The organism is Candidatus Dorea massiliensis AP6, from assembly GCF_964245105.1.
GTDB classification, from domain to species: domain Bacteria; phylum Bacillota; class Clostridia; order Lachnospirales; family Lachnospiraceae; genus Laedolimicola; species Laedolimicola intestinihominis.
Map to the genome: position 1 here is coordinate 223,109 of NZ_CAXTKW010000001.1, position 57,671 is coordinate 280,779.

Here is a 57,671-nt window from a genome sequence, read left to right on the forward strand (position 1 = left end):
CACACCCGCAACATGGGTAAATGACAGCTGCACCGCTTTCAGCGTCTCCGAGACCGCATCAGAGTTACTCTGAACCTGAAACACATTGGCCTCATGGGTATACCAGGTATCATAATAGGTACTCAAACCCCCATCTAACTGATAATTGTTATCATATTCACCGGCTGGGTCAAAATCAAAAAACCAGGCAGCCGTAGAGAGGGACTTCGTCTCATAGGACATCCAGAAATAATTCACGTAGGCGCCCCAGCTATTGCGAATCAACCAGGCACCATCCTGGTTCGGCTTATTTACTCCAGGAAAATTGTCTCTGGAAAAATTGTCGTCCCAGCCCACGATCATCACCGCATGACCGCCACCACTGTAATCCGTGTCATAATAGGTCCAGAGATTCTTATCACTGTTCCAGAGCATAGACGCGTCATTGTGATAATACATCACACCCGCTGCTCCATGTTCCATGATATTACTTTTTACCGCGTCGGTATTTTCAGCGATATTGATTCGATACGCATTTTTCAGTAAATAAGAGTTGTGGGTATAAGCGTATTCATCCGCCAGCCCATTGCCCGCCACGCCGGAAGCCTGACTGTAGGGCACCAGACTTTCCTTCACCGCGCCGCTCCACTGAGCCAGACGCCTTGCTGCGTTCTCATAATTGCCGCCATAGTTCAGAAAATTGTAGCTGGCGCTATTATAAAATTTTGACTGGTCGCCTTTTGTACCTCCCAACGGATCCAGAGCAGAATTGAAAGTGAAATAAATCAATTGCAGCTCGCTCAAATCAATAGAGGAATCTGCATAGCCTTTATTAATTAAATCAAATTCCGCAAGACCAAGAGCAGAGAAAGCCCAGCAGGTTCCATAAGGATTCTGGTCGCGATTATCCGGATAACAACTGCGATTATCCCAGGAGGACGGAATAGAACCGTACATACCGATACCACTGTCGTAAACCGGTGTGTCCTTGTCCAAATCACCAGGAATATAACTGCCAGTCATATGAGCATTGGTTTCAGCGTGAATGAACGGCGTATCTATTTCTGTATCTTCGCTTGATTCATTGTCCAATGTCTCCATATCTGTATTTTCATCTTTCGAAAAGTTTGCTTCTGCTGAAGCACTATCACCTATGGTTTCTTCCTCTGTGTCCGGGAGTTCGGCTTCCTTTTCAGATGGCTGTTCTTCTGGAGATTGTGCTGATTCTGTCCCTACTTCTTTAGAAATGTTGAAATTCGGATCAGTTTCTGCCGCAAAAGCGCTGGTGCTTTGAGCCAATGTCAGGGACAGGATAAGAGCGATTGAAAATGATTTTTTTGCCAGCAGTTTTAATTTCATCTGTGTTTTTCCCCCTCAGGATTCAGGTGTGTATTAGCCGATGTGTTTGATATCGTTTCGATTGGATTCCGCAATGATAAAATGCGGACGTTTCTTAGTTTCCATATAAGTTTTCGCAATATATTTCCCCATAATTCCCAGGCAAAAAAGTTGAATGCCACCTATGAAAATAATAACGCAGATGGTGGATGCCCAGCCTGCTACCGGATACAAGTAAACCCTGTATTCATGGCTGCTTCTTTGCCAAAATTTCTGGGAAACGGCAGGTATGTAACATGAGAATCTTTTGATTAAAAATCTCTTAATATGAACAGCGTATTATCTTTCGAACCATCGTTTACGAAGATAATCTCATAGTCCTCTTTTATGGATAATAATACTTTTGTGGCTTACCCATAAAAAAGAGGACACGATTCCTGCTCGTTGTAGCACGGGATGATTGCTAATAACATAATCATTTACCTCCGGATTATTTTTCCAATTCATATACATAATAATATGGGCCATTAGCAAATTGATCCTCGGATAACTTTTTTTGCTCAGTCCACATTTGGCTCAGGTCTAAATGTGGCAAAAGTACGTTTTCAAGCGACATTGTTCTGGCAGTTCTTCTAACCAGGGTAGAAGGCAGTCAATAACGAACGAGTTTTCCTGATAAGGATTTATATTACGAAGTTTTACATTTTAAATTTCTCGCATTGCGCATTCCAAAGCAGACGCTATCACCGCATCCATATCATAGTATTTATATTCTCCTAATCTTCCACCAAATACAATCTTCCTCTCTTTAATAGCCAGTTTTTTATATTTTTCATATAATGTAACATTTTTTGAATCATTAACCGGATAATATGGTTCTTCTCCAGGTTTCCATTCAGATGAATACTCCTTAGAAATTACAGTCTTCGAAATATCCTTCCCCGCATCATTCTTTCCAAACTCAAACCATTTATGTTCAATTATTCTTGTGTATGGTGTTTCGCGATCCGTATAGTTGACTACAGCGTTACCCTGATAGTTTGGTTTATCTAATAACTCTGTTTCAAATCTAACAGATCTATATTCCAGATTTCCTAATACATAATTGAAATAAGCATCAATTGGGCCCGTATAAATTACTTTTTCTGCAATTGCATCATATTCATTTTTCTTAGCAAGGTAGTCTTCATTCAATCTCACTTCAATATCGTCCAGCATATTCGCAACCATTTTTGTGTATCCACCTATTGGAATGCCTTGATATAGAGCATTGAAATAGTTGTTATCGAATGTCAAACGAACAGGTAATCTCTTAATAATGAATGATGGAAGCTCCCTACAGTCTCTTCCCCACTGCTTCTCGGTGTACCCTTTTATGAGCTTCTCATAGATATCTATTCCAACAAGAGAAATTGCTTGTTCTTCAAGATTTTTGGGAACATTAATATTTGCATCTTTTTTTTGTTTGTCAATCTTAGCTTTTGCTTCTTCTGGTGTGACAACACCCCACATCTTGTTAAATGTATACATATTAAACGGAAGAGAATACAATTCCCCTTTATAGTTAGCTACTGGACTGTTTGTAAATCTGTTAAATGTTGCAAATTGCTGAACATAGTCCCACACTTTCTGGTTATTTGTATGAAAAATATGCGCACCGTACTTATGCACATGAATACCTTCAATATCTTCTGTATACACATTCCCAGCAATATTAGTTCTCTTATCAATAACTAATACGCTTTTCCCTGCTTTCTTTGCTTCGTGAGCAAAAACCGCTCCAAATAAGCCCGAGCCGACTACTAAATAATTATACATACTTCAACAGCACCTCTTTACTTTTTCATATTATTTTCAAATATTCTGGTTCACCAAAACCGAAATGGAACATTAGAGCCAACATATACTTATTTTTTTTTCAAAGAATCTGTAATTCTAATAAAAAGTTTATCTTTTGATATCAGTAATAAACTGAAATATACAGCAAAAAATACAAACACCGATACAATCAAAGTCAAAAAAGAAGAATGTATATCTATTATTTTAACGCAGTAACTAATTAAAGTTGAAATCAGCGCAAATATCAAATATACAGTCGTTCTCAAATTTTCTTTTATTTCTTGTAACATCTTTTTTAAGAATATAATTTGTAACGCTAAAACTGAAAACTCAGCTACTACCGTAGACAAAGCTGCGCCTGCCGCTCCCATAACCGGAATCCATAATAAATTTAAGATAAAATCAACACCAGCACCAGTTACAACTGAATAAAGAACATATTTTTCTTTTTCAATAGCTGTCAACACTTGAATTCCTAAAATTCCAGTCAATCCTATCGGAATGATTGAAAGAGTGATTATTTTCATAGGCAATATAGCTCCATAAAATCCATTTCCTGCCAAAAACGAAATTGTTTCAGTTGAATAAACGCTAAAATAAAATGCCAATGGTATTGAAATTAACATTGTAAAATTCATTGCCATGGACATTGTTCCCAAAAATTCACTATTTTTATGTTGTTTAGCATATAATGACATTCTCGGTAACAAAACATTTCCAAGAGATGTAACTAAACTAACCAGAACATTTTTCACTTTTACAGCAGCATTATAGTACCCAACATCAACATCTGATTTGATAAAACCCAACATAACTGTATCTAGATTCGTATAAATTGATACCGCAAGACTTTGTGCAAATAAAATAAAAATCGGTTTTATATGTTGTCGCAAATCATATTCTTTACCAAATTTTAAGTCAACATATTGACGTGCTCGAATTAAATTAAGAACATTTGAACCAACTGCTGCTAGCACAGTAATAGCAGCATATATAATATAATCTCCTCGTCGATGAACAAGTAATAGCATTAAAATGACAGATAAGATTTTAAACAATACTGAACGAAACGTTATATAATCATATTGTTCTAGTGCCTGATACAACCAATTCATTCCTATCATATTTAATAAAATATTTATTCCATTAATAAAAAATAATATTGGCTCATTTCTAAGTTTAGGCACTGCACATACACATATTACATACATAATTATCGTTAAAAATGTTGTAATAAAATTAATAATTAATAACTCTTGAACAGTCTTAGATAATTTTTCTTTATCATTTCTAACCTGCGCGCACGCTCTAATTCCGTATGTTGGAATACCTAACGAAGCAATCATCAAAAAATAATTTGCAACAGATGTTGCAAAAGTAATTTTCCCTGTTCCGTCAGCTAACAACACACGTGAAATATATGGAAATGTTATTAAAGGAAAGATAACTTGCGAAGCACTTAGTATAAAGTTCATTATAAAATTATATTTCAATGAATGCTGTTTGATTTCCTTCATACGCTTAGACTTCGTTCTCCTTTCTTAAAAAAGTTAAATAGCTTATATATTGAAAAGCTTTGAAAATCTATTTTTGTTTTTTTCAAAAATTGAAAGCCTCCTTGCTTCTGTGTTAAAAGCCGGAAATTCTTTGATCTTTAATTTATTATGATATACCCAAATCTGTAGTAATCTTTCCGCTAAAAAGCCAAAGACTCTCTTTTGATATTCATCGGAGTATTTATCAACATCTATTCTTTTTTCTAAATTGAATAGAATAGAAAATAACCATTGCGAATACTCATCCAAAATTTGTTTATTGCAAAGCATCATATTCGCATAATAATACTTATGCGAATTCATAACTTTATCAAATGAATCCACATATTCAGCACAGATTTCAGCAATCACGCTTCTAGTAAGGCACAAATCTTCTTCATTATGAACATCAATATAACTTTGCTTTACCGTTCTAAAAATTTTCTCTGGAACTGGAAGTATAATATCATATTTTTTTAGACATTTTTCGATATAATCATACTTTATTACCCTTGGCCGTCTATTAAAATAAGTATATAAAAAATCATCTAATCTACTTGTGAAATATCTTCTATAATGCACTAAACCGGTTATGTCTGAATATCGTTCATTTCCATTTTTCCAAATCCAATATAAACCAGTCAATTCGCAAAAATTCAAGTTTTTTTCTGATATATTATCCTCAACATCATCACTCAAATATTCCTGTAATCTATTGCTGTTAAGTCCAACGTGCAATACTTTATAATGAGCATTATCTGTAAAATACGGAACAAATACTTTATGAGTAATTATATATATCATTTTTATATTCTCCTTTTTCCTTTAAAACTGCTATTAAACACCCGAACTTCTCTTTTAGTTAATAGTAAAAATGCAAATTCTATAATTATAAACCATGTGAACTGAATATTATACATTATTCCAACAAATGCAACAATCAAAACAAATGCTATATTTTCCCAGTAGTTATATTTTATAGATAATATAATTATTTTAGTTAATATATACCCCCATAAAATTATTCCAACAATGCCTTGGCTCAGTAAAATATTTATATAATCACTTTCAACAACCCATGCCCCCATATCCGCATACTGCCCATTAAACCATACATAATGCTGTCCAGATGTTCCAAATCCCGTACCAAATAATACATTTACAATATTCATTTTTTTGATAATTACCGGTAAATTTTTATAATATAAAAAGTGAACCACACTACTATTGTCTGCCTTATTTGAAGTTGCATCCGCTATACGCATAAGCATATAACCAACTAATTCTGATATTTTAGATCTACATATAAAAATTCCTGCAAAAGTAATAACAATAATTGATAAAACCACAATCAATTCTTTTTTTCTAACTTTTTTATATAAACTAGTAACTAAAAATGTGCCCACCTTAAATAGCATTGCCAAGACTAATCCCATAATTAAGGCTGTACTTCTTGTCAAGCACCCCATCAGAATAATCACAATCATCAAATATGGATTCGACGTTGAAAAAAACATATATATAAAACTGGGCATTAAAATAGCTCTATGGGAGTAGAAGCCGGATGGTATAATTGCTCCATTGTGATAATCACTTGCCGCCCCGGCTATTCCAAAAATTTTTGAAAAAACTATTGTATTAATGTCTAAATGAAATGCATAATAAAAACCTAATTGCAAAAAACACCATATAAGTGTTACTATACACGAAAACTCAAACCCTCTTATAATCTTTTCTGCATATTTCGTTTTTGTATTCATTACTAAATAAACAAGCAAAACCAATACATATATTATTCCTCCAATTACTGCACGTTTTTTAAATTCCGAAGAAAGAGAATCGTTGCACGCAGAAAGAAAAATCGTGAGTAAAGTTCCTAACATTGATATTACAAAATATGAATCTATTTTCAGACAATTACTATTAAGTAAAAAGTAAATAACCGCTATCAACATCAACAAAATATTGAACACTGTAATTCCTGCGAGTGATAGTAATTGTATTGTTGCGAATACACCTAACGTATAAAAAAGTGTTTCGCTAATTTTGATTTTTCCCTTTATCATCATTTTTATTTTCACTCCGTGTATTCATACTTTATAACTGAACAACCATTGGATTTTTTCTCTGATTTTTCTATTTAATCGCCAAACTATAAATAAGGTATTTATATAAAACCAATTTGTCCTTACCTTATAACAAGTTGTCCATATATATTTAAAATCGTTATGATACACCTTACAAAGTCTTTTTAAATTATCCATATACCCTAATGATATCTTCCCCATGCTAAAATGATGTAATTGAGAAGGCCAAACATATATATGTCCACCATTTTTTCTCGCATGCAAGCACATTTCAACACAATACAAATGCCAATTATCACATAATGACTCATTGAATTTTAATGTAGACCATGTACTTTTTTTCATTCCAAAAAATCCTTCGTCTACACAGGAGACTTCATAATTCTTTTCCTCATACTCATTTACAATTACATCATTATACCCATCCCCTGCTGTTAAGTTGGAATAATATTTTTTTGAAGGTTCTTTCACTCCCTGCGTTCCAAATATATCTCCATGCGGCATTTTGCTAATTGCCTCTGCAAACAATTCAAGTTCATTTTTTCTTTTTAAGCATATATCTTGATGCGAAAAAATCAGGATATCCCCCTGCGCTCTTTCTGCACCATAATTTAAAGCACTGGAAGCTGATTTAAATTGACCACATGTATTATCCAACGCTATTAATTCATAGTTTATATTCTGTTCTTTTAACGAGCTGAGTAATTGATTCTCAAAATCCTCTCTTTTGTTATAAACACATATCACAGATATTTTCATATTGCAGTTCCTCAAAGCAACTATTTTCTACTCAAGAATTATCCATTTTATCCAATCAAACAGCACACAAATCATCATCGGTATTGTATGATATTTTCTATACTCTTTCAGGTAATAAGAAAAACTACTGTTTTTTATTTTAAGAATTTTCTTTTTATCCAATGACGATTTTACTGTTTTGGAATGATTGTGTACGATCTCTGTATTCAGACAACACGCGCACCGATACCCTTTTGTAAGCAATCTCTCCGCAAGAATCGGTTCCTCTACATATAAGAAAGTATGTTCATCCATATAATTTGCAGCTTTCATTTTTGCCAAATCAACCATCATACAGCACCCCTGTGGTCTGTATACATATGCATATCCGCCTAAGTCAACTATATTGCGTCCCTTTTTCTTATAGCTCAGTGCTCCAAACGTAAGATCCCAAAACGTTGGTCTTGTAGCATCACGATTAAACATATGTCCATCCGGGGCATAGATATCCGGATTTACAATCGCTATGGACGAATCTTTTTGAAAAATCGCCTCCATCTTAGACACAATTAAACTATCTTTTATAATAATGTCATTATTCAAAATCCAGGCATATGAATACTGTTTTTCATATGCATAACGCAAACCAATATTATTGCCCGCTGCATAACCTCTATTTTCATCTGATATCAATAAAATAAATCCGGCTCTGTCACGCGCACTTTCCAACGCCTGCTTTGATTCATTAGGGGAAGCATTCTCCACAATAATAATATCCTTATATGGAATTCCAAGTTTTTCATTACATAAACGTGCTTCTTCCAAAGTTTCTTTCCATGATTTGTAATTCAATATAATAACTGCTACTCTATTCATTTTTATACTACCTGTCGCATTAAAATCATTGCCAATGTTAGCTGAATAACCGTAATGTAAAAATTACCTTTGCCACTTTATTTTCTATTTCAAAGTGTATTTAAGCATATATAATTTCTTAATCGTACTAATTGTCTTTGCTAATATTGAATATGCTGTCCATGAAATAAGCAATGCATTCGCTAATAAATGACGGCGAAAATCGCATTTGCAAAAATATTTATGATATCTGACAAGATTATTTTTTATCTCACAATACATGTTTTTGTCACATTGTTTTGAAACCACCATTATTTCACTCAGTTTCAAATTCCAATTTAAATAATTTACAATCAAACCAGATACAGATTTTAATCCTAGTTCTTCTGCTTCTTTTATTATCTTTTCCTGTATTTGTAAAGCCTCTCTATACTTTTCTATATTTGAACTATGTGACAAGCTTTCAAAATGAATCAAGTAATGATACATATTCATTTCGACATAGCAAGCCCTATTTGAATCTTTAAGAGTTTCCCATAAGAATAAAAGATCCTCACACATAGATATGCTGTCCGAAAACCTATGTTCACCTATCAGTGATCTTTTCCAAAGTTTGTTCCATATGTAACCCCCAAGTACAGTTACGCCATCTAATACCGTTTCATTCCCATCAAATACTGTATATTCTAGCATCTCACTATGAGATTTCTTTATCTCATAATGTGCATTATACTCATTTGCAACTGCGCATGCAGCCACATCACTTTTGCTTTCTTTTAAACAATTTAGCAGTACTTCAAAAAAGTTCAAATCAACACTATCATCAGCATCAACAAACGCTATATATTCACCTTTTGATAATTCAATCCCTAAATTTCTTGCTGATGACACTCCTTCGTTTTTCTTGTGGACAACACTCATATTGGAATACTTTTTAGCATAACTATCGCAGATTTCTTTCGTTCTATCTGTTGAGCCATCATCTATCAATATAATTTCTATATCTTTTTCTGTCTGTCTAATCAAACACTCCAGACAACGTTCAATATATTTCTCAACATTATATACTGGTACAATTATACTAATCATTTCGTCCCCTATATTTTAAAATTAATTTTAAAATCTTCACATCATCCACAAAATACCGCTTAAACATCCGCTTCGGCTCTTGCAGGAAGCGATAAAACCACTCTAATCCATGTTCACTCATCCATTTTGGCGCACGTTTCACATTTCCCGCCAAGAAATCTACGGTTGCTCCGGCGCAGATAGATACCTTTGCATCGTATTTTCCGATATTTTCATAAATCCACTTTTCCTGCTTTGGGCATCCGAAACAAGCAATCAACAGATCCGGCTGTTTTTCCGAAATCATATGATTAATTTTATCCAACTCTGCTTCATCCTTTTCGAAACCCATGGGCGGTGCATACGTACCGACTACCTGAATTCCCGGCAGTTGTTGTTCCAGACGTTTTTTTGCCTGCTCCGCAATTCCATCTTTGCCGCCAATAATAAACATGCGGTACCCTTTTTGAGCTGCTACCTTACAGAGCAGCGGCACCAGATCCGAACCGGATATCTTAGCTTTAACCTCTTGTTTGTGCAGTTTGGAAATCCATATCAATGGTTTTCCATCTACAAGGACCATATCTGCCTCATCTACAATCTTTTTCAGATAAGGATCCTCTTCAATTTTCATTACCACATCAACATTGATGGCCACGATGTATGACTTTTTTCCATCTGCAATCATCTGCTCAATGGCTGCTATGGTTTCTGCCATGTCCACACTATTTACATAGGTATTTAACAAAGGTTGTTTTTCCATACTACTTCTTTTCTCCAAAGAATTTTTCTTCTAACATCAGACACCAGCAATGGTAAATCGGCAAATGATATTCCTGAATCATATAGGTCTCTGTCTCTGGCGCTTTTACACATACATCTGATACTTGTTCCAGTTCTCCACCCCTGGCTCCGGTCAGTCCGATGACTTTAATACCCAACGCCCGTGCTACAACGGTCGCGCTCATAACGTTTTTGCTATTTCCAGATGTGGAGATACCTAAAAACACGTCGCCCGGCCTTCCAAAGCCGAAAAGCTGCTGGGCAAATACACCAAGTCCGTCTACATCATTGATATAGGCTGTTGTTAATGCCTCATGCGCTACAAGCGGGATCGCCATCAGAGAGCACTCCAGATTCTCTGCCAGGTCTTTCCCTCTTACCGGATCAATTGCTTTTAATTTTTCTGCAAATTCCCGGCTTACTGGACGCGGTGTTTTGAACCGTTTCATCAGTTCTCCTGCGATATGTTCGGCATCGGCAGCGGAGCCCCCATTTCCGGCAATCATCAATTTTCCTCCGTTTTTATAACATTCTTCCATAATCAGATAGGCATCTGTTATCTCCGTCTGAATTGTACTCAATGCCGGATATCTTTTTATCAGTAAATCAATATGTTTTTGTAATCTTTCTTCTAGCATCACTGCTGTTCCTCCAACCATTCTGCAAATTCAAGCAGGGAATGTACCGTTTTCTCCTGTCCATAAGTTTCTTTTCCAATCAGTACCGTGTGGCAGCCTGCTGCCTTTCCTGCTTTGATATCATTTTCTCCATCTCCGATCATCCAGGAAGCTTCTAAATCAATATGAAACTCCTCCGCAGCCTTTATCAGCATCCCCGGCTTTGGTTTACGGCAGCCACAATCTATCTTCAACTCTGGGAGCTCACCTTCATACCCTTTATGCGGATGATGTGGGCAATAATAAATCGCATCCAGATAAGCACCTTCCTGCCCCAGAAGCGTCTCCATCTTCTTATGGATTTCTTCCAGCTCTTCGAAGCTCACTTCCCCGCGCGCTATGACCGGCTGATTGGTCGTCACAATCGCCAGATATCCCATTGCATTTATTTTTCTAATCGCTTCAGCCACTCCATCCAGCAGCTTAAACTCTTCTATTTTGCGCAAGAATCCCACATATTTATTGATCGTTCCATCACGATCCAAAAAGATCGCCTTTTGTCTGTTACTCAGATTTTTTCTGGATACTCTTCCAGCTTTAAAATCTTCACAAACTGCGTAATAACGCTCCGGCGTTCCCATGTCTTTGACATATTCCGGGCTGTCGTAGCAAAACATTTTTCCAGTTCCAGCAAGTGGTTTCAGAAGCTGTCTGTCCAGATCTACCTTGCTTCCTTCCGGTTTTGTCTCCAGTATTTTAGGGCTGATAACATGAAGACCAGCATTGACACGATTCTTATAATAGAGTGGTCGTTTATCTTCTTTGGCCAGCCATTTTTCAACACTTCCATTTTTGTCCGCAATAATCAGGCCACTGTCATATGGATGACTATTTGGATGCGTAAACAATGTTACCAGACCGCCTTTTTCTTTATGAAAGGCAACAAAACGGTTAAAATCCACGTCAAACATTGCATCTGCATTTAACAGTAGAAAATCAGAACCCAGTTTGTCTTTTATCTTAAACAGCGCGCCAGCATTTCCCAGTGGTTCTTTTTCGAAATAATATTCAATCTGAACGCCAAATTGGCTTCCATCACCAAAATAGTCCATAATAATCTGGCCCAGATGACTTACAGTCAGAATGATATCGGTAAATCCTTGCCTCCGGAGACACTCTATCTCGTGTTCCAGCACCGGTTTTCCATCGATCTCTATCATTGGTTTTGGTATATCGCTTGCCACGGAAGTAATTCGTGTTCCTCTTCCGCCAGCCATAATGACTACTTTCATACAACTCTCCCTGTATTACTTTTCCTGCGGCACATAAGTCTCCGGTGTATAATGAATCACCCGGGTGCCACCATTTTCAAACTCAAACGGAATATACATCAGCTCCTGCATGGCATTTCGCACGGCTTCCTGTTTATCTGGCTCCACATAAAAAACAAGAAAGCCACCGCCGCCTGCCCCCAGCAGTTTTCCTCCAAGCGCACCGGCTTCCATTCCCTTCGCGTAAAGTCCGTCGATACTGTCCGTGGAAACTGCAGCGCCTGTCTGTCGTTTCAGCTTCCAAGTGTGATCCAGCAACCGCCCAAACTCATCCAGAGATGTCTCTTTGTCTGTCAGTACACGTTCCGCCTCATCCACCAGGGATAACATTTCTTTTAACTGCGCTGTCTTATCCGTTTTCTCCGCTGAGTTTGCTTTCTGTACATCAGAAGAAAATCTGGTGAATCCAGTAAAAAACATCATCAGGTTCTGATTCAACTGTTTTTTACGCTCCTGCGCAATAATAAGCGGAAGTACTTCATAACCATCTGCATTAAAATTGATGCGATTGAAACCGCCAAAGGAAGCCGCAATCTGATCCTGCCAGCCTCCGGCTTCCTGACACAACTCCCGCTCCAGATAAATTGCCTCGTCGGCAAGACGTTTTTTATCCGCGTACTTTCCTTTTAAGGCATAAAACGCATTCAGCATGCCGACTGCGAAAGAACTGGATGTTCCCAATCCGGAACGCGCCGGAAGATCTGCTTCATAGGTCAGACGGATTTCATGCATGTCCAACATTTTCATCGCATTCCGTATCGCCGGATGCTGAATTTGATTAATTTCTGTAACGCGCTCTGTTTTTGAATAAGAAAGTTCACTTGTATAATCAAAAAATCTGGGCAAATGTCGCACATTTACATAGCAATATTTATCAAAGGTTGTAGAAAGTACAGCTCCTCCATTTTCTCTAAAAAAGCTCTCCATGTCGGTTCCGCCGCCAAAAAAAGACATACGAAACGGTGTCTTTGTAATGATCATTTAAATATCCTCAATTTCTTATTTTTTATGCCGTTTCCAGCATCCTCTCATACTCTTCCCCACTGATCTTCGCCTTCACTTCCAACCCAAGCTTCATGCGCCTGTGTTCTTCAAAGAGCTGCACTTCCACTTCCGCCAGCCGCTTATGCCGGTCGATTTTACGGACTCTAGCTGTGGCTGCTTTCAGCGGACCTTGGGTTACCAGAAGCTGGCCGTCTACCAGATAGCCGACGGAATTGCGGATGCAATCCTGCTCGTCCAGCATTTGCCTTAAGAAAGTCTCTTCCTCTGACCGAATCGGGTAGAAGCCGTTGCCGATGCGCACCGGCGTAACCGTGTGCGGAATGCGTTCCAGTGCCTCTTCCAACTCTGTGGGGTTCTCGCTTTCTATAAATACATATCCCGGAAAGGCTGCGGCTTCCTCGGTATGCCATTGTCCCTGATATTTCTTCCTATATTGATATCTGGGCACAAAAATACGTGCCGCAAGTTTCTCAGGGAGTGCGTTGCGGCACTCTTCGATGGCTGCCCTTTCTTTTCCGCATGCTGTCTGCGCTACGTACCACATTTGCTTTCGGCTCCTTGTTTCTGCGGGGATTGGGTGGTTGGGAAGGACAACGTAATAAATATTATGTTGTCTCTCCCGCTTATCATTTATAGATTATAGCGCATTCAATACAGTAATACAAGGTATTTTTAAAACACAAGAATCCTCTTTCTGGAAAATCAAACACATTTCAAGCAATTTGACTCACGGCACTACACAGATGTGTAATGTCATAGGGGCATTTTGTCCCAAAATGAGACCTCTTTTTTCATATGGTATCCATGAATCTGTTTTCATCCTCAAAATCTATCTCTTATCTACAACATAATATTTATTATGTCGTCTTTTTTTGTTCCCCATCACCTATCACCAGCCGCATACTGTCCAACTGTCTCTTATGCTCACGCCCGGTAGATTTGATGTAGATTCGCGTGATTTCGATACTGCTGTGGCCCAGGATGTCTGCCAGCTTGGCGATGTCTTTCTTTATTTTATAGAAGCAGCGGGCAAACAGGTGGCGCATGCTGTGGGGATAGACTTTCGCGGCGTCCACCTTTGCCGCATGGCTCAGGCGCTTCATCATGCGCCAGATGTTACTGCGATCCAGCGGTTTTCCGCTGCGGCTTCGGAAGATGGGGCCGCTCTCGATTTTTTCTTTTTTTGCGTATTTTTTCAATAGCTTCTGCAATTCACCCGGGTACAGGATGCGGCGCATTTTTCCTTTGTTATGAATTTCGGCCATGCCAAAGCGCAGGCTCTCCACGGTAATATGACACAGTTCGCTGATACGGATGCCGGTGCTGCCCAGGGTCTGGATCAGACAGGATAGTTTTTCATCGCCCTGCCGCTGGGCAGTTCGAATCAGCCGGGTATACTCCTCCTGGGTCATCTCCCGGTTTTCCGGGGCGAAGGCGTCCTGCTGCACCCGAATCATTTTCACCCGCAGGTCGTTCCAGCCCATACAGGCGCAGAAATGGTTTACGACCGCCAGGTAGGAGTTAATGCTGCTCACCTTGTAGTGGCACTTCTGCTCCAGATATGTTTTATAGCTGACCAGCAGCTCTTTGCTCACTGTCTTGTGTCCTGCATGCTGCTGAAGTTTTCGAATATCCCTGAGGTATTTACGGATGGTCTGGCTGCTTTTTTCTGTGTAGAGCAGGCGCTGGTGGAATTGTTCGATTTTCTCATTTGTAATGACGCGATCCATGGTGGTTCGTTCCTCCTGTTTTTATTTAAGCATACAAAAAAGATCATTCTATATGGATTCTATTTTCCATATAGAATGATCTTTCTAAATATATTTCTGATTTCATTTTTCCAAGTTTCTGACTATCACTACCTCCATACCTCCGCCAGTCTCTCCGCAGCCTCTCTCAACTCCCTTTCCGTCATGGTCGCATACCCCAGCAATATCGTCGGGCGGCGTCCCGGGGCGGTGGCATCGATGCTGTATTCAGACAACGGATATACCCGGATGCTCTCGGCTTCCGCCCGGCGGATGAGTTCGGCTTCGGTCAGGCCATTGCGGAATTCCAGGAGCAGATGGACGCCGGCGTCCTCACCGCGAATGCTGCAGATATCGGAGAGCTTTTTCAGCTCACCCACCAGGATCTCCTGCTTGTGGCCGTAGATGGCGCGCATGCGGTTCAGGTGACGCTCATAGTGTCCCTCTTTGATGAAGCTGTTCAGAATCATCTGGTCGATACGGGATACGGTAGAAGAAAAGCGTTGGAGCTCCGGTTCACAGGTCGCAAGAAGCTGTTCCGGCAGCACCAGGTAGCTGATTCGAATAGCGGGCGCAATGGATTTGGAAAAGGTTCCGATGTAAATGACTTTCCCGGCCTGATCCGCTCCCTGCAGTGCCGGAATGGGCTTGCCGCGATAGCGAAATTCACTGTCGTAATCATCCTCGATAAGATAGCGGTCTTCCTTTTCCGCCGCCCATTTCAAAAGCTCCAGCCGCCGCTTGATGGGCATGACAATGCCGAGCGGATACTGGTGGGACGGCATCACGTAAGCCACATCCGCGCCCGACGCGGTCAGCTCATCCACACGCATACCGGAAGCGTCCACAGGAACGGTGCAAAGCTCAAAACCCATTTTTTCAAAGATACCGTATGCGTGCTTGTAGGTAGGGCTCTCCATGGCCAGCTTCCGCTTGCCCAGGATGGCGGCAATCAGCATCATCAGGTAATCGTTTCCGGCTCCCAGCACTACCTGCTCCGGACGGCAGTTGACGCCACGGGCCTGGTGAAGATAGCGGCTGATAGTCTCCCGAAGCTCCCACTCGCCCTTCGGATCACCCAGCTGGAACAGTTCTTTCCGGTCGTCCAGCAGCACATTTCGCGTCACCTTCCGCCAGACGCCGTAGGGGAAGCCGTCCAGGTCGATGCCATTGGGGGTGAAATCATATTTCCATCGCTTTTCTTCGGTCTTTAGCTCAGACTCCCCCCGGTCCGCTCCGGTCTTCAAATGATACAGTCCTTCAATCTGGCAGGCATAATAGCCTTTGCACGGGATGGATTCCACATAGCCCTCTGACAGAAGCTGCCCATAAGCCAAATCCACCGTACTTCGGCTCACTTCCAGATAACGAGAAAGAGCCCGGCTGGAGGGAAGCTTCTCTCCAGCCAGGATCTTCTGGTCTTGAATATCCTGTTTAATATAATGGTAAATCTGTTCGTACAGAGGTGTCTCTGCCTTTAGATTTAAATTTATCGTCAGTTCGCGCATGTGCTCTCTTATGCCTTCGGAAGCTTAAAGGAGCTCTTCAGGGATACGATTCGGTTGAAGACTAGTTTCTCCGGTGTGGAATCCTTGTAATCCACGCAGAAGAATCCGTTTCTCACGAACTGGAAACTGTCAAAGGCTTTCGCACCCTCGAAGCCCGGCTCCAGGTAAGCATGCTCTACGACAGTCAGGGAATTCGGATTCAGGTTCAGGCTGCCGTCCTCGTTGTAGACACCCTTCTCCTCGTCGATAATGTTCTCATACAGACGAACCTCCGCGTCGATAGCGCAGGGAGCCGGTACCCAATGGATGGTTCCCTTGACCTTACGGCCTGTGAAGCCGCTGCCTGCCTTAGTCTCCGGATCATAAGTACAATGTACCTCGATGATCTTGCCATTCTCGTCCTTGACGAAGCTCTCACATTTTACAAAGTAAGCGTGCATCAGACGCACCTCGTTGCCCGGGAAGAGACGGAAGTACTTCTTCGGCGGCTCCTCCATGAAGTCGTCGCGCTCGATGTAGAGCTCGCGGCAGAACGGAATCTTACGGCTGCCCAGTTCTTCATTTTCCAGGTTGTTGGCTGCGTCCAGGTATTCCACCTGTCCTTCCGGATAGTTGTCAATCACTAACTTGATCGGATCCAGCACTGCCATCATACGCGGTTTCTTCAGCTTCAGATCCTCGCGGATGCAGTACTCCAGCATGGCGTAGTCTGCGGAAGACTGACTCTTGGACACGCCGCACAGGTCTACGAACATTTTGATGGACTCCGGCGTAAATCCACGGCGGCGGAGCGCTGCAATGGATACCAGACGGGGATCATCCCAACCGTCCACGATGCCTTCTTCTACAAGCTTTTTGATATATCTCTTACCGGTGACCACGTTGGTCAGATACATTTTCGCAAATTCGATCTGTCTGGGCGGATGAGGGTATTCCAGCTCCCGTACAACCCAGTCGTACAGCGGTCTGTGATCCTCAAACTCCAGGGTACAGATGGAATGGGTGATACCCTCGATGGCATCCTCGATGGGGTGGGCAAAATCATACATGGGATAGATGCACCATTTGTCACCGGTGTTGTGATGGCTGATATGCGCCACACGGTAGATAATCGGGTCACGCATGTTCATGTTCGGGGAAGCCATGTCGATCTTGGCACGCAGTACCTTCTCTCCGTCCGCGTATTTGCCCGCTTTCATCTCTTCAAAGAGCTTCAGGTTTTCCTCGATGCTCCGGTTCCGATAGGGACTCTCCTTGCCCGGCTCGGTCAGGGTTCCGCGATATTCCCGCATCTCCTCCGCTGTCAGATCGCAAACGAATGCTTTTCCCTTCTGAATCAGCTTTACCGCTGCCTCGTACATCTGGTCAAAATAGTTGGACGCAAAGTACAGGCGGTCTTCCCAGTCTGCGCCCAGCCACTTGATATCCGCTAAAATGGACTCTACGAACTCGGTCTTCTCTTTTGTCGGGTTCGTATCGTCAAAACGCATGTTGAATTTGCCGTGGTATTTCTGAGCCAGTCCGTAGTTTAACAGGATGGACTTTGCATGTCCGATATGCAGATAGCCGTTGGGCTCCGGCGGGAAACGGGTGTGGACGGTATCGTATACGCCCTCTGCCAGATCCTTCTCTATGGCCTGCTCAATAAAATTTTTGCTTGTAGCCTCATTTTCCATAACGCTTCCTCGTTTCTGTTTGTATTTTCATTCCTATGAATACCATATTTAAAGAAAATCATACCATAGTTTTATCTATAATTCAATACTTACCGTTCATGGGTGGCATGATAGAAAAATCTAACTCACTTGCAAAGTTAAATGCATCTTATATAATGAAAGAACCTACTACGGCAACTCAAAAGTTTATTCGTGCTATAAAAGAAATTTGATATTTCTCAATTTAATCGACTGGACGCCAATCCTATCTATCTTATCCATAGATTAGATAAGATAGATAATTTCTTAGACGAAAAAGACTCCTCAACACTGGAACGAATCCAGTGTTGAGGAGATTTGTTTTTATAAGATTGGAATTCCAGAACTCAATTCGTTCTCATTATAATCCATCTTCAATTCTTTTTTCAGCCAATTGTAATCTTTAACAATAGACTTTACCATATCTCCGATAAGCCTAAATTCTTCTTCATTGGCGATATCTTCACATGACGAGCTATTAACATCAGGATTACCTGAATAATTGCTGTGTGCAAATCTGTAAGCTACAGCAGCCTTTAATAATTCCTGAGTAGCATATTGTCCATTATCAATAATATACTCGCACAGCTGAATTTTATTAAATCGCGATATCGGTGTATCTATGTTTTCTTGATTGTTTGTTACAGTTATAGGTTCACCTTCTTTAAAGCTAATTTTTGTATTTACTCTATGTGTTGGTGAGATTTCAAGGAACGGAGCATCTACAAATGTCACTTCCTTCTTATCCGTCAGAAAAATAAAATGCCTTACATATTCTGACTGAATGATGATGGGATACAGTTTGCAGTACAGTTCTGAATACTGCTTATAGTATAATTCATATTTGAAATGTAAATCTGAAGAAAAGCGTTCAAATCCTTCTTTGAATTCTCTCTCTATGGGAACAAGTCGGTATAAGGCCTTTGCTACCTATATAATGCAAGGCAATTTTACACTGCTGCTCCCTGCCACTGTCTCGACCTGGTATCTGTTTCTTATTTCTTTGCATTTTCTTCCAATTCCAACATGTACTTATCAAAGTCAGACATAAACAACCTGTCCTGAATGACACGGTATTTCTCAAATTCTGTCTCAGCATGAAGCTTCGCAATTTCTGCAGACACTTTGCCTGCGTCCTGTAAAATACCATAATCAAACATTTCAATGAAGCTGTTGAGCCTCTTTTCCCAGTCCTGCATCGTAAGCGGAATATGGCGTAAGGTCATGTTTTCCGCAAAATCCAGGTATGCTGTAACCATACGATTCAGCTGCTTCATTTCATCCTGGCTTAGATAATTCTTAGCAACTGTAACATCGCTTTTCTTAATCTTTCCTTCCGGTGCATCTGCCCAGGTGGTTAATCCCATATGCTCTTTTGTGTGATCGGCTCTTTCCACGATCAGCTCCGCTGCAGTATGCCCATGCACTGCGTAATGCATTTTATTCTGAACGGTCGCGTAGAATCTTCTCGTCGTTGCAGAATTTTTATCGTAATCAATAGCTGTGGCATACAGGTCGGTAATCTTCTGATAAAACTTTCTTTCGCTGGCACGAATCTCACGGATACGCTCTAACTGCTCGTCGAAATACTTCTCTGTCAAATACGTTCCTCGTTTCAGCCGTTCATCATCCATCACCCAGCCTTTGATGGTGTAGTCCTTGGCGATCTGGTTTACCCATTTACGGAACTGTACCGCACGCTCGGAATTGACCTTGAAGCCTACGGCAATGATCATTTGAAGGCTATAGTGCTTGGTATCGCGTGTCACCTGGCGAGAACCTTCGGTTTGAACTATTCGGAAATTCCGAATAGTTGCGGCCTCTTCCAATTCACTATCCGCGTATATTTTTTTAATATGTTCATTTATCGTTGGTAAACCAACATCATACAATGTGGCCATCATCTTCTGTGTCAGCCATATATTCTCATCCTCATAGCGCATCTCTATGCTGTCCTGTTGATCACCTACAGAGGCAACATAGGTTAAGTATTCCGCTGCACTGGAACGGATGGTGATTTCATCTTTTTTCTTTGCCAAATAGAACGCCTCCCTTCTTCATATCACTAGATCCAGCCATTCTTTTTAAATTTCTCGATTTGAGCTAATTCTTCCTCAGAAGGTTCGCTCATCTTACCCTCACTAGCCGGAACGTCCAAATATTCGTTATTCCATCTTTTCATAGTTTCGACCACCTCATCTGATACGCGAATATCACGTTTCGTAATGGATTCCTAGTTCCAATCCATTACATCAGAGGTTCCCAAACTCAACTTATACGTTGATATGTCCGTCTGGCTTTTTGTGGGAAAGCAGTACTACCGTCTCAACATGCACTTTCCGATGAATCTCGTCCAAGCCACTGTACTTACTCGCAGTACCCTGTTTTCATGTCAATCAGGTTGCGGAGCGGTCTCTGTACCATATAGCATTCCAGGTTTTCGATACAGATGGTCAGGATCTGCTCCAGGGTCTCGGGCAATGCGTAGCCGCCGGAGATATGGGGCGTCAGGATGACATTTTCCATATCCCAGAGGGGATGTTCGGTGGGCAGGGGCTCCGGATCGGTCACGTCCAGACAGGCTCCGGCAATGCGCTTCTCCTGCAGTGCTTTCACCAGGGCGTCGGTGTCTACGGTGATACCACGGCCTACGTTCATGAGAACTGCGTTTTCCTTCATCAGCGCCAGGCGCTCCGCGTTCATCATATGATAGGTATCCTGGTTACCCGGCAGACTCATGGCTACGATATCCGCTTTCGGAAGCTCCCGCTCCAGACGCTCCAGGGTGTAGAGATCATCCACGCCCTCAGGCTTCCGGCCTTCGCGCCGCTTGATTCCCACGGTACGGCAGCCCAGTGCCTTCATCTTCCGGGCAAACATGGTTCCGATATCGCCCATACCGATGACCAGCACGCGGCTTCCCTGAATCACATGGACGTGGCCTTCGCTCCTCCAGACATGCTCCCGCTGGTTCCGGGCGTAGAGATTCAGCTTTTTCTGAAGTTCAAAGAGCACGCCGATCATATGCTCAGAGATAGCCAGGCCGTAAGCGCCGGTGGCGTTGGTCAGCACCGCGTCCTTCGGCAACGCGCCGTCGCAGAAGCCTTCGGTTCCGGCGTTATTGAGCTGCAGCCATTTCAGTTCCTCCGCATACTTCAAAAGCGCGGGATCCACATTTCCCAGGATGACCTCCGCGTCCCGGATGACCTCCTCTGTCACGTCTTTCTGTAGACAGTAACAAAATTCCAGATGACGGAAATTCATTTCCAACCGTTCCTTTTGTCCCTCGTTCAGAGGCAGCGTAACCAGAATCTTCATAACAATTCCTCCTCGTGCAGGTATCGACAGCTTATCCTGTCCGACCCTTGCGTTTTGCCCTACACCCGGACCTTTACTCCCTTCGTATCCCGGCTTCCGGCTTTTAATTTATTTAATACAAGCTGTTTTTCCTTATATTCTATGCTTTCTTCCTGTCCTGCATGGTACAGATGAATCGCTTCCAGCGCGTCCTTTTCTGCGAGACGCATCCCCCGGACTCCGACCGCGCCCTTTTTCTTCTCCGGTATCTCGGAGATATCGAAGCGCAGGAAATATCCGTCCCGGCTCTGCAGCACCACCTGCCCGGTTCCGTCTGTGACAATGGCCTTAAGAAGCTCGTCTCCCTCGTTCAGCTTCGTAGCCGCCATGGTCTTCATTTTTGTCTCAAATTCGCTGCCGTCCACAATTTTCAACATACCCTGACGGGTGCCAAACAACAGCTTCTGATGCTTCAGGACTTCCATACTGCCAATGCCGACAATCTGCTCCTCGGTGCTGGAGAAATTGCCGAAGTTGTCGATGGGCACGCCCTTGTCCCGGAATTTTCCGAAGGGCAGATCCTGTACCTTCACGGTGTGCTGCTTTCCGGTGTCTGTGAATATACATATTTTTCCCGTATTCATGCAGGAAAATACATATTTATTTTCACTGTCTGCCGCTTCCTTATTGCGATCGTAGACGGACATGTCGATGGTCTTAGCGTAGCCGAAGCGATCCATCAGGAACATAACCGGCATTTCCTCGATCTTCTTCTCTTCGAACACAATAGCCTCCGCATTCTCCACGGCTGTCCGTCTGGGACGGGCATAGGCTTTTTTGATGGCGTCCATATCTTTCAGAATGACGCGGGTCATACTGGAATGATTTTCCAGAATATCCTCATACTCCGCGATATTCTTCAACGTCTTCTGATTCTCCTCCATCAGAGCCTGAATCTCCAGACCAATCAGGCGGTACAGACGCATCTCCAGGATAGCCTGGGCCTGACGCTCGGTGAAATGAAGCTTTGCGGCACGTTTCTTAGAAGCCTCGGACTTGAAGCGAATGCCGTCGGTGATGCCTGCAGTCAGACAGGCTTTGGCGTCCTTGATATTCTTGCTGCCCCGCAGGATCTCAATGATCAGATCAATGACCTCACAGGCTTTGATAAGGCCTTCCTGAATCTCCCGCTTCTCCTGCTCTTTTGCCAGCAAGGTGCGGTATTTCCGGGTGGTCAGTTCGTACTGAAATTCGATATAATGCTCCAGGATCTGGCGCAGACTTAAGGTCTCTGGCTTGCCGTCGGCGACTGCAAGCATGTTGACGCCGAAGGTGTCCTCCAGACGTGTCTTCTTGTAAAGCATATTTTTCAGGTTTTCGGTATCCGCACCCTTTTTCAGCTCCAGGACGATACGGATGCCCTCTTTGGAAGACTGGTTGGAGATATCAGTGATCTCCGGAGCTTTCTTGCTCTCCACGAGACCTGCGACATCATTCAGGAATTTGGCGATATTCGCGCCGATCATCGGGTAGGGAATCTCCGTGATAACCAGCTGCTCCTTACCGCCTTTCAGCTTCTCCACTTGTACACGGCCGCGGATCTTAATCTTTCCGGTTCCGCTCTCGTAGATAGCCGGAAGCTCGTCCTTGTTGACGATGATGCCGCCTGTGGGAAAATCCGGTCCCGGCATCAGCTCCAGCAGCTTCTCGGTGCTGATCTCCGGGTTTTTCAGATAGGCCTTGGCTGCGTCGATAACCTCGCCAAGGTTGTGGGGCGGAATGTTGGTGGCCATACCGACTGCAATACCGTCAGATCCGTTCACCAGAAGGTTCGGCAGACGGACAGGCAGGACGCTGGGTTCCTTCTCCGTCTCATCGAAATTCGGAACAAAATCCACCACATCTTTATCCAGATCCGCCAGGAAGGTCTCCTGGGTTACTTTCTGAAGGCGTGCCTCGGTGTATCGCATGGCGGCGGCGCCGTCGCCCTCGATAGAGCCAAAATTGCCGTGTCCGTCCACCAGGGGCATGCCCTTTTTAAAATCCTGAGACATGACCACCAGGGCATCGTAGATGGAGCTGTCGCCGTGGGGGTGGTATTTACCCATGGTATCGCCGACGATACGGGCGCATTTTCGATACGGGCGGTCATAGCGGATGCCAAGCTCGTACATATCATAAAGGGTTCTGCGCTGTACCGGCTTTAAGCCGTCCCGCACATCCGGTAAAGCCCTTGCAATGATGACGCTCATGGCATAGTCGATGTAGGATTTCTGCATGAGGTCTGAATATTCTGTGCGTATAATCTGTTCTTCCATAGCTTCCTCCCTTTATATGTCCAACTCCGCGTCGCGGGCGTGCTCGTAGATAAATGCCCGTCTGGGCGGTACTTCCGTTCCCATCAGCATCTCCGTGACGCTGGAGGCCATACGGGCGTCCTCGATCTCAATGCGCTTTAAGATACGGGTCGCCGGGTTCAGAGTCGTCTCCCAGAGCTGCTCCGCGTCCATCTCTCCCAGACCTTTGTAGCGCTGCAGGGTAAAACTGCCCTTATGGCGCTTCCGGTACTGCTCCAGGGCCTTGTCATCGTACAGGTACTCTTCCTGACCCTTGGCCGGCATGGCCTTGTAGAGAGGCGGCATGGCGATATAGACATGGCCATCGTAAATCAGTTCGGGCATGAACCGGTAAAACAGGGTCAATAGCAGCGTGGAAATATGCGCTCCATCCACATCCGCATCGGCCATGATAATGATCTTATCGTAGCGCAGCTTTGTAATATCGAAGTCATTGCCGTAGCCTTCGGAAAAACCGCAGCCAAAGGCGTTGATCATGGTTTTAATCTCGGCGTTGGCCAGAACCTTGTCGATACTGGCCTTTTCCACGTTCAGGATCTTGCCTCGTATCGGCAGGATGGCCTGAAAATTCCGGTCGCGGGCTGTCTTGGCAGAACCGCCTGCGGAATCTCCCTCCACGATGAAAATCTCGCATCTGGAAGCGTCCCGGCTCTCACAGTTGGCCAGCTTGCCGTTGGAATCGAAGGAATATTTCTGCTTGGTCAGGAGATTGGTCTTGGCACGTTCCTCGGTCTTACGGATCTTCGCCGCCTTTTCCGCACAGCCGATAACGCTCTTTAAGGTCTCCAGGTTGCGGTCGAAATAGCGGACAATCTCGTCTCCGGTGACCTTTGCTGTGGCCTTGGAAGCGTCCTGGTTATCCAGCTTGGTCTTGGTCTGGCCCTCGAAACGGGGAGCCGGATGCTTGATGGAAATGACCGCAGTCATACCGTTTCGCACATCCGCGCCGGTGAAGTTCGCGTCCTTCTCCTTCAGGATGCCAAGCTCCCTGGCGTAATTATTGATGACCGTGGTAAAGATGGTCTTGAAACCGGTCAGGTGAGTGCCGCCCTCAGCATTGTAAATATTGTTACAGAAACCCAGGACGTTCTCATGAAACTCATTCACATACTGGAACGCACCCTCAACTACAATGCCCTCGGACTCGCCCTTGAAATAAACAACCTCGTGAACGGTCTCCTTGTTCTTATTCAGGTCCTCCACGAAACCGATGATGCCATTTTCCTCATGGTACTCCACATGCTCGACCTCGTCGCCTCTGCGATCTTCGAAGATAATCGTCAGCTCCGGGTTCAGATAAGCAGTCTCGTGGAGACGGCTCTTGACCTCCTCCGCCTGAAAACGGGTCTTATCGAAGATCTCCGGATCCGGCAGAAAATTAATCTTCGTTCCGGTCTCGCGGGTGCGGCGAAGCTTCGGAAGCAGGCCTTCCTCCAGTTCAATGGTGGGGATACCCCGCTCGTAATGATCGTGATGTACGCAGCCGTCCCTGCTGATTTCGATATCCAGGTATGTAGAAAGGGCATTGACAACAGAGGAACCCACACCGTGGAGACCGCCGCTGGTCTTGTATACAGAATCGTCGAATTTGCCTCCTGCGTGCAGGGTCGTGAATACCAAACGCTCCGCGGATACGCCCTTGGCGTGCATGTCCACGGGAATACCACGGCCATTGTCCGTCACAGTACAGGATCCGTCCTTCTCCAGATATACACTGATTTTCGAACAGAAGCCCGCCAGATGTTCGTCCACGGAATTGTCCACAATCTCATAGATCAGATGGTTCAGGCCCTTGCGGGACACGCTGCCAATATACATGCCGGGCCTTTTACGTACCGCCTCCAGTCCTTCCAGAACGGAGATGCTGCCTGCGTCGTAGGTTGTTTGATTTGCCATGTTGTTCACTCCTGATTTTATAGTCACGGGACGTCCCGTACAAATGTTCTGTTTTCAACTTTAATAGTATAACATACTCGTTTTGCTTTTACAAACCCATTTTTCTATTTTTCGTCTGAGTCTGTACAGGTAGATGCAGCTTCCCAGGGTTACGTAGATTTCCAGCAGACTGGAAATAATACCGACATAAATGTACAGAAAGACTCCTACGGCTGTCATAGATATCGCAATCCACTTTTCTATGCGAAACCCTGTCCCGTATTGTCGTTCCAGCAGAATAAGGAGACGCCTGATGCAGAACAGATATAGAATGGTTCCGCCCACGGACAGATATACGTGGATACGCGCCATAAGGGGAACCAGTCTCGTGCGATAGGGCAGACCAATTCCACACAGAAATACTGCCAGCGCCAGGCCTGTCAGCCATTCCTGCGTCCTGTCTGCGCATTTTGCCAGCTCCGATATTTCTTCTATATATAAATACAGATAACTTCCCACCAGCGCAGCCCAGAGCAGGAAACATATCCGCCTGCTGCCTCGATTACCCAGAACTGAAAAATTCGTCTCTGTAAGTCCACGGCCTCTGGCCAGCGGTATAGTCAGCACAATGATAAATAGTATGATAAGGACTTCATATCTTCGTTTCATGCCCTTAGTTTCTCTGCAAGGAACCGTTCCTATGCAGGTATTATGCGAAATTCACATCGAACCGCCACACAATAGCATGTAACTCTCATATTTTGGTTTTAAGACACAAAAAAGCCCTTGAAATTCAAGGGTTTTCTAGCAGTCGATAGGGGAATCGAACCCCTGTTTTCGCCGTGAGAGGGCGACGTCTTAACCGCTTGACCAATCGACCATTTTCTCTTTCGCGCTTGCGACTTGTTTAGTATATAATAGTTTCCGGAGAAATGCAAGCACTTTTTTCACTTTTTCTTGTATTTTTACAAATACATTTTTAAAACTATTTGTTCGATTTTCTGTCTTTCAGAAAAACAGAGCAGTAAAGTCTTACGGCTCTACTGCTCCATCTCTTTTCGTCAGAATTAATCCTGAGCGATGATCTCTTTTTTATTGTAAGATCCGCAGGACTTGCAAACACGATGAGGCATCATCAGGGCGCCGCATTTGCTGCACTTTACAAGATTCATTGCACTCATTTTCCAGTTTGCTCTTCTCTTATCTCTTCTACCTTTGGAAGATTTATTCTTAGGACAAATAGACATAGGTTACACCTCCTCTGATTTACTTACTGTTTTTAAAAATTTCGGCTATAACCGCCATTCTCGGATCCAACTCCACCGTATCACAGCCGCAGGGACCTTCATTCAGGTTTTTCCCGCATTTTCTGCAAATACCTTTGCAGTCCGGCTTGCAGAGGGTCTTCATGGGCCAGTTGACCAGAAGCTCTCCATACACCAGTTTGTCTGTGTCCAGGTTGTATCCATTGATAAAATCGGTTTCGTCCAGATCGTCGATTCTTCCTTCCGCAGACTGCTTCATATCCACTTCCTTTGAAAAAGAAACTTCAATCGGCACGTCCACTTCCGTCAGACAGCGGTCACAGGGAATCTGCGCCTTCACCGCGAACTCACCCTCAAGCAGCAATTTATCATTGCCGAGATTCGTAAGCACCAGTGTAAGCGGTCGTTCCTCCGTCAGGGGAAAGCTTCCCAGGCTTATGTCAAAAGACCGAAGCTCCGTCTCCACTGTCCTCTTAACCACTTTTTCCTCACAGGACAAAACATCTGTCAAATTGATCAGCATAGTTCTCTCCTAATGCACACTAGGCTATTATAACTACCCAGCAGTGGTTTGTCAAGTAATTTTCACTTACAACGGAAAATTATTTCTAATAAATTATTTTACCAGACGCTGTGTCTCACGGGCGATAGCCAGTTCCTCGTTGGTCGGGTAAATCATGACCTTAACCTTGGAGTTCGGAGTGGAGATCATCTGCACCTTACCACGGCAGTTATTTGCCTCGTCGTCGATCTCTACGCCCAGATATCCCAGGTACTCACAGATCTTCTTACGGCTCTCGATATCGTTCTCGCCTACGCCTGCTGTAAATGCGATAGCGTCTACGCCGTTCATGGCTGCTGTGTACGCGCCGATGTACTTTGCTACACGGTAGATGAATGCATCCAGAGCTACCTGTGCATGATGGTTGCCTTCCTCTGCTGCCTTTCCTACATCACGGAAATCGCTGGAGATGCCGTCGCTCATGCCAAGGATACCGGACTTCTTGTTCAGAATATTCAGAACCTCATTAACGTCCTTGCCCTCTTTGTTGCAGATGAACTGAATAACAGCCGGATCTACATCGCCGCTTCTGGTACCCATAATCAGACCCTCAAGTGGGGTAAGACCCATGGAGGTATCTACACACTTGCCGCCGATAGATGCGGAGATACTTGCTCCGTTGCCCAGGTGACATACGATAACCTTGCCCTTTTCCGGGTCAAGCTCAGCGAACTTCAGAACCTCGCCGGATACGAACAGATGGCTGGTGCCATGGAAGCCGTAACGACGGATGCTGTATTTATCATAGTACTCATAGGGGATTGCATAGAGGTATGCCTTCTCCGGCATCTTCATACCGAATCCGGTATCCCATACTGCTACGTTCGGAGTTCCGGGCATAGCTGCCTCGCATGCCTCGATACCCATCAGGTTCGCCGGGTTATGCAGCGGTCCAAGGTCGAAGCACTCGCGGATTACGCGCTTTACGTCCTCGTCAACTACGATAGAATCGCTGTAAACCTTTCCGCCGTGCAGAACGCGGTGTCCGACTGCAGAGATCTCCTTGGTATCCTTGATTACACCGTACTCCGGATCTACCAGGGCCTGCATAACCAGCTTGATTGCTTCGGTATGTGCCGGCATAGCCTGCTCGATTACCATTTCCTTGCCGTTTGCCTTATGTGTCAGCTTGGAACCCTCGATTCCGATTCTCTCGCAGAGACCCTTTGCCATTACAGACTCATTCTCCATATCGATCAGCTGATATTTCAGAGAGGAGCTTCCGCAGTTGATTACTAAGATTTTCATAGCTATGTATTCTCCTTAATTCATATTTACTTCGCAGTGGCACTCATGAGCAGGCTCACTCGTGCGCGGGCTTCGCCCTATGTCATCTGTCTAAAGCTCATCTGCTCATGCAAGCATGACATCTGAGTTTTCGCCATCTGACGCACTGCTCATTGCCTTCGCGACTATTTTACGATCTCACCAAATACCTCGCGTCCGCAAGCTGCTGCGTTGGACTCGTCGGTATCGATGTGCATAGCCAGAGCGTACTTCGGGCTTACACGAACAACTACATCGCCGAATACCAGACTTCTGCCCTCGGTATCAATCTTTACGGATACGACATCCTTATCCTTTACGCCGAGTTTTTCAGCATCTTCCGGAGTTGCATGGATGTGACGCTTTGCTGCGATTACGCCTTCCTTCAGCTCAACCTCGCCTGCCGGTCCTACCAGCTTACATGCGCCGCTGCCTGCAACATCGCCGGACTCGCGGATCGGAGCGTCTACGCCGATGGAACGCGCGTCTGTCAGGGACAGCTCTACCTGTGTCTCCGGACGAACCGGTCCCAGGATGGAAGCCTTCATCTCTTTCTTGCTTCCTACGATGGTTACCTTCTCTTCGCAGGCAAACTGACCCGGCTGGGACAGATCCTTCTTCTTGGTCAGCTCATGACCCTTACCGAACAGAGTCTCCAGATCCTCCTGTGTTACATGTACGTGACGTGCTGAGGTTTCAACAACAAATTTCATGATACATTCTCCTTTTCTTGTAAATAATTTATTACAGTTCTATGAGCCGACAAAAGCTGCCCTTCGCCGGCTCACAGTACATTTCACAATGTACACCATAATTCTATCTCCATTTTAGGTGCTTTCGCCATATTTTGCAAGCCCTGACAGGAAATAATTTGTACTTTTAAGGGTACAAGGCTATGGTTTGCAGACGATACAGGAGAAAAACTTCTGCACGTCATGCTCGCATGTAAGGGCAGAAATTTTTCTCCTGTATCCTCCTGCAAAGCAGGAGCCCACGCGTATGCGCGTGGGGTCTGCAAATTGTAGTAGTTTATCCATCCCCACTACCCTTCGATCTCAGCCACCAGAACACAGTTGGGCGTCTCAATGGAGATCGGTTTTCCCTTGGCCGTAAAATAGTTTTTGTCATAATGCACCTCAAAGGTGGTGATGGTATTGCTCTCATGGTTCAGCGACATGATGTGCTTATTATCCGGGAAGAAATCAATGGCCTTCGGGTAGTCCCCACTAATCGGCAGAATACAGATTTTCTCCAGCAGTCCGGTCTCTGTATCCACATGGAAAAGACCTGCCGTATTGTCCCCGGCATTGGTGCACAGGAGCTTCGTATCATCTCTGGAAAAACGCAGGGCGCAGGCCGCGCTGGTGGCGGAATGGTAATCATTCAGCGTGGAAACCTTCTGAATCTCCTCAAATACCGGGTTCTTTCCGCTTCCGTCGTACCTGTAGACCGTAATATAATTCTTCAGCTCACTGATCACATAGGCAAATTTTCCGCTTCTGCTGAATTTGATGATCCGGGGCGCAGACTCCAGTTCACAGAACAGCAGATCCAAAAGCTCGATTTTACCGGTACGGTGGTCAAATTTATAGATTTTGATCTGATCAGTTCCCAGATCCACCGCGCAGAGATACTTTCCGTCCGGCGTCAGGTTCACGCAGTTTACATGGGGGCGGAAATTCCGCTCGGCCACGCTGCCCAGACCCTTATGGAATACCTCGTCAGTCATTTCTCCCACTGTACCGTCCTCATTGAGACGCATGACTGTCACTTTGCCGTCATGCCAGCCTGCCACGAACAGGTATCTGTCATCCTTATCAGTGGACAGATAACAGCCGCGCATGCCTTCGATGCTGGCGCAATTTAACGGAACCAGATCCCCGTCCGGCTGCACCGTAAAGGATCTCACGCCCTCGTCGGCGATGGAATACAGGAATTTTCCGTTGTGGGACATTTTGATATAAGAAGGATTGTTAATCGGGATAACCTTGCGCTCCTTCATGGTACCATTTTCCACGTCCAGATCAAAAAGATGAATCCCCACACTGTTGCCATGGGTATAAGTTCCCACATAAGCTACGTATTTTTTCTTATCCATAGTATGTCCTCCTTCTGCTTAGCGCTGACCAAGGTACGCCTTGAAAATATCCAGTGTCTTCTCCAGTTCGTCCTCTGTCATGGCTGCGGACAGGAACATAGCCTCAAACTGGGACGGCGCCAGATAAATGCCGTTCTGTATCATATAAGAGAAATACTCCCCGAATTTTGCCGTATCCGAGGTCTTTGCCTCCGCATAATTAGTCACCGGGCCGTCGGTAAAGAAGATACTTCCCAGAGAGCCGATATGGTTCACCACCCAGGGTTTGCCTGCCTCACGCACTGCCTCCTGCATACCCTCAAAGAATACATCCGCCTTATGGTTCAGTTCCTCGTAGAATTCCGGCGTCTCCTGTAAAAGCTTTAACTGAGCCAGTCCGGCCGCCATGGCCACCGGGTTGCCGCTTAAGGTTCCCGCCTGGTAAACCGGGCCGCTGGGAGCGATAAGCTTCATCACGTCTTTTCTGCCGCCGTAAGCGCCCACCGGCATACCGCCGCCGATGATCTTACCAAAGGTGGTCAGATCCGGCTCAATGTCAAAATACCCCTGGGCACCGGAGAGGCTCAGGCGGAAGCCTGTAATAACTTCATCGAAAATGAGCAGGCTTCCGTTCTCATTACAGAGTCTGCGAAGCCCCTGAAGGAAGCCCTTCTTCGGAAGCACCACGCCCATATTGGCCGCCACCGGCTCTACGATGACTGCCGCTACCTCGCCCTTGAACTGGTCAAAAATGGCCTGTACGCTGTCCAGATCGTTGTATACTGCCGTCAGCGTATCCTGGGTACAGCCTGCCGGAACGCCCGCACTGTCCGGAATTCCCGCGGTCATGACTCCGGATCCTGCCTTTACCAGCATGGCGTCGCTGTGGCCGTGATAGCAGCCCGCGAATTTGATAATCTTATTGCGGCCGGTGAAACCTCTGGCCGCGCGGATAGCACTCATAACAGCCTCGGTACCGGAGTTTACCATACGAACCATTTCTATAGAAGGAACGATACTGCAGATCAGCTCTGCCATCTCCACCTCCCGCTCGGTGGCCGCACCGAAGCTCAAGCCCTCCCGGCAGGCCTCCAGCACATCCGCCAATACCTTCGGATGATTGTGACCCAGGATCATAGGACCCCAGGATCCTACAAAGTCCAGATAGGTCTGACCGTCTGTGTCTGTCATATACGCGCCCTTTGCCGACGCGATAAACCGGGGCGTCTCACCGACAGAGCCAAAAGCCCGCACCGGCGAGTTTACGCCGCCGGGGATATGTTCTACTGCTTCTGCAAAAAGCATTTCTGATTTGTTCATTAGCCAATTCTCCCTTCGTCCATAAAGCCAGCGATCTCTTTCGCAAAATAGGTCAGGTACAGGTCTACGCCTGCCCGGTACGCGCTGGCCGCGGTCTCGCAGATGATGGAAGCCTCATCGATATAGCCGAGAGACGCGCCCGCCTTGATCATGGCATACTCGCCGCTGACGCTGTAGGCTGCCACCGGAAGAACGATATTTTCCTTCACCTCGGCAATGACGTCCAGATAGCTCATGGCCGGTTTCACCATGATGATATCCGCTCCCTCTTCCACGTCAAGAAGGGCCTCTTTGACGCCCTCCCGGCGGTTGTGGTAATCCATCTGATAGGACTTACGGTCGCCAAAGGCCGGAGCACTGCCTGCCGCGTCGCGGAAAGGTCCGTAAAACGCAGATGCGTACTTCACCGCGTAGGACATAATCGGTGTTTCCACATAACCATTGCTGTCCAGGATAGAGCGGATGGCTGCCACACGGCCATCCATCATATCAGAAGGCGCTACCATATCCGCACCGGCCTGCACCTGGGACAGGGCAATCTTCGCCAGATAGTCCAGAGTCTTATCATTATCTACATATTCGCCATGGAGAATACCGCAGTGGCCATGGGATGTGTACTCGCACATGCAGACGTCGCCAATGCAGTACAAATCCGGGAACTGCTTCTTCGCTTCCCGGAACGCCTTCTGCACGATGCCATTTTCATCGTAAGCGCCGCTTCCGCAAGCATCCTTGTGATCGGGAATACCAAAAAACATGACGCTGCCCACGCCCGTTTTCACAAGCTCCTCCAGTGCGTAGGGAAGCTGGTCGATACTGTAACGGTACTGACCCGGCATGGTAGGAATCTCCTCTTTGATTCCGGTTCCTTCTTTTACAAACATCGGGTAAATCAGGGAACTCTTGTCCATCCTGGTCTCCCGCACCATTTTCCGTAAGTTGGCGCCGTTCCGAAGGCGGCGCGGTCTGATGTTCATATCCATAATCTCAACTCCTCTTTTCGGTATCTTTTTCTCTCCTAGCAGTATACCATATTCTCTCAAAAATAGATCATCTTTTTCATATTTCTGCCAGACACTTCCGAATGCGTTCGGTGGCTTCCCTGGCCAGCCGGTGATCCGTCCCGCCCGCCGTAACGCCTGCGGTGACGCCGCCGCCTTCCGCGATGCCCGGAAAATAAAAATCGCAGCGTGTCCGATCGTCGGAACAATTGACCGGAATGCCGCGCGCCCGACAGGCGCGAAAGACCGCTTTGTTGACCGCCCCGTCATCCACCGCCGCCAATACAAACAGGCTTCCATCCAGAAAGCTCTCCGCTTCCGGACTCCATCGTTCCTGCTGCCAATGAAGCCGGCCTTCTTTTGCAAGCTTCCGGATTTTCACGGACGCCTCCGGCGCAATGACGGTAATTTGAGCTTCAAAGGAAAGCAGCGTCTGAATCCGCCGCTCCGCAATACGGCCTGCGCCCACCACAACGATTTTTTTCTGTTCCAGATCCACAAACAGTGGAAAATATCGACTCATACTCTATCCTCCCCGGTGTTCTGTCAGTATCATAACATACCCGGGCTTTTTTGTGAACCGTCACCTACAGGATCTGCCACCGGCGGCTCCTTACGGATACTTCGTAACAAAAAGCACTGCCTTGATTTTTACCAAAGCAGTGCTTTTTCTTCACATTCTTCCTCTTTCTACTCCTTCAGCCGCAACCGCAGGAACCGTTTTTTCAACTGTGTCAGATTCAACGGGAACAGCGGATAGATATAACTTTTTCCGGCCACGGTCTTATTGCCGACGATAGCAGCTGCGGTCAGGATTAATCCGGCGATAAAGCCCCAGAGATTGAATGTCGAAGTCAATATCAGTAAAATCAGCCGCATGAATTTCAGGGCGTAACCCAGTTCATAGCTGGACTGGGTATAGTTGGCGATGGCTACAAAGGCCATATACATCATGATTTCCGCGTTGAACCAACCGGAATCCACCGTAAACTGACCCAGAACGATGCCGGCCACCACGCTTAGGGGCGTGCTCAGCATACTGGGCGTATTGATGGCGGCCAGCCGCAGGCCGTCGATGGCCAGCTCCAGCATCAGAAATTGCCAGACCACCGGCACGTGGACCGTGTCCTTGATGACGATAAAAGCCAGCCAGTCCGGAATCCAGCCCGGGTTCTGATACAGGAGCAGAAAGGTCGGCGTCAGGAGCAGGGTAATAATGGAAATAAGAAAGCGGGACAGCCGAAGATAGGAGCCCGTCACCGGGGGAAAGTAATAATCGTCCGCCTCCTCAATGATATCGAAGATCGATGTGGGAATAATCATGGCCTGAGGCGAATTGTCTACCAGGATCACGATATTTCCCTCCAGGATAGCCGCTGAGGCTGAGTCCGGGCGCTCGGTGAATTTGAATTTTGGAAATGGGTTATACCATTTCCGCTCGTAGATGCACTCGGCCAGACTCTCCTGGTTCATGGTCAGGGCATCTACCCGGATCGCGCTGATTCTTCCTTTCAGCTCCCGTAAGAGCCGCCGGTCCACCCGCTCGGACATATAGCAGAGAACGATGTCCGTTTCGGATGTTTTTCCCGCCGTCATCATTTCCATGGACAGATGAGGGCTCCGGATTCGTCTTCGAATCAGGGCTGTGTTGAAGACCAGGGTTTCCACAAAGCCGTCTTTTGACCCCCGGAGGGCCTTGTCCTTGGATGGCTCGTCCACACTCCGCATGGGATAAGAACGACAGTCCAGGCCGATACAGGCGTCATAACCGTCAATGAAGAGACAGGTGACGCCGGACAGCAGGTTCTTCAGAATCTCGTCCAGTTCCTCCATGGCGGAAACTTCCACATAGGGAACCACATGATCGGCCATCTGCTGCGCGGTCATGGGCAGTTCCTCCGGTTTTAACTTGTAAAAAAATTCCAGTAGCTTTTCCATAACGGATTCTTCCAGGAAGCCGTCGATAAAGTAGATGCAGGCGTCCCGGCCACCGGTCCGGATGCCTTTCCGGATGATATCGAAATTGATATCCAGGTTCAGGATGTCGTCCAGACGGGATGTATTTTCTTTTAATCTGACAGATAGTTTTTCACTCATGTTAGTACCTCCGTATTGCTGCCACCCACAGCATATGGCACAAAGCATTTCCGCGCGGTCAGGCATTTTTCTACATGTAGTATCCCTCTATTTTCCAAAACTATGCTTTTATGCCAGATGTTTTCGTGCTATAATCTTTCTGGTACCAGAGATTTATATGAGGAGTTTTGATCATGGAAAAGAAAATTTTATTTGTGGATCTGGACGGAACCCTGTTGGACGACAACAAGAATATTACCCCAGAGAATATGGCGGCCATTCAGAAGGCTACCGAAGCAGGTCACGCCGTAGTAGTCACCACGGGCCGCCCATTGTACAGCACCATCTTTCAGCTGGAGAAGCTGCACATGGACAAGCCCGGCTGCTATGCCATCACTTCCAACGGCGCGTTGATTTATGACGCCCATACGAAGAAAATCATCTTCCAGACCGGCGTGGATAAGAATTGTATCCGGGAAGCCTTCGACGAGGCTTACAAGTTCGGCCTGCATCCCCAGACCTATTCCGATCACGGCGTTCTCTGCGAGCGTGAAGACCCGGAGATTCAGTACTATGCCAAATCTACCATGGTAAACTATGAGGTTCTGGATGACGTAACCAAGGTCATTACCCGGGATCCCATCAAGATGCTGTTCATCGACCTGCATGACCGCGCTAACCTTGAGAAATTCCGTGAGCACATGGAGTCCTGGAGCAAGGAACACCACATTGATATGTTCTTCTCCTGCGACATATATCTGGAATTTCTTCCCGAGGGCATCAATAAGGGTAGCGGCATCCGCTGGCTCTGCAACTACCTGAACGTGCCTCTCGACAATACCCTGGCCGCAGGCGACGCGGAAAATGACATCACCATGCTGCAGGCGGTTAAGACCCCCTGTGTCATGAAGAATGCCCGTCCGGAGATGTACGCTTACGGCGTCTACATTACCGAGCACGACAACAATCATTCCGGAATTGCGGAAATTATTCAGAAATTCATGCTTGCTTAAACTGTTTCACGGAATGAGATAAAATATACTTCGCAAATTTTATGCGATAATATTTTTCATGTAACAGGGGATTCCATAGGAATTTCCTGTTACATGAAAAAGCTCCGGCAGAACTGTTCTTTTCAGTCCCGCCGGAGCTTCTGCGTCATCCTGTTTTATTCTGCCTTTGTATAGCCACCTGCTTCCAGTGCCTCTCCTGTCTTTTCCAGAGAAATGCCGTTTGTACCGCCATCTACCTGAAGCAATCCCTGCTCAGCGAGCTTAGATACCGCATCGCCTGTGGTATCAATGGTGATAGCAATGGTATACACACCGTCCGCCGCGCTTCCGGTGCATTCCACGCCATCTACGGCCTGATAGGATTCCACCAGAGAATCATAGGCTTCCGTCATCAGGGTCTGAGTATCGTCGTCAAAGCCTGTCATGTCCAGCGCGATGGTCTCCTCCATCTTCTGAACTTTGTCGCCTTTGGCGTTCAGTGTCATGGTGTCGGTCATCTTCAGACCTTCGTTGTCCTGCTCCATTGTATAAGTTACGCTCTGCGCTTTCCCGCCACAGGCTGCCAGAGATACGGCCATCACAAGCGTCATTGTAAGTGCTGCTAATCTTTTCATGTTATCTCCTCCCGGTCTCTTCTTATTGTCGAACGGGTTCATTATAACATGTCCGATACGGAAATGCTATGGATAAAATTCTTAATTTTATCCAAGAAAGCCGTCATCTACTCCACCGGTTCCTCCGGAATAAACACCCGGCGGTTCACCGCATGTTCATCGACCCCGGCCTTCTCCTTTGCCTCTTCCGCAAAGTAATCCTGCGAGCTCAAAGGCGCTTTGCCACGGCGGTTGATCTTTTCATAGGTATCGTCGGGCTGCAGCACATGAGCCTTCACATTATCTTTTAACTCGATATCCAGGATGTGAATGACCTCCTCCTTCAGTTCCTCCCGCTCAATGGGGAACATGATTTCCACACGTTTCTCCAGATTTCGCGGCATCCAGTCGGCGCTGGCGCAGAAGACCTCCTCCTGACCATTGTTGTAGAAATAAAAAATTCGGCTATGCTCCAAGAAGTTGCCCACAATGGAACGCACGCGGATATTCTCGCTAACACCGGGAATCCCCACCTTCAGACAACAGATACCCCGGACAACCAAGTCAATCTGTACGCCTGCTGCGGACGCTTCGTAAAGCGCCATGATCACATCCCGGTCACAGAGGGAATTCATTTTCGCGATAATCCGTCCTTCTCCTCCGTTTCTGGCATGCTCGGTTTCCCGTCCAATCAGACTCAGGAACCGATCCTTCAGCCACAGCGGCGCCAGTGACAGCTTATTCCAGCCCTCCGGCTCCGAATAACCGGAAAGCATATTGAAAACTGCCGTAGCATCCTCTCCAATGGGCGCGGAGCAGGTCAGAAGTCCGATATCGGTATACAGCTTTGCCGTAGAATCGTTGTAGTTACCGGTACCCAGATGAACATAACGGCGGATGCCGTCCTCTTCTCTTCGTACCACCAGGGTGATCTTACTGTGGGTTTTCAGACCCACCAGACCATAGATTACATGAGCGCCCGCCTTCTCCAGCATCTTCGCCCAGATGATATTGTTCTCCTCATCGAAACGGGCCTTCAGCTCCACCAGAACCGAAACCTGCTTGCCGTTCTCTGCCGCCTGGGCCAGAGCTGCAATGATCGGAGAATTACCACTGACACGGTACAGTGTCTGCTTGATAGCCAGTACCTTCGGATCGTTGGCCGCGTCCTTTACAAACTTCACCACCGGATCAAAGGTCTGGTACGGATGATGCAGAAGGATATCGCCCTTTCTGATCTCATCAAAAATATTACAGTCCGCGGGCAGCTCCTTCACCGGTGCAGGCACATGCTTCGGAAGCTTTAAATTATCAAAGCCCTCCATGCCGTACATCTTCATCAGGAAGGTCAGATCCAGCGGTCCGTTGATTTTATACAGGGCCTGCTCTTTGATATCCAGCTCCTTTGACAGAATCTTCAAAAGACGCTTATCAATTTTCTCTTCCACCTCCAGGCGGATCGCCTCGCCCCACTGACGCTTTTTCAACTGCTTCTGAATTTCCTTCAGCAAATCCGCCGCCTCGTCCTCGTCGATGGTCAGGTCAGCATTTCGCATAACACGATAGGGAGAGGCACTGACGATATCATACTTCAGGAACAACTGCTGCATATTCCGCTCGATAATTTCTTCCAGCAGAATCACATTTTTTATGCCGTCCTCACTGTCAGGCAGACGCACAATACGGGGCAGCACCGACGGAACCTGTACCGTAGCGAACTCCAGTTCGGCATTCTTCTCGCCCTTTTTCTGAAGCAGCGCACCGATATTCAGGGTCTTATTGCGAATCAGCGGGAAAGGTCTGGAAGAATCCACCGCCATGGGAGTCAGCACCGGATAGACATTGTCCCGGAAATAGCGATCCACATAGCGAGCTTCCTCTTTGGTCAGGGCCTCATGCTCCTGAATTACATGGAGACCATTCTGCTTAAGCGCCGGCAAAAGAGAGCGGGAATAAGTGGAATACTGGAGAGCCACCAGCCCTCTTACCTCCTTCGTAATCTCCTCGATCTGCTCCTCCGGCGTCATACCGGCAATATCCTTCTTGGTATAGCCCGCATGGACCATATCTTTCAGGGAAGCCACACGAATCATAAAGAACTCATCCAGATTGGACGCGGTAATGCTTAAAAATTTCAGCCGTTCAAACAGTGGAATCGTTTTGTCTCGCGCCTCGCTGAGCACACGCTCATTGAACGCCAGCCAGGACAACTCCCGGTTTCTGTAGTACTCATGTCTGGCAAATTCTTTCTTATCCATCCTCTCTTATACCTGCCTTTTCTGCCGGATAACGGGCTTTATACTGAAAATAGTCTCAAAGAAATCCGCTTTATGGGAGAAGAGTCCCTGCTCCAATGTGATGTCCTCTACCGTATCCACCACCACCAGGAGCTCCCGCTCCTTTAAAGTAACGCGGACATTCTTAAACTTCTGCTTATGGCTGCGATCCATGGAATTAGCCACACGAAGAATGGCACTCAGCTTCGCCGTCAGCAGATAATCGTTGCGATCCAGGCTGCTGCCCATGGAAAATTCCTCGAAGGATACAAACTCCTCCGTATCGAACCGGATAGCGTTGGCAATAATCTCCCGTTCCCGATGGGACAGACCGATAATCTCCGTGGACATAACGATCTGGTAGGAGCATTCCGCCGTATGGGTCATACTGATGTATTTGCCACAGTCATGAAGCCAGACCGCAATCTGCAAAAGCAGGCGCTCTCTCTTCTCCATACCGTGAATCCGCTTCATTTTGTCGAAGATGGTGAGAGCCAGATATTCCGTTCCCTGAAGATGGGTTTTATTACTCTGATAGCGCTTGGCAATGTTCTTGGCTGCCTCGATGATATCGTTTTCAAAATTATGGCTGGGCTTAAAGATCCGTTTGCGCTCCGCGTAATCGTAAGCCAGACCGTCCCGGATATTCAGGCCCGGTACCCAGATGAATTCTGCTCCGGTCTCTTCAATCAGCTTCCGGTAAATAATAAGCGCCGGCAGTACCAGAGACATGTTCTCAGCCATACCGCCCAGTCGCTCCATGGCTTTCTCCCGGGAACCGTCCGCAAGAATCTTTTCGTACAGATTCAGATATTCCTCGCGGGTAAAGGATACACTCTTCGCCTTACCGCCCCTGTCTACCAGCTGATTGATATAATCGCCTACCAGAATCATATGCTTAATTTCATGTTCCTTCAGATATAACCGCTTATAGCTTTTCAACTCGTTGTTGATCATTTCCTCAATGATCTCTCCGAAATGGGTGGTGCGGTTCTCCACCTCCGCCAGGCGCTCCCGGATACGCATGGTTCCGAGACGCAGATTCTGAGTAGACACAAGGGCGTCCTTATCGAACAGGGAAATCTGGATGCTGCCACCGCCCACATCGACAATGGCGGTTCCCTTCTGAATGATTTTCTGAAAGGATTCCTCATTGGACGCAATGGATTTGTAGCCCAGAAACCGGTGCTCGGAATTGCTTAAGACCTCCACCTCAAGGCCCGTCCGTACACGAATCTTATCAAGAATCAGAAGGCAGTTCCGCGTCTCGCGAATGGCACTGGTGGCGCAGGCCCGGTAGTCGTCTACCTGATATTCCTTCATGATGCGGGTAAAATCCTCCAGCACCTCGCACAGCTCCTCTAGCATCTCATTGCTGATCTCCTTCTGGTTATAGGCGTCCTTGCCCAGCTCCAGTCCGTAACGGATATCGTCGATTTCCTTCATGCCATTCTTCTGAGACAGCTCCAGAATTTTCATTCCCACTTCGTAAGAGCCGATCTCAATGGACGCAAATGTGACAATCTGCATAATCTCTACGCCTTTCCTGTACTTCCGTGTCCGCCCCGGTCCGCATGACCGAGGATTTCTGTCTCCTCAAATACCAGCTCCGGCTGATGCTCCATAATCCGGAACTGACAAATCCGGTCATTGACGTGAATCTTTGTATCCCGCATGGCGAGGACCGGCATGAACCACTGATCGTTATCACCACAGTAGGTCTCATCAATGACACCCATATGATTCGTCTGAATCACACCGAAATTTTTATAGGTGCTGCTACGTGGTACCACATGGGCCTCGTAGCCTTTTGGAAGCTCCATGGCAATCCCTAAGGGAATCAGCTTAAATTCTCCCTTTTTCAAAGTCACATCCTCTGCGCTTCTTAGATCCACCCAGTCGGATTTGCCGCCGATGTAAGCCAGCTTCTCAATTTTATCGGTAAAATATTTAATTTTAATGGTCTTGGTCATTTCCGTCTGTCTCCTCAAGTCCTTTTTTCAGAAGCGCCAGAGCAGCCTGCACGGTACTCTCCCGCACTTCGCTCCGTTCGCCTTCAAAATGGTACTCTTCCACATACATCTGTCCCCGTACAGATACGCCGATATATACAAGGCCCACCGGCTTCTCTTCCGTTCCGCCGTCCGGCCCTGCGATACCGGTCGTAGCGATTGCAGCGTCCGCGCCACTTGCCAGAATAGCGCCCTTGGCCATTTCCCGGGCGGTTTTTTCGCTGACTGCCCCAAATTCCTTCAGAGTTGTCTTCTTTACATTCAGAAGCTTTCTCTTTGCCTTATTGGAATAGGTGATGAAGCCCTGCTTAAATACCTCGGATACGCCCGGCACATCCACCAGACGCGCGGCCACCAGGCCTCCCGTACAGGACTCTGCCGTGGTCACGGTCAGCTCATCCATTTTTAGAAGCTCTACTACTTCCTCTGCAAGTGTCTTCTTCTGCTGCTCTCCCATTTTAAATATCTCCTTCCAGAAGTATTCCTTTGTTCTTTGCCAGATAATCAATCAGTGACACAACGGTCAGAATCAGCGCAATCCAGGTAACAATGGTCTCGATGGTGGTGAATACCCCTCCCAGATCGAGAATCAGGAGAATGATCATCAGCATCTGGAAGGTCGTCTTAAACTTTCCCCAGTAGCTTGCTGCGATAACAACTCCATTATCCGATGCAATCAGACGGAAGCCGCTGATAATGAACTCTCTTGAAATAATTACAATGACCATCCAGGCTGCCAGTCGGTTCATTTCCACCAGACAAATCATGGCCGAGCAGACTAAAAGCTTATCTGCCAGCGGATCCATGAATTTTCCGAAATTGGTGACCAGGTTATACTTTCTCGCAATCTTACCGTCCAGAAGGTCAGTCAGACTTGCCACGATAAAAATTCCGACTGCAATGTACTTGGAATAAGCGCCGCCCAGATCGGTCAGCATAAATACAACAAAAAACGGAATCATCAATACACGAAGTGTGGTTAATTTATTGGGTAAATTCATTCTGCTAATTCTCCTATCAAATCATAATCTACGGCTCCGGTAACGCGCACCTTCGCAAAATCGCCGCTCATCAGGGTCTCGTCCGTATTCAGGAACAGATAACCGTCCACACCCGGCGCATCCTTATAGGTACGGCACACATAAGCGTTCTCATCGGCCACCTGGCCCTCCACCATAACCTCCAGAATCCGGTCTGTCATGGCGTCCGCCTTGTCAAAGGCAATCTCCTGCTGCAACTCCATAAGCTCGGCTCTCCGATCCTCCTTCACTTCTTCCGGAATCTGATCGGGCATACCCGCCGCCGGGGTATCCTCCTCCGGAGAATAGGTAAAGACGCCTAACCGGTCAAACTCGCAGTCATCCACGAAACGCATCAGCTCCTCATGATCCTCCTGGGTTTCTCCCGGAAAGCCGGTAATCAGGGTCGTACGCAGACAGATATCCGGAATTTCCTCCCGGAGCCGTCCAATGATGTCTCGCAAATCCGACTGGGTGGTTCTTCTTCCCATACGCCTGAGAATCCGATCGGACGCATGCTGGATGGGCAGATCCAGATAATGACAGATCTTCGGCTCTTCCTTCATAACCCGTATCAGTTCTTCTGTAATCTCCTCCGGATAACAGTACAGCACACGAATCCACTGGATGCCGCCAATTTCAGCCAGCTTCTTTAAAAGCTCCGGCAGCTTCTTCTCACCGTAAATATCTTTTCCGTAAAGGGTCGTCTCCTGGGCCACCAGAATCAGTTCCTTGACGCCGCCCTCCGCAAGCTCCCGTGCCTCCTTTAAAAGCTGCTCCATGGGAACGCTGCGGTAGTTGCCGCGCACCTTCGGGATGATACAGTAGGTACAGTGCTTATCGCAGCCCTCTGCAATCTTCAGGTACGCATAGTGGCCGCCGGTGGTCAGGGTTCTTGCGCCCTCCTGTTCCGGTACCAGTCGGTCAATGTCCTCAAAATGAAGCTCCTTCTGACCCTCCAGCACCTTCTCTACGGTTTCCACGATGGCGTCGTAGGTGGTGGTTCCGAGAACCGCGTCTACCTCCGGAATCTCGTCTACGATTTCCTGCTTGTAACGCTGAGCCAGACAGCCGGTCACAATCAGGGCCTTACAGCAGCCGGATTTGCGGTACTCCGCCATCTCCAGAATCGTGTTGATGCTTTCTTCCTTGGCGTCATTGATAAAGCAGCAGGTATTGATGACAATTACATCTGCCTCTGTCTCATCGTCGGTGAAGGAAAAGCCTTTTTTACCCAGAAGACCAATCATCACCTCAGAATCCACAAGATTTTTATCACAGCCAAGGGATACAAATAAAATTTTCATAAATCATTCTCTTTCATTATATTTATTATTTCTCATACTGCAAGAATATTGCAGCACAATTAACAAAAGCTTTACATTGCACGCTGACTAAGATACCTTTTCCCGCTGGGGCAGCTGCGCCAGCACAATTGCCGCGAACATCAGTACGCACCCAAGCGCCTCGCGACCGCTCAGGGTCTGATGCAGAATCAAAAGTCCCGCCAGCACAGATACCACTGACTCCAGGCTCATGATCAGGGAGGCCACCGTCGGGTTCAGACCCTTCTGGCCCACGATCTGCAGGGTGTAGCCCACGCCGCTGGACAGAAGTCCCGCATAGAGAATGGACTGCCACGCCATCAGGATATCTGAGATATCCGGCTGCTCCAGCACCAGCATTCCGATGCCTGCCACGATGCCGCAGACAAAGAACTGAATGCAGGACATCTTCACGCCGTCCACATAGGGCGTAAAATGGTCAATGATCAGAATATGCGCCGCAAACAGGAACGCGCAGATAAACACCAGAATATCTCCGGTTCCAATCCGCAGGGTCTCCGTAATACAGAGGCAGTAAAGACCGCCCACGGCCAGAATTACGCCAATCCACACATTGATCCCACAGCGCTTTCCAAAAAATATCCCCGCAATGGGCACCAGCACGATGTAGCAGGCCGTGATAAAACCGGCCTTTCCCACGGTCGTAAACAGGATACCGTACTGCTGAAAGGCGCTGGCAAAGCAGAGGGCCAGGCCGCAGAGAATACCGCCCCTTATCAGGATCTTCCGATTCTCTGGCTTCTTCTCCTCCAGCCGCGCTTCCTCACTCTTCTGACGGTCCATAAAGGCAATCACCGGCAGAAGCGCCGCCCCACCGATAAAGGAACGGGTACATAAAAAGGTAAAGGGGCCCACATAATCCATACCGACGCTCTGCGCCACGAAAGCGGTTCCCCAGATCACTGCCGTCAGAAGCAACAGGAGTGAATGCTGAATCTGTGTCTTGTTCATCTTATCTTATCCTTCGTCAAAGCGCAGGGTGGACAGAATCATCTGCTCCGCCTGCCCGATTTTTTCATAATCTCCTACCGTGCAGTCCATCTGGACCGTATACAGGATATCATTATAGCGGAAAATATAGACGTCGCAGGTACGCTCCGTATCCGCCGTTCCCTCCGCATAGCTGACCCATACAGCCGGGTATTCCCCCTCGCCCACGGTCACATCCTCCACAGTACACTCCTCATCACTTTCCAGTACCACCTGGTCGGCAGCATCCTCGGTGGAAGCCGCATCGGATCGTTCCACCCGGACAAAGGCCGGAACGCCTTCCTCCAGCGCCTGAAAGGTCAGGCTGTCCGCTGATGCTTCTACCGAAAAGGTTTCCGCGTCGTAAGCCAGGGAGAAATCCCCGATGCCCCGGACTCTTGTATACAGAACTGTCTTCGGCTCCTCGCCTTCCATCACCGTTACTTCTTCCTGTCCCAGCACGGTTCCCGGCGCGGTCTCAAGGCCTAATTCAGCCTCCTTTTCTTCTTCTGTCTGGCTGATCTTCGGCTGTTCTACAACCTCCACATGCGGCACAGAAACCTCCGCGTCCTTTTTTCCACAGGCCGAAAGCCCCATCGCTGCCAGGACGCAGAGTGTCAAAAACTTCACCTTACGCAAGCAGCTCACCCACTAACTTATTGACCAGAGAACCGTCTGCCTTGCCCTTTACCTTCGGCATCAGTTCCTTCATGATCTTGCCCTTGTCCCTGCCGGTGGGGTTCTCGATACCAAGACCCGCAATAACCTCCCGGATCACGGCACGGATAGCTTCCTCGTTCATTTCCTCCGGTGCGAACTCGGAAAGAACAGCCAGACGGGCCTTACACTGGTCAATGATATCGGTGCGGTCTGCGGGAGCCAGATCCATGGTCTCCTTAGTCTGCTTGATCTCCTTCTTTACCACCTCGAACTCTTCCTCCGGAGTCAGGTCCGCACGCTTGTCAATGGCTTTATTCTTCAGTGCGGCAAGCAGCATGGACAGGGTTTCTTTTCTGTCTTTGTCCTTGTTCTTCATGGCCTTTACCATCTCGGCACGAATTTCATCAATTTTGCTCATTTCAATTTCCTCCTCGTTAAATATCTGTATCTGTACAAGCTCCATGATACAAAATAGGCGCAGATACGCTATTTACCATTGTAAGCGTATCCCGCCCATTTTTCAAGCCCAACTATGAAAAATCATCCTTGCTTAAATTCCACATGATTCCCGTCCGTAAGACAGACCACATTTCCATTGCTGGTCAGATAGACGTCGGTGCCCAGCCAGTTCAGGGTCCGCTTTATCTTACCGGAGATCCACCATTCATTTCTGCAGGTGACCACTGCGGCAACCGGCCTTACCGCTTCCAGAAAGGCAATCGTGTTCTTTTCCTTGATGCCATGATGGGGCATCTTCAGAACTGTATGATGCAGGTTCAGATCCGTCCGCTCCATCAGCTCGGTCAGGCGCTCCTGCTCGCTGTCTCCGGTGAAGAGAAAGCTCTGGGTGCCATAGCGCAGACTGAGCACCAGCGACAGGTCGTTGTCATTTCCATCATAATCCTTCTCTTCCGGCGGATAGATGATAAAGGACGCCCTGCCCAGGCTGCGGCGTTCCACATCAGTGATGCGCATGGATGTGATCCTATTACGGATAAGCGCCTCCCGATACTCCCGGAACTGCTTTTTCTCCACTGTATAATCCGGCTCCATCACCCTCTTTACGTGCATAGCGTCCAGGATCTTGTCCGCACCGCCCACATGATCCTTGTCAAAATGGGTGATAATCAGGTAATCCAGGGTATCGATGCCGCGCTCCGCAAAATAATCCAGCAGCACATCCGCCTGGTCGTCGAAACTTGTATCAATGAGCATCCGGTAGCCGGACTGTTCCACCAGAATCGCGTCGCTCTTGCCCACATCGAAGAAAGTGACCTGCAGCTCGTCAGCCGACAGCTCCGATTCCGCCGCTTTTCCATTTCCGTCTGGTCCGTCCGGCTCGTGGTGATCGAAGCCCACCAGACACAGCACCAGCAGCAGAACCGTCAAAAGCAGGACGGTAACCGGCAGCCAGTCTCGTTCTCTTTTCTTCTTCAAGGCATGCATCTCTTTTCTTTTCAGGTTTTTTGTGGTATACTCTCGTTGCAGATTTTTATTCCATGGTTCAGACTCGCATTTTGTTTGGAATCCTGTCTGCAATAACTTATCTGCGATGAAAATGTAAGATTTATTATCATTATATCACAAATTTCACAACATTACGAAAGGAATTTATAATATTATGAAAAAAATCACAAGTTTCACCATCAATCACCTGCTGCTTCAGCCCGGCGTCTACGTATCCCGCAAGGATCCGGTGGGCGGCACGGTCGTCACTACCTTTGATCTGCGCCTCACCAGCCCCAACGAGGAGCCGGTCATGAACACCGCTGAGATGCACACCATTGAGCATCTGGCAGCCACCTTCTTACGCAACCATAAGGACTACGGCTCCAAAACGGTCTACTTCGGCCCCATGGGCTGCCGCACCGGTTTTTATCTGCTGCTGACCGGCGATTATGAGTCCAGGGATATCGTTCCGCTGATGATTGAAATGTGGGAGTTCATCCGGGATTTCGAGGGCGACGTGCCCGGAGCAAGCGCCCGTGACTGTGGCAACTACCTGGATATGAATCTGCCCATGGCGAAGTATCTGGCAAAGCGGTATCTGGAAAATGTGCTCTATGATATCAAAGAGGATCGACTGGTGTATCCGGAATAAACCAAACCTTAAAATAATGTATAAGGAAACGGACAGCGCTCTGGTTGTACCGACCTCCAATTGTTAGATTTCCAACTTTGAAGGTCACTTCATCTTCCACAGTGCTATCCGTTTTCTTTATTTTTGTTTTTATATCTTATGTTTTTAAGAATACTCTACAGATACACATTCCGCACTATCGGCATGAAATTTTTTTGATGTATATCTGTCTTATCATCCATTTACAGCAGCGCCCGCAGCTCCTCATGCAGCTTCCCGTTGGTCGCCACGATGCCGCCCGGTTCCACCGGATTTACTTCTGAGCCGTCATAGCGGGTAATTTTGCCGCCCGCCTCGGTGAGAATCAGCATTCCCGCCGCGAAATCCCAGGGCTGCAGTCTTGCCTCAAAGTAACCGCCGATACGTCCGGCCGCCGTGTAAGCCAGATCCATGGCCGCCGATCCTGTCCGCCGGATATCCTCGCATTTTTCAAACACTCGCTGGAAGCAGGCAAAATTCTGAGGCGCCAGCTCCTTCTGATAGGGCGCGGTTCCGATGGCGATGATGGTCTGTCCCAGATTCTCTGCCTCAGCCACATGAATAGGACGGCCATTGACGAAGCTGCCCTTGCCCTTCTCGGCATAGAACATCTCCTCCCGGAAGGGATCATAAATGACGCCCAGGATAATTTCACCCTTGCTGTAAAGTCCCAGCGACACCGTGCTGTGCTGATAATCATGCACCAGATTTGTCGTACCGTCGATGGGGTCCAGAATCCAGAAGGTGTCGCCCTTCATAGCGTGAAGCCCATCCTCCTCACCAAGGAATTCGACCTCTGGCGCAAGTTCGCCCAGCTTCTCCCGCAGGAAATTCTGGATGTTGGTATCCACCTGGGTCACATAATCCGCCAGGCCCTTTACCTTCACATGGCCCGCCATATCCCGGTTTTCCACAAACTGTCTGGTCTCACGGACCAGCTGCATCACTTCATTGATATCCACGCTCATCGTTTTCCTTCCTCCTGCTTTCCAAATTCTCTTAAAATCTCATGGAATTGGCTTCCACATTTTTCCATTTCTTTTAATACCACATCAATCTTCTGCCCATCCAAGAACCAATTGTCCCGACTGATCTCCCGGGTCACTGTCGGGCAGACCAGGAACTCGGTTTCCGGGAAGCATACTTTATAATACAGCAGCGCCCGGCGTGCATGACAGGCCTGAGGACAGAGAATTGCCTTCTTGATGGAGAGACCGAGGCTTTCCGTCACCTTCCGGGAGTAAATGGCGTTTTCATAGGTATAAGTCGCCTCTTTCTCTTTCAGAATGGCCGTCTCCGGAACACCCTCCCGCATCAGAATATCATGCAGGAAATCCCATTCTGTCTGCGCCTCATAGCCGGGAATCCGGCATCGTCCCACCGGCTTGCTGAAGCGGCCCGAAGGAAGCACGCAGGGCGCATAGCCATCCAGATACAATTTCGCCGCCGTCACCGCAATACCGCCCTGATCGCCGCCAGGGATGAAAATGATATCGACCCGCTCCGGCTCATTTTCCACAAAGATAAAATCCGTAATGTCTTCTACAAAACCCACGGTGCAGTACCCGTCCCTTCCGTTTTGTTCTACATTTTAATGGTAACACAGCCGCCTTATTTTTTCAAAATACCGCTTTCCTGCACCCTTGCAATCGCCTTCTCAATCACCGGAACCGGATGCACCAGCGCCATCCGCACATAGCCCTCGCCCAAATCGCCAAAGGCGCTGCCCGGGGTCACAATCATGCCGGTCTTCTCCATCAATTCCATCGTAAAAGCTGCGCTGTCCGTATAGCCTTCCGGCAGGGGAGCCCACACAAACATAGTACCCTGGCTGTCCGGTACGTTCCATCCGATAGAGCGAAGACCGCCGCAGAGAGCCTTATTTCTCCGCTCATACTCGGCGCACTGCTCCTTTACGGAATCCTGAGGACCGGTCAGGGCTGCCACCGCCGCCATCTGAATCGGCAGGAAGATACCGTAGTCGATCTGGGAGCGTACTTTGGAAAATTCCCGAATAATCTCACGATTACCTACCGCGAAGGACATGCGCATGCCGGTCATATTGTAGCTCTTGGACAGGGAGTAAAACTCGATGCCCACCTCCTTCGCGCCCGGATAGGACAGAAAGGACTTTCCTTCCCTTCCATCGTAAATGATATCGGAATAAGCATTATCATGCAGAATGATAATGTTGTACTTTTTCGCGAACGCAATCAGCTCTTCATAAAAAGCGTCATCCGCCACAGAGCAGACCGGATTGGACGGGTAAGATACAATCATAAACTTCGCCGCCCGCGCAGTCTCCGCCGGAATATCCTCAAATCTCGGCAGGAAATTATTTTCCGCATAGAGCGGATAAGTCTCGATCTTCGCACCCGCCAGCTGCGGTCCCAGGGAAAATACCGGATAACCCGGATTCGGGGCCAGCATGATATCGCCCGGATCGCACAGGGCCACAGCCACATGAGCCATACCCTCCTGGGAGCCGTACAATGTCATAATCTCATCTGCCTCCAGGCTCACGCCAAACCGGGTCTGATAGAAATCCTGCATGGCTTTGATAAGCTCCGGCCTGTCCGTAATGGCGTATTTATAATTTTCCGGATCCTTGCAGGCCTCCACCATGGCGTCCATCACATGCTTCGGCGGCTGAAAATCCGGCGTACCGATGGAGAAATTATAGACCTCCATACCTTTCTCTGCCAGTTCGTTCTTTTTATGGGCCAGGGCTGCGAAGATACCTTCCTCTATCGCCTCTGCCCGTTTTGAAAATATAAAATTCATCGTCTTAAGTCCTCTCTGCTGCGCCGCGTATCCTGGCGCGTTTCTCTCATATTCTGGAAAGTCTCTGTCCATTCGGCCAGCGCTCAATCTTTCTTATTTTAATACAAACTTCCTGCTAATTCAATTCTTTTCTTGCTTTTCGTTCTCAGGTCTGATAGAGTATTATCAGTAACACACATTTACCAAATAAAAAGGAGAACAATCAAATGGCAGACAATAAATGCAGCACACCGGATTGCGGCGGCAACTGCGATACCTGTAACGGAGACATCACCGTAACCCTGACCCTGGACAATGACGAAACCGTAGAATGCGCCATCCTCACCATCTTCCCGGTGGACGGACGTGACTACATCGCCCTGCTTCCTCTGGATGAGAACGGCGAGAACGAGGACGGCGAGGTATATCTGTACCGTTACGACAACAGCACCGGAAGCCCGGTTCTGGACAATATCGAGTCCGATGAGGAGTACGACGCAGTGGCTGACATGTTCGATCAGATGCTGGACGCAGCCGAGTACGATGAGTTAGTTGAGGCTGACGGCGAGGATGTTGATTTCGACGAAACCAACTAAAGCTTATCTATTTCGCTCAAATCAATAGACAGGCAGATAGACATTTCCACTTTTCAAAGCACAGAAAAAAGAGCCGAGAATATATGCCTCTCGGCTCTTCTTTCGTTCGCCTACTCTTCTAAAAGCTCTTCTACGAAACGTGATTGTTCTGCTTTCTTTCCATACAGCTTTCTCACCGAAAAAATATACAACAGCTCCTTTGCCCGGGTCATGGCCACATAGAACAGCCGCCGTTCTTCTTCCATATCTTCCTCGAAAAGCACCCGCTTGTGGGGCGTAATTCCCTCATTGGCGTCGATGATGAATACGATGCGGTATTCCAGACCCTTACTACTGTGCATGGTGGACAATATCACGCCATCGCTGCTCATTTCCCGCTCCTTCGCCTGCTTCAGAAGCTCTGCCCGGATGGATGCGATATGGTTTTCCCACTCCTCCAGAGTTTTAAAACCGGAAGCCAGCTCCTTTAATTCATCGAGAATTCCAAAGAAATCCTCCGGCTTTCTTCCTTTGTAATCGGCATATTCCTTCAGATACTCCTCATAGCCGATGATATTTCGGATATAGTGTAGGGCCCCGGAAGGACTTAAATGTCCGCACATCTTCAAATCCTTCTCCAGCTTTTCGATCCGCTCGCAGACCCAGGGCTTATCGTCATACCAGGTAAGCAGCTCCTCCCAGGAAATCACTTCGCTGTCCAGACATTCCCGCCCCAGGTAGCGCTTCGGGCGGTTCATGACCTGCAAAAAGTCCTCGCGCTTCACCAGACTCTTTTTCATGTCCCGAGCCATGTGAAGATAAGCAAAAATATCCTTCACAATCCAGTGATCATAGAGGTTCGGCAGTGCGTCCCGCATCCGGAACGGAATTCCCTCGGAAATCAGTTCTTCCATCAGCTTCCGGGGCTGGGTATTGGTCCGGAACAGAATCGCGATATCCCGATAAGAACCTCCTTTTTCCCGGTAGGTTTTAATCTTATCAACGACGCACTCGTACTCCTCATCCTGATCCCGAAACTTATGGTGCAGAATCGGCGGTCCTTCCTGCTTGTTCGCCTGAATTTTCTTGGCAAAACGCTGCTTATTATTCTCGATAACCTTGCAGGCTCCTTCCACAATCAGGCGCGTACAGCGGTAGTTCGTATCCAGAAGCACCTGTTTCGCCGCCGGATAATCCTGTTTGAAGTGCAGCATAATCTCCGGCTTCGCGCCGCGGAAACGGTAGATGGACTGGTCGTCGTCGCCTACGATGAACAGGTTATCCTCCGGCGCCGCCAGCATCCGCACAATGTCGTACTGCAGCTGATTGATATCCTGAAATTCATCCACCAGGATATACCGGAATTTCCGCTGCCAGGCCCCGAGAATGTCCTTCCGTTCCTTCAAAAGCTGGTAGCAGTAGACCAGCATATCGTCGAAATCGATTTTATTGCTGCGGCGCAGGCGGTTATCGTATTCGTTAAAAATGGCGGTAAAGCTTTTGGTATTGCAGGATGTGGCCTTATATTCCTGCAGGTTCACCCGATCATTTTTCACCTTGCTGATTTCCGCCGCGATACTGCCGATGAGCTCTGATTCGTCATCCGGCTCCAGCTTCTGCTTATAGACTGCCTCCCGCAGAAACTGGTATTTTTCGGTCTCCCGGAGAATATTGTCGGCACGATAGCCATAGGCCAGCTTCAGGATCTGGAAAAAGACCGCATGAAAGGTACCAAAAGAAACAGCCGTATTCGCGCTGTTCGTCAGCCGCAGATACCGCTCCTTCATTTCCCTTGCCGCCGCTTTTGTAAAAGTAATCACCAGAATCTCTCCGGGTGGAATGTGACAGATTTCCGTCAGATACTGAACCCGTCTCGTAAGTACCATCGTCTTACCGGAACCGGGTCCCGCCAGAACCAGCATGGGGCCGTCACGGTGGGTGACGGCCTTCTGCTGTACTTCAGATAAAGAATTCAAATTTTATGCCTCCAGCTTTGCAATCGCTGCGCGCACACGCTTCAGAGTCTCCTCCTTGCCGATGACCTCCATGAGCTCGGTGGCTCCGCAGGGCGTCATCTGCCTGCCGGATACGGCGATTCGGATGGGCCAGAGCACATAGCCGTTCTTACAGCCCTTCTCCTCCACATATTTCAGAAGACGTGTATACAGTTCGTCGTTGCTGTAGTCCTCCTGCTCCTCCAGGATCGGAAGCAGCTCTTTTAAAACCTCCAGAGAGGATTCCACACTGGTCTTCATTTTCTTATGCGCGTAAATCGCAGTGTCGTACTCGGGAACTGCCTCGAAGAAGTCTACCATATCCTCGATCTCCGGGAACACCTCGATACGGGTCTTTACCATAGCAGCGATCTTCTTCAGATCATAATCCTTGGTAATGACCTTCTTCAGATGCGGCAATGCCATCTCATAAAACTTATCAAAGTCCATAGCCTTGATGTACTCACCGTTCATCCATTTCAGCTTGGTGTAATCGAATACGGACGGTGCCTTGCTGATGTGGTGATAATCAAAAGCCTTAATCAACTCATCCAGAGAATAAATCTCCCGATCCTCATCCGGACTCCAGCCCAGCAGCGCTACGAAATTGATAATCGCCTCCGGCAGAAAGCCCTGCTCCAGCAGATCCTCGAAGGAAGAATGGCCGCAGCGCTTGGACAGCTTCTTATGCTCCTCGTCGGTAATCAGCGGGCAATGTACATAGACCGGCACTTCCCAGCCAAACGCCTCATAGAGGCGGTTGTATTTCGGAGAAGAGGACAGATACTCATTTCCACGGACTACGTGGGTGATTCCCATCAGATGGTCGTCTACCACATTCGCGAAGTTGTAAGTCGGATATCCGTCGGACTTGATCAGGATCATGTCGTCCAGCTCCGCATTGTCTACGGTGATATCGCCGTAAATATCGTCATGGAAGGTGGTGGTTCCGGTGGTCGGATTATTCTGGCGGATAACAAAGGGTACGCCCGCTGCCAGCTTCGCCTCTACCTCTTCCTTAGACAGATGCAGACAGTGCTTATCATATACAACAATCTCCTTACCCGCCACTTCGGTCTTCAGGGACTCCAGGCGCTCCTTGTCGCAGAAGCAGTAATATGCCTCGCCTTTTTCAATCAGCTTTTTCGCGTACTCCATATAGATGCCTGCCGCCTGGCGCTCACTCTGCACATAGGGGCCAACGCCGCCGTCCTTGTCCGGACCCTCGTCATGCTCCAGGCCCGCTTCCTTCATGGTACGGTAAATGATATCGACTGCGCCCTCCACATAGCGTTCCTGGTCGGTATCCTCGATACGGAGCAGGAAATCTCCGTCCTCATGCTTGGCAATCAGATATGCGTACAGCGCCGTTCTTAAGTTTCCTACATGCATTCTTCCGGTAGGGCTCGGCGCAAATCTTGTTCTTACTTTACTCATTCTTCTTCACTCCCGTTATTCTTCTGAAATGGCCTTTCATTTCTTACTTCCGTAAAACAGGCCGCTCTGGAAATTATATACCAAAGCGGCCCGCTTTACAAGGGGAAAAGTTCCCCGTCTCTTTTATTTTCCAGCTTTTTCATCCCACACCGGAACGGAGATACCCGCTACCTCTGAAGTAAACGGGGTTCCGTCGTGTTTCTCGAAATGACGCCATGCCCGCAACACGTATTTGAAGCCTATGTACTGAAGCGGCAGGTTGCAGTATACCATCAGGATGTTGGCGAAATCGCTCAGATCCCAGAGGGCACCCAGATCCATGCCCGCAATGTTGGTAATGACGCCAAAGCTGATAACCACCAGACACAGAACACGAATCACATTGATAAAGGCCTTATTGGCGGAGATACGGTTCGCGCACATCTCGGTGAAGGACATGAAGCCCATCAGACAGGTGAAGGCGAACAGGCCAAAGCAAAGGCTTACCAGCAGGGTCACAAAGCTGTAAGCTGCTCCGCTGCTTCCGGTCAGCGCGCCGCAGGATGCCAGGAATTTTTCCAGCTTGCCGAGTTCAAACCAGGCGTCTGCCTCTCCGGTCAGCCACATTCTTCCCATGATGACTACAAAACCAGTCAGGGTGCAGATAACGATGGTATCCAGGAATACGCCCAGCGCCTGTACGCAGCCCTGATCGCAGGGATGAGCGGTATCTGCCGCTGCTGCCGGCATGGTAATGGTTCCCTGGCCGGCCTCATTAGACATCAGACCTCTCTTAATGCCCTGGCTTAAAGCGATACCAAAGGCTCCTCCAAAGACTGCGGCCGGTTTAAATGCCTGTGTGAAAATAGCTGCGAAGAACCACGGAATCCGGGTGAAATTGCAAAGCACCAGAACCACAACGGTCAGTACATACACAACTGCCATAATCGGCACCAGCACATCGGTTACCTTCGATACTTTCTTGATACCGCCGAAGCTGATAACCGCGGTTACCACAATTAACACTGCAAAGGAAACCCAGTAGAGAGCAGAATTGGTGGCAAATGTGGTTCCTGTCACCACGCCCGCGATGGCTCCCACTGCGGAAATGGTGTTGAAGCCCTGCGCCGGAAAGCAGAGAAACGCGTAAATGATGTAGAGCACGCTCAAGGCTACGCCCGCCCAGGCCGCGTCCTTTAAAAGACGACGTCCGTAGAAAGGAAGTCCGCCCACATAGGCGTCGCCGCGCTTCTCCTTGAAAATCTGGGACATGGTAGACTCTACGAATGCAGTCGCCATACCGAAGAACGCGGAAATCCACATCCAGAACAGCGCGCCCGGTCCTCCGATAGAAATTGCTCCGGTTACGCCCAGGATATTGCCAGGGCCTACACGCATGGCCGTGGACAGCAGGAACGCCCCCAGGGAAGAGATGCCCATGGTTGTACTCTTGCTGTTCACCAGCACCTGAAGTCCGTACTTAAACTTGCGCACCTGTACGAAACGCAGCTTAAAGGTGAAATAGATGCCGGTTCCCACTAATAAAATAATGGCCAGACTGAAATTGCCCAGAATCGGAATGGACGCGTACCAGTCAAGGTTTGTCGGAAAATCCCAGAACCAGTTGGATACAATCTGGATTTTACCGCAGATTGCGTTCACTGCACTAAATAAAGCTTCCATAACAAAAACCCCCTCACATTTTTTCTCATTATAAAACAACACGAAGGGGTTTGTACAGTATTACTTTTCTCTTTTCAAGGTTTTATTCCGAAAACTTTGTGGTCAGCTCTCGCGCAAACACGGACTTTGACCCGTTGCCCGCATAAAGCAAGGGCGCAACTGACGCTGCGCCCTTATCGTATCCATATGATAGTCAAATCTGTAAAATCCGGACTTCTTAAAGTTGTGTGTGTGCATTAGATACTTCGCGAAGCCGCACTTATCAGATCTTTATAGCATGTGTTTACAAATATTATAAATAATTTCCTGAGAATTACATTCCCATCTGCTTTGCAACCTCTGCCGCAAAGTCCTCGTTCTTCTTCTCAAGTCCCTCGCCGGTCTCGAAACGAACGAACTTCTTGATGGTGATGTTTGCGTTGTTCTCTTTTGCTACCTGAGCTACATACTTCGCAACAGTCTGCTTTCCGTCCTCAGCCTTTACATATACCTGGTCAAGCAGGCAGATCTCTTTCAACTCTTTATTGATACGACCCTGGATCATGCCCTGGATAACCTTCTCCGGCTTCTGGGACTCCTTCGGATCGTTCTGAATCTGAGCCATCAGGATAGCCTTTTCTTTTTCGATGTACTCCGGCTCTACCTCAGCGTCGCTGGTGTACAGCGGCTTCAGAGCTGCAGCCTGCATAGCTACGTTCTTAGCCATCTCACGGATAGCGTCGTTGATAACGTCTGTCTCAACGTCTACCAGAACGCCGATCTTTCCGCCTGCATGGATGTAGGAAGCTACGAAACCGTTCTCCTCCTCAACCTGAGCGAAACGACGGATGTTCATGTTCTCGCCGATAACAGCGATCTGGGAAGCAAGTGCCTCCTTTACAGTCAGAGTCGGGTCTTTCTCCCACTTCTCTGCCAGGAACTCATCAATATCTTTTGCAGCAGTCTTAACAGCCTGAGCTGCTACGTCTGCTACGTAGGACTGGAATTTCTCGTTCTTTGCAACGAAGTCAGTCTCAGCATTTACCTCTACAACAACAGCCTTGTGGTCGTCATTGATCAGGCAGGTATCTACAATACCCTCTGCTGCGATACGGCCAGCCTTCTTCTGTGCGCTTGCAAGGCCTTTCTCTCTCAGCCAGTCAACAGCTGCGTCCATATTTCCCTCGGTAGCTGTCAGGGCCTTCTTGCAGTCCATCATGCCAGCGCCGGTCATTTCTCTTAACTCTTTTACCATTCCTGCTGTGATTGCCATTTCTAATCCCTCCAAATTCGTTTGTGTAAGCCGCGTGTGCCGTAAAGCACACGCGGATAAAGTCACTTACTGTTCGCTCCGCTCACAGTAGCCGCTTCGTAATGCACAGAAATTACGCTTTCGCGCAATTTCGCGCTTGCACTTTCGACTTTTACTTAAGCCTCTGCGGTCTCCTCAGTCTCAGCTTCCTCTGCAACTTCCTCAGCTGCGCCCTGGTTAGCCTCAACAACAGCGTCTGCCATCTTGGAAACGATCAGCTTTACGGCTCTGATAGCGTCATCATTGCCCGGGATTACATAATCCAGTTCTTCCGGATCACAGTTGGTATCAGCGATTCCGATAAGCGGAATACCCAGTGTATGTGCTTCCTGTACGCAGATTCTTTCCTTCTTCGGGTCTACTACGAAGATAGCGTCCGGGATGCGCTTCATATCCTTGATACCGCCAAGGTTCTTCTCCAGCTTCTCCCACTCTTTCTTCAGTGCGATAACTTCCTTCTTCGGCAGTACATCAAAGGTTCCGTCCTCAGACATCTTCTCGATAGCCTTCAGACGAGCGATTCTGCTCTGGATGGTCTTGAAGTTGGTCAGCATACCGCCGAGCCAACGCTCATTTACGTAGAACATACCGCAACGCTCTGCCTCAACCTTGATAGCGTCCTGAGCCTGCTTCTTGGTTCCTACGAACAGGATGTTGCCACCCTCTGCCGCGATGTCAAATACTGCCTTGTAAGCCTCATCAACCTTTCCTACAGACTTCT

General features: G+C 47.3%; 54 protein-coding genes and 1 tRNA gene (2 of these 55 running past the window's edge). 3 read left to right on the plus strand and 52 right to left on the minus strand.

Features of this window, described 5'->3' with window-relative positions; translation table 11 throughout:
• From ACESZP_RS01300 to ACESZP_RS01460, 33 genes are all read right to left on the minus strand, one after another.
• On the minus strand, nt 1–1,338 hold the beginning of the coding sequence (locus tag ACESZP_RS01300; protein ID WP_499707790.1) for an RICIN domain-containing protein. It extends 1,815 nt beyond the left edge of the window; the window shows 1,338 of its 3,153 coding nt (coding positions 1–1,338); its start codon is at nt 1,336–1,338; the stop codon falls past the left edge of the window.
• 290 nt (nt 1,339–1,628) lie between these two features.
• Nucleotides 1,629–1,706, minus strand: coding sequence for a glycosyltransferase (locus ACESZP_RS01305; RefSeq protein ID WP_499707924.1), 78 nt, complete (start codon nt 1,704–1,706; stop codon nt 1,629–1,631).
• A 316-nt stretch (nt 1,707–2,022) separates the two neighbouring features.
• The gene (gene glf / locus ACESZP_RS01310; RefSeq protein ID WP_499707791.1) at nt 2,023–3,135 is read right to left on the minus strand and encodes a UDP-galactopyranose mutase; all 1,113 of its coding nucleotides are present in this window, start codon (nt 3,133–3,135) and stop codon (nt 2,023–2,025) included.
• An 89-nt stretch (nt 3,136–3,224) separates the two neighbouring features.
• Nucleotides 3,225–4,673 carry a flippase gene (locus tag ACESZP_RS01315; RefSeq protein WP_499707792.1) on the minus strand — a complete coding sequence of 483 codons (1,449 nt, stop codon included), beginning with the start codon at nt 4,671–4,673 and terminating at the stop codon, nt 3,225–3,227.
• 42 nt (nt 4,674–4,715) lie between these two features.
• Nucleotides 4,716–5,495, minus strand: coding sequence for a DUF4422 domain-containing protein (locus ACESZP_RS01320; protein WP_499707793.1), 780 nt, complete (start codon nt 5,493–5,495; stop codon nt 4,716–4,718).
• 2 nt (nt 5,496–5,497) lie between these two features.
• Complete coding sequence (locus ACESZP_RS01325) at nt 5,498–6,760, minus strand: O-antigen ligase family protein (protein ID WP_499707794.1); 1,263 nt, start codon at nt 6,758–6,760, stop codon at nt 5,498–5,500.
• 21 nt (nt 6,761–6,781) lie between these two features.
• Complete coding sequence (locus tag ACESZP_RS01330) at nt 6,782–7,537, minus strand: glycosyltransferase family 2 protein (protein ID WP_499707795.1); 756 nt, start codon at nt 7,535–7,537, stop codon at nt 6,782–6,784.
• Nucleotides 7,538–7,564: 27 nt separating this feature from the next.
• A complete protein-coding gene (locus ACESZP_RS01335) occupies nt 7,565–8,392 on the minus strand; it encodes a glycosyltransferase (protein WP_499707796.1) in 828 nt (275 codons plus the stop codon).
• Nucleotides 8,393–8,476: 84 nt separating this feature from the next.
• Complete coding sequence (locus ACESZP_RS01340; RefSeq protein ID WP_499707797.1) at nt 8,477–9,460, minus strand: glycosyltransferase; 984 nt, start codon at nt 9,458–9,460, stop codon at nt 8,477–8,479.
• On the minus strand, nt 9,453–10,202 hold the full coding sequence (locus ACESZP_RS01345) for a WecB/TagA/CpsF family glycosyltransferase (protein WP_499707798.1): 750 nt from the start codon (nt 10,200–10,202) through the stop codon (nt 9,453–9,455). Before ACESZP_RS01345 ends, ACESZP_RS01340 begins: the two co-directional genes overlap by 8 nt.
• Before the next feature lies 1 nt (nt 10,203).
• On the minus strand, nt 10,204–10,860 hold the full coding sequence (locus tag ACESZP_RS01350; protein ID WP_499707799.1) for a D-sedoheptulose-7-phosphate isomerase: 657 nt from the start codon (nt 10,858–10,860) through the stop codon (nt 10,204–10,206).
• Nucleotides 10,860–12,131 (minus strand): D-glycero-beta-D-manno-heptose 1,7-bisphosphate 7-phosphatase, encoded by a 1,272-nt coding sequence (gene gmhB, locus ACESZP_RS01355; protein WP_499707800.1) that lies wholly within the window; start codon nt 12,129–12,131, stop codon nt 10,860–10,862. The genes ACESZP_RS01350 and gmhB overlap by 1 nt, the downstream gene beginning before the upstream one ends.
• Nucleotides 12,132–12,146: 15 nt before the next feature.
• Entirely contained in the window at nt 12,147–13,151 is a 1,005-nt protein-coding gene (locus ACESZP_RS01360; RefSeq protein WP_499707801.1) for a GHMP family kinase ATP-binding protein, read from the minus strand.
• A gap of 25 nt (nt 13,152–13,176) precedes the next feature.
• Complete coding sequence (loaP, locus tag ACESZP_RS01365) at nt 13,177–13,719, minus strand: antiterminator LoaP (protein WP_499707802.1); 543 nt, start codon at nt 13,717–13,719, stop codon at nt 13,177–13,179.
• A gap of 313 nt (nt 13,720–14,032) precedes the next feature.
• Nucleotides 14,033–14,905: a tyrosine-type recombinase/integrase gene (locus ACESZP_RS01370; RefSeq protein WP_499707803.1), complete on the minus strand. Its 873-nt coding sequence runs from the start codon at nt 14,903–14,905 to the stop codon at nt 14,033–14,035.
• Between the two features lie 128 nt (nt 14,906–15,033).
• Complete coding sequence (gene pdxR, locus ACESZP_RS01375; protein WP_499707804.1) at nt 15,034–16,431, minus strand: MocR-like pyridoxine biosynthesis transcription factor PdxR; 1,398 nt, start codon at nt 16,429–16,431, stop codon at nt 15,034–15,036.
• An 8-nt stretch (nt 16,432–16,439) separates the two neighbouring features.
• The gene (locus ACESZP_RS01380) at nt 16,440–18,107 is read right to left on the minus strand and encodes a glutamine--tRNA ligase/YqeY domain fusion protein (protein WP_499707805.1); all 1,668 of its coding nucleotides are present in this window, start codon (nt 18,105–18,107) and stop codon (nt 16,440–16,442) included.
• Between the two features lie 342 nt (nt 18,108–18,449).
• Nucleotides 18,450–18,860: a hypothetical protein gene (locus ACESZP_RS01385; protein ID WP_499707806.1), complete on the minus strand. Its 411-nt coding sequence runs from the start codon at nt 18,858–18,860 to the stop codon at nt 18,450–18,452.
• Between the two features lie 260 nt (nt 18,861–19,120).
• Nucleotides 19,121–20,164 carry a virulence RhuM family protein gene (locus ACESZP_RS01390; protein WP_499707807.1) on the minus strand — a complete coding sequence of 348 codons (1,044 nt, stop codon included), beginning with the start codon at nt 20,162–20,164 and terminating at the stop codon, nt 19,121–19,123.
• Nucleotides 20,165–20,492: 328 nt separating this feature from the next.
• Complete coding sequence (locus ACESZP_RS01395; protein WP_499707808.1) at nt 20,493–21,443, minus strand: D-2-hydroxyacid dehydrogenase; 951 nt, start codon at nt 21,441–21,443, stop codon at nt 20,493–20,495.
• Between the two features lie 59 nt (nt 21,444–21,502).
• A complete protein-coding gene (locus ACESZP_RS01400) occupies nt 21,503–23,740 on the minus strand; it encodes a DNA gyrase/topoisomerase IV subunit A (protein WP_499707809.1) in 2,238 nt (745 codons plus the stop codon).
• A gap of 12 nt (nt 23,741–23,752) precedes the next feature.
• Nucleotides 23,753–25,675: a DNA gyrase/topoisomerase IV subunit B gene (locus tag ACESZP_RS01405; protein ID WP_499707810.1), complete on the minus strand. Its 1,923-nt coding sequence runs from the start codon at nt 25,673–25,675 to the stop codon at nt 23,753–23,755.
• A 60-nt stretch (nt 25,676–25,735) separates the two neighbouring features.
• Entirely contained in the window at nt 25,736–26,323 is a 588-nt protein-coding gene (locus tag ACESZP_RS01410) for a hypothetical protein (protein WP_499707811.1), read from the minus strand.
• 139 nt (nt 26,324–26,462) lie between these two features.
• A tRNA-Glu gene (locus ACESZP_RS01415) sits at nt 26,463–26,534 on the minus strand.
• Between the two features lie 187 nt (nt 26,535–26,721).
• Nucleotides 26,722–26,901 (minus strand): 50S ribosomal protein L32, encoded by a 180-nt coding sequence (gene rpmF / locus ACESZP_RS01420; RefSeq protein WP_158364437.1) that lies wholly within the window; start codon nt 26,899–26,901, stop codon nt 26,722–26,724.
• 19 nt (nt 26,902–26,920) lie between these two features.
• Nucleotides 26,921–27,442, minus strand: a complete 522-nt coding sequence (locus ACESZP_RS01425; protein ID WP_499707812.1) for a YceD family protein — start codon at nt 27,440–27,442, stop codon at nt 26,921–26,923.
• A 93-nt stretch (nt 27,443–27,535) separates the two neighbouring features.
• Nucleotides 27,536–28,729: an acetate/propionate family kinase gene (locus tag ACESZP_RS01430; protein ID WP_178038411.1), complete on the minus strand. Its 1,194-nt coding sequence runs from the start codon at nt 28,727–28,729 to the stop codon at nt 27,536–27,538.
• Between the two features lie 164 nt (nt 28,730–28,893).
• Nucleotides 28,894–29,460 (minus strand): phosphate propanoyltransferase, encoded by a 567-nt coding sequence (gene pduL / locus ACESZP_RS01435; protein WP_349164638.1) that lies wholly within the window; start codon nt 29,458–29,460, stop codon nt 28,894–28,896.
• A 329-nt stretch (nt 29,461–29,789) separates the two neighbouring features.
• Complete coding sequence (locus ACESZP_RS01440; protein ID WP_178038409.1) at nt 29,790–30,845, minus strand: beta-propeller fold lactonase family protein; 1,056 nt, start codon at nt 30,843–30,845, stop codon at nt 29,790–29,792.
• 18 nt (nt 30,846–30,863) lie between these two features.
• Complete coding sequence (gene hemL, locus ACESZP_RS01445; RefSeq protein ID WP_178038408.1) at nt 30,864–32,144, minus strand: glutamate-1-semialdehyde 2,1-aminomutase; 1,281 nt, start codon at nt 32,142–32,144, stop codon at nt 30,864–30,866.
• Entirely contained in the window at nt 32,144–33,127 is a 984-nt protein-coding gene (gene hemB, locus ACESZP_RS01450; RefSeq protein ID WP_178038407.1) for a porphobilinogen synthase, read from the minus strand. Before hemB ends, hemL begins: the two co-directional genes overlap by 1 nt.
• Nucleotides 33,128–33,203: 76 nt before the next feature.
• Entirely contained in the window at nt 33,204–33,668 is a 465-nt protein-coding gene (locus tag ACESZP_RS01455) for a precorrin-2 dehydrogenase/sirohydrochlorin ferrochelatase family protein (RefSeq protein ID WP_349164642.1), read from the minus strand.
• Nucleotides 33,669–33,835: 167 nt separating this feature from the next.
• Nucleotides 33,836–35,242: a spore germination protein gene (locus ACESZP_RS01460; protein ID WP_178038405.1), complete on the minus strand. Its 1,407-nt coding sequence runs from the start codon at nt 35,240–35,242 to the stop codon at nt 33,836–33,838.
• Nucleotides 35,243–35,415: 173 nt separating this feature from the next.
• On the opposite strand from ACESZP_RS01460, the gene ACESZP_RS01465 reads away from it, so the two are divergent.
• Entirely contained in the window at nt 35,416–36,234 is an 819-nt protein-coding gene (locus ACESZP_RS01465; protein WP_499707814.1) for a Cof-type HAD-IIB family hydrolase, read from the plus strand.
• A gap of 155 nt (nt 36,235–36,389) precedes the next feature.
• Here ACESZP_RS01465 and ACESZP_RS01470 read toward each other — a convergent pair whose 3' ends face one another.
• The 11 genes from ACESZP_RS01470 to ACESZP_RS01520 form a co-directional block, all read right to left on the minus strand.
• Nucleotides 36,390–36,848: a DUF1307 domain-containing protein gene (locus tag ACESZP_RS01470; RefSeq protein WP_499707815.1), complete on the minus strand. Its 459-nt coding sequence runs from the start codon at nt 36,846–36,848 to the stop codon at nt 36,390–36,392.
• A 107-nt stretch (nt 36,849–36,955) separates the two neighbouring features.
• Nucleotides 36,956–39,085 (minus strand): RNA degradosome polyphosphate kinase, encoded by a 2,130-nt coding sequence (locus ACESZP_RS01475; protein ID WP_499707817.1) that lies wholly within the window; start codon nt 39,083–39,085, stop codon nt 36,956–36,958.
• A 6-nt stretch (nt 39,086–39,091) separates the two neighbouring features.
• Complete coding sequence (locus tag ACESZP_RS01480; RefSeq protein WP_178038401.1) at nt 39,092–40,633, minus strand: Ppx/GppA phosphatase family protein; 1,542 nt, start codon at nt 40,631–40,633, stop codon at nt 39,092–39,094.
• A 5-nt stretch (nt 40,634–40,638) separates the two neighbouring features.
• Entirely contained in the window at nt 40,639–41,076 is a 438-nt protein-coding gene (locus ACESZP_RS01485) for a dUTP diphosphatase (protein WP_499707818.1), read from the minus strand.
• Nucleotides 41,060–41,572: a CinA family protein gene (locus tag ACESZP_RS01490; RefSeq protein WP_499707819.1), complete on the minus strand. Its 513-nt coding sequence runs from the start codon at nt 41,570–41,572 to the stop codon at nt 41,060–41,062. Before ACESZP_RS01490 ends, ACESZP_RS01485 begins: the two co-directional genes overlap by 17 nt.
• A gap of 1 nt (nt 41,573) precedes the next feature.
• Nucleotides 41,574–42,116: a CDP-diacylglycerol--glycerol-3-phosphate 3-phosphatidyltransferase gene (gene pgsA, locus ACESZP_RS01495; protein WP_499707821.1), complete on the minus strand. Its 543-nt coding sequence runs from the start codon at nt 42,114–42,116 to the stop codon at nt 41,574–41,576.
• The gene (gene rimO / locus ACESZP_RS01500; protein WP_499707822.1) at nt 42,113–43,441 is read right to left on the minus strand and encodes a 30S ribosomal protein S12 methylthiotransferase RimO; all 1,329 of its coding nucleotides are present in this window, start codon (nt 43,439–43,441) and stop codon (nt 42,113–42,115) included. The genes pgsA and rimO overlap by 4 nt, the downstream gene beginning before the upstream one ends.
• An 87-nt stretch (nt 43,442–43,528) precedes the next feature.
• Nucleotides 43,529–44,431, minus strand: a complete 903-nt coding sequence (locus tag ACESZP_RS01505; protein WP_499707823.1) for a DMT family transporter — start codon at nt 44,429–44,431, stop codon at nt 43,529–43,531.
• 6 nt (nt 44,432–44,437) lie between these two features.
• Complete coding sequence (locus ACESZP_RS01510) at nt 44,438–45,088, minus strand: hypothetical protein (protein WP_440322807.1); 651 nt, start codon at nt 45,086–45,088, stop codon at nt 44,438–44,440.
• Nucleotides 45,081–45,527: a GatB/YqeY domain-containing protein gene (locus tag ACESZP_RS01515; protein ID WP_499707824.1), complete on the minus strand. Its 447-nt coding sequence runs from the start codon at nt 45,525–45,527 to the stop codon at nt 45,081–45,083. Before ACESZP_RS01515 ends, ACESZP_RS01510 begins: the two co-directional genes overlap by 8 nt.
• 122 nt (nt 45,528–45,649) lie before the next feature.
• Nucleotides 45,650–46,546, minus strand: coding sequence for a ComEC/Rec2 family competence protein (locus ACESZP_RS01520; protein ID WP_499707825.1), 897 nt, complete (start codon nt 46,544–46,546; stop codon nt 45,650–45,652).
• A gap of 184 nt (nt 46,547–46,730) precedes the next feature.
• Between ACESZP_RS01520 and ACESZP_RS01525 the strand changes: the two genes are divergently transcribed.
• On the plus strand, nt 46,731–47,210 hold the full coding sequence (locus tag ACESZP_RS01525; RefSeq protein WP_178039683.1) for an S-ribosylhomocysteine lyase: 480 nt from the start codon (nt 46,731–46,733) through the stop codon (nt 47,208–47,210).
• A 221-nt stretch (nt 47,211–47,431) separates the two neighbouring features.
• Here the strand turns inward: ACESZP_RS01525 and ACESZP_RS01530 are convergent, their stop codons facing one another.
• The 3 genes from ACESZP_RS01530 to ACESZP_RS01540 are packed head-to-tail and all read right to left on the minus strand — an operon-like array spanning nt 47,432 to nt 50,012.
• Complete coding sequence (locus tag ACESZP_RS01530; RefSeq protein WP_178039686.1) at nt 47,432–48,190, minus strand: inositol monophosphatase family protein; 759 nt, start codon at nt 48,188–48,190, stop codon at nt 47,432–47,434.
• A gap of 2 nt (nt 48,191–48,192) precedes the next feature.
• The gene (locus tag ACESZP_RS01535) at nt 48,193–48,783 is read right to left on the minus strand and encodes a YdcF family protein (RefSeq protein ID WP_499707826.1); all 591 of its coding nucleotides are present in this window, start codon (nt 48,781–48,783) and stop codon (nt 48,193–48,195) included.
• 56 nt (nt 48,784–48,839) lie between these two features.
• Nucleotides 48,840–50,012 carry an aminotransferase class I/II-fold pyridoxal phosphate-dependent enzyme gene (locus ACESZP_RS01540; protein WP_499707828.1) on the minus strand — a complete coding sequence of 391 codons (1,173 nt, stop codon included), beginning with the start codon at nt 50,010–50,012 and terminating at the stop codon, nt 48,840–48,842.
• Nucleotides 50,013–50,218: 206 nt separating this feature from the next.
• Here ACESZP_RS01540 and ACESZP_RS01545 point away from each other — a divergent pair, with 206 nt between their 5' ends.
• A complete protein-coding gene (locus ACESZP_RS01545) occupies nt 50,219–50,587 on the plus strand; it encodes a DUF1292 domain-containing protein (RefSeq protein WP_349164657.1) in 369 nt (122 codons plus the stop codon).
• Nucleotides 50,588–50,697: 110 nt separating this feature from the next.
• On the opposite strand, the gene ACESZP_RS01550 is transcribed toward ACESZP_RS01545, so the two are convergent.
• The 5 genes from ACESZP_RS01550 to rpsB all read right to left on the minus strand — a co-directional run.
• Complete coding sequence (locus ACESZP_RS01550; protein WP_499707829.1) at nt 50,698–52,542, minus strand: ATP-dependent helicase; 1,845 nt, start codon at nt 52,540–52,542, stop codon at nt 50,698–50,700.
• A 3-nt stretch (nt 52,543–52,545) separates the two neighbouring features.
• On the minus strand, nt 52,546–53,997 hold the full coding sequence (gltX, locus tag ACESZP_RS01555) for a glutamate--tRNA ligase (protein WP_499707831.1): 1,452 nt from the start codon (nt 53,995–53,997) through the stop codon (nt 52,546–52,548).
• A 123-nt stretch (nt 53,998–54,120) separates the two neighbouring features.
• Nucleotides 54,121–55,659 (minus strand): alanine/glycine:cation symporter family protein, encoded by a 1,539-nt coding sequence (locus ACESZP_RS01560; protein ID WP_499707832.1) that lies wholly within the window; start codon nt 55,657–55,659, stop codon nt 54,121–54,123.
• Nucleotides 55,660–55,972: 313 nt separating this feature from the next.
• Nucleotides 55,973–56,911 (minus strand): translation elongation factor Ts, encoded by a 939-nt coding sequence (gene tsf, locus ACESZP_RS01565; protein WP_349164660.1) that lies wholly within the window; start codon nt 56,909–56,911, stop codon nt 55,973–55,975.
• Between the two features lie 155 nt (nt 56,912–57,066).
• Nucleotides 57,067–57,671 carry the 3' portion of a 30S ribosomal protein S2 gene (gene rpsB, locus ACESZP_RS01570; protein ID WP_178039676.1) on the minus strand. 130 nt of this gene lie beyond the right edge of the window, so only the last 605 of its 735 coding nucleotides appear in the window; its start codon lies off the right edge, out of view; its stop codon occupies nt 57,067–57,069.

What these genes read in the sequence shown, in the direction of transcription:
- ACESZP_RS01360 (WP_499707801.1), bottom strand. Translation starts at nt 13,151, where the DNA reads ATGATCATTACAAAGACACCGTTTCGTATGTCTTTTTTTGGCGGCGGA.
- gltX (WP_499707831.1), bottom strand. Translation starts at nt 53,997, where the DNA reads ATGAGTAAAGTAAGAACAAGATTTGCGCCGAGCCCTACCGGAAGAATG.
- ACESZP_RS01440 (WP_178038409.1), bottom strand. Translation starts at nt 30,845, where the DNA reads ATGGATAAGAAAAAATACGTAGCTTATGTGGGAACTTATACCCATGGC.
- ACESZP_RS01405 (WP_499707810.1), bottom strand. Translation starts at nt 25,675, where the DNA reads ATGGCAAATCAAACAACCTACGACGCAGGCAGCATCTCCGTTCTGGAA.
- pdxR (WP_499707804.1), bottom strand. Translation starts at nt 16,431, where the DNA reads ATGCGCGAACTGACGATAAATTTAAATCTAAAGGCAGAGACACCTCTG.
- rpmF (WP_158364437.1), bottom strand. Translation starts at nt 26,901, where the DNA reads ATGTCTATTTGTCCTAAGAATAAATCTTCCAAAGGTAGAAGAGATAAG.
- ACESZP_RS01455 (WP_349164642.1), bottom strand. Translation starts at nt 33,668, where the DNA reads ATGAGTCGATATTTTCCACTGTTTGTGGATCTGGAACAGAAAAAAATC.
- ACESZP_RS01505 (WP_499707823.1), bottom strand. Translation starts at nt 44,431, where the DNA reads ATGAACAAGACACAGATTCAGCATTCACTCCTGTTGCTTCTGACGGCA.
- pgsA (WP_499707821.1), bottom strand. Translation starts at nt 42,116, where the DNA reads ATGAATTTACCCAATAAATTAACCACACTTCGTGTATTGATGATTCCG.
- ACESZP_RS01470 (WP_499707815.1), bottom strand. Translation starts at nt 36,848, where the DNA reads ATGAAAAGATTAGCAGCACTTACAATGACGCTTGTGATGGCCGTATCT.
- glf (WP_499707791.1), bottom strand. Translation starts at nt 3,135, where the DNA reads ATGTATAATTATTTAGTAGTCGGCTCGGGCTTATTTGGAGCGGTTTTT.
- loaP (WP_499707802.1), bottom strand. Translation starts at nt 13,719, where the DNA reads ATGTGGTACGTAGCGCAGACAGCATGCGGAAAAGAAAGGGCAGCCATC.
- ACESZP_RS01525 (WP_178039683.1), top strand. Translation starts at nt 46,731, where the DNA reads ATGAAAAAAATCACAAGTTTCACCATCAATCACCTGCTGCTTCAGCCC.
- ACESZP_RS01350 (WP_499707799.1), bottom strand. Translation starts at nt 10,860, where the DNA reads ATGCTAGAAGAAAGATTACAAAAACATATTGATTTACTGATAAAAAGA.
- ACESZP_RS01320 (WP_499707793.1), bottom strand. Translation starts at nt 5,495, where the DNA reads ATGATATATATAATTACTCATAAAGTATTTGTTCCGTATTTTACAGAT.
- ACESZP_RS01480 (WP_178038401.1), bottom strand. Translation starts at nt 40,633, where the DNA reads ATGCAGATTGTCACATTTGCGTCCATTGAGATCGGCTCTTACGAAGTG.
- ACESZP_RS01400 (WP_499707809.1), bottom strand. Translation starts at nt 23,740, where the DNA reads ATGGAAGAACAGATTATACGCACAGAATATTCAGACCTCATGCAGAAA.
- ACESZP_RS01485 (WP_499707818.1), bottom strand. Translation starts at nt 41,076, where the DNA reads ATGACCAAGACCATTAAAATTAAATATTTTACCGATAAAATTGAGAAG.
- ACESZP_RS01340 (WP_499707797.1), bottom strand. Translation starts at nt 9,460, where the DNA reads ATGATTAGTATAATTGTACCAGTATATAATGTTGAGAAATATATTGAA.
- pduL (WP_349164638.1), bottom strand. Translation starts at nt 29,460, where the DNA reads ATGAAATTTGTTGTTGAAACCTCAGCACGTCACGTACATGTAACACAG.
- ACESZP_RS01430 (WP_178038411.1), bottom strand. Translation starts at nt 28,729, where the DNA reads ATGAAAATCTTAGTAATCAACTGCGGAAGCTCCTCTCTGAAATATCAG.
- ACESZP_RS01460 (WP_178038405.1), bottom strand. Translation starts at nt 35,242, where the DNA reads ATGAGTGAAAAACTATCTGTCAGATTAAAAGAAAATACATCCCGTCTG.
- ACESZP_RS01330 (WP_499707795.1), bottom strand. Translation starts at nt 7,537, where the DNA reads ATGAAAATATCTGTGATATGTGTTTATAACAAAAGAGAGGATTTTGAG.
- tsf (WP_349164660.1), bottom strand. Translation starts at nt 56,911, where the DNA reads ATGGCAATCACAGCAGGAATGGTAAAAGAGTTAAGAGAAATGACCGGC.
- ACESZP_RS01515 (WP_499707824.1), bottom strand. Translation starts at nt 45,527, where the DNA reads ATGAGCAAAATTGATGAAATTCGTGCCGAGATGGTAAAGGCCATGAAG.
- ACESZP_RS01560 (WP_499707832.1), bottom strand. Translation starts at nt 55,659, where the DNA reads ATGGAAGCTTTATTTAGTGCAGTGAACGCAATCTGCGGTAAAATCCAG.
- ACESZP_RS01540 (WP_499707828.1), bottom strand. Translation starts at nt 50,012, where the DNA reads ATGAATTTTATATTTTCAAAACGGGCAGAGGCGATAGAGGAAGGTATC.
- ACESZP_RS01370 (WP_499707803.1), bottom strand. Translation starts at nt 14,905, where the DNA reads ATGGATCGCGTCATTACAAATGAGAAAATCGAACAATTCCACCAGCGC.
- gmhB (WP_499707800.1), bottom strand. Translation starts at nt 12,131, where the DNA reads ATGAAAGTAGTCATTATGGCTGGCGGAAGAGGAACACGAATTACTTCC.
- ACESZP_RS01380 (WP_499707805.1), bottom strand. Translation starts at nt 18,107, where the DNA reads ATGGAAAATGAGGCTACAAGCAAAAATTTTATTGAGCAGGCCATAGAG.
- ACESZP_RS01490 (WP_499707819.1), bottom strand. Translation starts at nt 41,572, where the DNA reads ATGGGAGAGCAGCAGAAGAAGACACTTGCAGAGGAAGTAGTAGAGCTT.
- rimO (WP_499707822.1), bottom strand. Translation starts at nt 43,441, where the DNA reads ATGAAAATTTTATTTGTATCCCTTGGCTGTGATAAAAATCTTGTGGAT.
- ACESZP_RS01315 (WP_499707792.1), bottom strand. Translation starts at nt 4,673, where the DNA reads ATGAAGGAAATCAAACAGCATTCATTGAAATATAATTTTATAATGAAC.
- hemL (WP_178038408.1), bottom strand. Translation starts at nt 32,144, where the DNA reads ATGAACAAATCAGAAATGCTTTTTGCAGAAGCAGTAGAACATATCCCC.
- ACESZP_RS01325 (WP_499707794.1), bottom strand. Translation starts at nt 6,760, where the DNA reads ATGATGATAAAGGGAAAAATCAAAATTAGCGAAACACTTTTTTATACG.
- hemB (WP_178038407.1), bottom strand. Translation starts at nt 33,127, where the DNA reads ATGGATATGAACATCAGACCGCGCCGCCTTCGGAACGGCGCCAACTTA.
- ACESZP_RS01395 (WP_499707808.1), bottom strand. Translation starts at nt 21,443, where the DNA reads ATGAAGATTCTGGTTACGCTGCCTCTGAACGAGGGACAAAAGGAACGG.
- ACESZP_RS01475 (WP_499707817.1), bottom strand. Translation starts at nt 39,085, where the DNA reads ATGGATAAGAAAGAATTTGCCAGACATGAGTACTACAGAAACCGGGAG.
- ACESZP_RS01345 (WP_499707798.1), bottom strand. Translation starts at nt 10,202, where the DNA reads ATGGAAAAACAACCTTTGTTAAATACCTATGTAAATAGTGTGGACATG.
- ACESZP_RS01425 (WP_499707812.1), bottom strand. Translation starts at nt 27,442, where the DNA reads ATGCTGATCAATTTGACAGATGTTTTGTCCTGTGAGGAAAAAGTGGTT.
- ACESZP_RS01465 (WP_499707814.1), top strand. Translation starts at nt 35,416, where the DNA reads ATGGAAAAGAAAATTTTATTTGTGGATCTGGACGGAACCCTGTTGGAC.
- ACESZP_RS01335 (WP_499707796.1), bottom strand. Translation starts at nt 8,392, where the DNA reads ATGAATAGAGTAGCAGTTATTATATTGAATTACAAATCATGGAAAGAA.
- ACESZP_RS01410 (WP_499707811.1), bottom strand. Translation starts at nt 26,323, where the DNA reads ATGAAACGAAGATATGAAGTCCTTATCATACTATTTATCATTGTGCTG.
- ACESZP_RS01545 (WP_349164657.1), top strand. Translation starts at nt 50,219, where the DNA reads ATGGCAGACAATAAATGCAGCACACCGGATTGCGGCGGCAACTGCGAT.